Here is a 43,802-nt window from a genome sequence, read left to right as displayed (position 1 = left end):
CTGGCTTTCGACCGTACTCGTTCGAAAGCTATCGTTGGAAAGCTCTTCAACGACCTGGGCAAGCGTTACGCTACCCGTGAGGGTGGCTACCTGCGCATCCTCAAGTGCGGTTTCCGCACTGGCGACAACGCGCCTATGGCGTACGTCGAGTTGGTTGATCGTCCTGTCGGCGGTGAAGCTGTATCCGCTGAGTAAGACGTCAGTCTGAAACGAAGAACCGGGCACTAGGCCCGGTTTTTTGTGCCTGCAAGAAAAGTACGTTGGAGCGCTAAGCCGATACCCTTAGTATCTGCAAGGGTTGATCGTTAGTTAATTTCTATCGGCGCCCACAATTTAATGAATTTGATGGTGTCATGCTCACGGTCAATACTCCCTTCCAGCCGATTAGCCGGCAGTTCCCAAGACGGAAGAGGAAGATTGAGCATGAGCCAGAATAAAACGCTTACTACCGCCAGTGGCGCGCCAGTCGCCGACAACCAGAATTCCCGCTCCGCCGGCCCTCGTGGCCCGCTGCTGCTCGACGATTTTCACCTGATCGAGAAGCTTGCCCACTTCAACCGTGAAAACATCCCTGAGCGCCGTGTACACGCCAAAGGCTCGGGTGCTTACGGTACGTTCACCGTTACTCGCGACATTACCCGGTACACCAGCGCCAAACTGTTTGAGTCCGTTGGCAAGCAAACCCCAACCTTCCTGCGCTTTTCCACCGTTGGTGGAGAGCGCGGTTCGGCAGACACCGAACGCGACCCGCGTGGCTTTGCGCTGAAGTTCTACACCGAAGAAGGCAACTGGGACATCGTGGGCAACAACACGCCAGTGTTCTTCATTCGTGACCCGTTGAAGTTCCCGGACTTTATCCACACCCAAAAGCGTCTGCCGCAAAGCAACCTGAAAAGCGCACAGATGATGTGGGACTTCTGGTCGCATTCGCCTGAGGCACTGCACCAGGTCACCATTCTGTTTTCTGATCGTGGCATTCCTGACGGCTACCGTCATATGCACGGCTTTGGCAGCCACACCTACAGCCTGATCGACGCCAAAGGCGAGCGTCACTGGGTGAAATGGCACTACAAGACCAAGCAGGGCATCAAGAATCTGGCGCCGGCAGAGGCTGCGCGCCTGGCTGGTACTGATCCTGATTATGCTCAGCGCGACCTGTTCGGTGCGATCGAGCGCGGAGATTTCCCGAAATGGCGCGTGTGCATTCAGATCATGACCGAGGCCCAGGCTGCGGCGCATTACGAGAACCCATTCGACGTGACCAAAACCTGGTCGCAGAAAGAGTTCCCGCTGATCGAAGTCGGTGAGCTTGAGCTCAATCGCAATCCGCAGAACTACTTCGCTGAAGTTGAGCAGGCGGCGTTTGGTCCAAGCAACATGGTGCCGGGTGTGGGCCTGTCGCCGGACCGTATGCTGCAAGGTCGGGTGTTCGCCTACGCCGATGCTCACCGCTACCGTGTCGGTACCAATCACCAGCAATTGCCGGTGAATGCGCCGCGCAGCCCGGTCAACAGCTACCAGCGCGACGGCTCGATGGCATTTGGCAACAACGGCGGTGGTTCGCCGAACTACGAGCCAAACAGCTACGCTGATGCGCCAAAGCAGGCTCCACAGTATGCAGAGCCGGCGCTGGCTCTGAGCGGCGCGGCCGATCGTTACGATCACCGCGAAGACACTGACTACTACAGCCACGCCGGTGCGCTGTTCCGGTTGATGAACGATGAGCAGAAAACCCTGCTGATCAACAACATTGCCGGTGCGATGTCGGGTGTTTCCAGTGATGTGGTTCAACGTCAGTTGCAACACTTCTACAAGGCTGATACTGCTTACGGAGAAGGCATCGCAAAGGCGTTGGATGTACAGCTTAACTAAGTCTAAACGATAAGCAGAACCGCCCTCATTTGGGCGGTTTTTGCGTTATTTAAACCACTTTTCTCAGAATATCTTCGCTTTAATCGCGCTATTCGAGTGACCGATCGGACGGCGTGGTTCAAACTACAGACTTTCAAGCAGGGAGATGTAGGGCGATGCAAGGTCACCCGGACGTAATCGATTACCTCAACACGTTGCTCACGGGCGAATTGGCAGCACGTGATCAATATTTCATCCATTCGCGGATGTATGAGGACTGGGGTTTTACCGAGCTCTACGAGCGCATCAATCACGAGATGGAAGAAGAGGCCCAGCACGCCGATGCACTGATGCGTCGGATCCTCATGCTCGAAGGCACACCGCGTATGCGTCCAGACGATCTGGACATCGGCACTACGGTGCCTGAGATGCTCGCTGCCGACTTGCGCCTGGAATACAAAGTCCGTGCCGCGCTTTGCAAGGGCATCGAGCTCTGCGAGCTGCACAAGGACTACGTCAGCCGCGAGATCCTGCGGGTTCAATTGGCCGACACCGAAGAAGATCACACTTACTGGCTGGAGAAGCAGTTGGGTCTGATCAAGCTGGTCGGTCTGGAAAACTATCTGCAATCGCAGTTCTGATGCTATGCCTGACTTGTAGGAGCACGGCTTGCCGGCGATGGCGTCCTTGAAATCGCCATCGCGAGCAAGCTTGGCTCCTACAAGTCAGGCACAAAAAAGCCCCGGTCACTGATGAAGTGACCGGGGCTTTTTCATGCGTCGATGTTAAGCCCGGTCGCGCTCCAGCAACGGCTTGAGGTAGTAACCGGTATAAGACTGCTTCATCTCGGCGACTTCCTCCGGTGTACCCACGGCGATGATTTGCCCGCCCTTGGAGCCGCCTTCCGGCCCAAGGTCCACCAGCCAGTCAGCGGTCTTGATCACGTCCAGGTTGTGCTCGATTACCACGACAGTGTTGCCGTGATCGCGCAGACGATGGAGTACATCAAGCAGCTGCTGGATATCCGCAAAGTGCAGACCGGTGGTCGGCTCATCGAGGATGTACAGGGTTTTGCCGGTATCGCGTTTGGACAGCTCACGGGACAGCTTGACCCGCTGCGCTTCACCGCCCGATAGCGTGGTCGCCGATTGCCCCAGCTTGATGTACGAGAGGCCTACATCCATCAACGTCTGAAGCTTGCGCGCCAGGGCCGGAACCGCATCGAAGAACACTCGCGCTTCTTCGATAGTCATTTCCAGGGTTTCGTGGATGCTCTTGCCCTTGTACTTGATTTCCAGGGTTTCGCGGTTGTAGCGCTTGCTCTTGCAGACGTCGCACGGGACATAGATGTCCGGCAGGAAGTGCATTTCCACCTTGATCAGGCCATCGCCCTGACAGGCTTCGCAGCGTCCGCCCTTCACGTTGAAGGAGAAGCGTCCGGGACCGTAGCCGCGTGAACGGGATTCCGGCACGCCGGCAAACAGTTCGCGAATTGGTGTGAACAACCCGGTGTAGGTCGCCGGGTTGGAGCGCGGCGTACGGCCGATCGGGCTTTGGTCGATGTCGACGACTTTGTCCAGATGCTCAAGGCCCTTGATGCTGTCGTGGGCTGCGGCTTCCAGGGTGGTCGCGCCGTTCAGTGCGGTGGCGCTGAGCGGGAACAGGGTGTTGTTGATCAGTGTCGACTTGCCGGAACCGGACACGCCGGTCACGCAGGTCAGCAGGCCGAGTGGAATGTCCAGATCGACATCGCGCAGGTTGTTGCCCCGAGCGCCTTTGAGCGACAGCGAGAGCTTCTTGTTGCGCGGCGTACGTTTGGCCGGGACTTCGATCTTCACGCGGCCGGACAGGTATTTACCGGTCAGCGAGTCAGGGTGAGCCATGACTTCGGCCGGGGTGCCTTCGGCGACAATGTGACCGCCGTGCACGCCCGCGCCAGGGCCGATATCCACCACATAGTCGGCCAGACGAATCGCGTCTTCGTCGTGCTCGACCACGATCACCGTGTTGCCGATATCTCGCAGATGCTTGAGCGTCCCCAGCAGCCGATCATTGTCGCGCTGGTGCAGACCAATCGACGGTTCGTCGAGGATGTACAGCACGCCCACCAGACCAGCGCCGATCTGGCTGGCCAGACGAATACGTTGCGCTTCGCCGCCGGACAGCGTGTCGGCGCTGCGGTCCAGCGACAGGTAATCGAGGCCGACGTTGACCAGGAACTGCAAGCGCTCGCGGATTTCCTTGAGAATCTTGTCGGCAATTTCGCCGCGTCGCCCCGTCAGTTTCAGCGTGCCGAAGTACTCGGAGGCATCGCCAATCGGCAGGTTGGTCACCGCTGGCAGTGTCTTCTCGCCGACCCACACATGCCGCGCTTCACGACGCAGGCGAGTGCCGCGGCAATCCGGGCAAGGTTGGGTGCTGAGGAACTTGGCCAGTTCTTCTCGCACCGAAGCGGACTCGGTTTCGCGGTAGCGACGGTCCAGGTTCGGCACGATACCTTCGAACGGGTGCGAGCGTTTGACGATGTCGCCACGGTCGTTCAGGTACTTGAAGTCGACGTTCTGCGTGCCACTGCCATGCAGGATGACTTTCTGCAGATCAGTGGGCAGTTGATTGAACGGTACTTCCAGGCTGAAGCCGTAATGCGCGGCCAGTGAGCCGAGCATCTGGAAGTAGTAGACGTTACGCCTGTCCCAGCCGCGAATCGCGCCCTCGGCCAGGGTCAGTTCACCATTGACCAGGCGCTTGATGTCGAAGAACTGTTTGACCCCCAAACCGTCGCAGGTCGGGCAGGCACCGGCCGGGTTGTTGAAGGAAAACAGCTTGGGTTCCAGCTCGCTGATGGCGTGGCCGCAGATCGGGCAGGCGAAGCGTGCGGAGAAGATCATTTCTTCTCCCGGCTCGTCGTCCATCGGCGCGATCAGCGCAATGCCATCCGCCAGCTTCAGCGCCGTCTCGAACGACTCGGCCAGACGCTGTTGCAGATCGGCGCGGACCTTGAAGCGGTCGACCACGACATCGATCGAGTGCTTCTTCTGTTTATCCAGCTTAGGCAACTCGTCCAGTTCGAAGAGCTTGCCGTTGACCCGGGCCCGGACAAAGCCCTGCGCGCGCAGTTCTTCAAAGACTGAAAGGTGTTCACCCTTGCGCTCACGGATCACCGGCGCCAGCAGCATCAACTTGCTGCCTTCAGGCTCTGCGAGGACCAGGTCGACCATCTGGCTGACGGTCTGGGCTTCCAGTGGAATGTCGTGATCCGGGCAGCGCGGAATCCCCACGCGAGCATAAAGCAGGCGCAAGTAGTCGTAGATTTCGGTGATGGTGCCGACCGTCGAACGCGGGTTGTGCGAGGTCGACTTCTGTTCGATGGAGATGGCTGGCGACAGGCCTTCGATGGTGTCGACGTCAGGCTTTTCCATCATCGACAGGAACTGCCGGGCGTAGGCCGACAGCGACTCGACATAGCGTCGCTGACCCTCGGCATACAGGGTGTCGAATGCCAGGGAAGACTTGCCGGACCCGGACAAGCCGGTGATAACGATCAGCTTGTCCCGTGGCAGGGTCAGGTCGATGTTCTTCAGGTTGTGGGTTCGAGCCCCACGAATCAGGATCTTGTCCAAGGTGGCCTCGCTTGGCGGGCGTCGAAAACGTAGGAGTATACGGGCAAATACTGGATGGATGCACACTATCAAATGACGCTTGCTGAACGACGCCTGACAAGTGCGCGAAGCAGGCTCGCGACAAAGCGTCGCCCTATACCCCGTCAACCGATGGGACTGGTAGAATCGCCGCCGGTTCACATGAGGTAATTCCATGCACGATCCCCACAGCGAACGCATGAGTGGTGGCGAGACCCGCGCAGCAAGCGGTCTGGCCCTGGTGTTCGCCTTCCGTATGCTTGGCATGTTTATGGTGTTGCCGGTATTGGCGACCTATGGAATGGATCTCGCAGGAGCGACCCCGGCCCTCATCGGTCTGGCGATTGGCGCTTACGGCCTGACGCAGGCGATTTTTCAGATTCCGTTCGGGATCATTTCCGACCGTATCGGCCGCCGCCCGGTGATTTACCTGGGGCTGATCGTCTTTGCCCTCGGCAGCGTGCTGGCCGCCAACGCCGATTCGATCTGGGGCGTGATCGCCGGACGAATCCTGCAAGGCGCCGGGGCGATTTCCGCGGCGGTCATGGCCTTGCTGTCGGACCTGACCCGCGAACAGCATCGGACGAAAGCCATGGCCATGATCGGCATGACCATCGGTCTGTCGTTCGCTGTCGCCATGGTGGTCGGGCCATTGCTGACCCGTGCCTTCGGTCTGTCCGGGCTGTTCCTCGCCACTGGCGGCATGGCGCTGTTTGGCATCGTGATCGTGATGTTCATGGTGCCGCGTTCCACCGGTCCGTTGCAGCATCGCGAATCCGGTGTGGCACGTCAGGCGCTGATCCCAACGCTCAAACATCCCGACCTGCTGCGTCTGGATCTGGGTATTTTTGTGTTGCACGCGATGTTGATGTCGAGCTTCGTCGCGTTGCCGTTGGCGCTGGTCGAGAAAGCCGGGCTGCCCAAAGAGCAGCACTGGTGGGTGTACCTGACGGCGCTGCTGATTTCGTTCTTCGCCATGATCCCGTTCATTATCTACGGCGAGAAGAAACGCAAAATGAAACGAGTTTTACTCGGTGCGGTCAGTACGCTGATGCTCACTGAGCTATTCTTCTGGCAGTTCGGCGACAGCTTGCGGGCTCTGGTGATTGGTACGGTGGTGTTCTTCACCGCGTTCAATCTGCTGGAAGCTTCGTTGCCGTCGCTGATCAGCAAGGTTTCACCGGCAGGCGGCAAGGGCACGGCGATGGGGGTTTATTCCACCAGTCAGTTCCTCGGTTCGGCACTGGGCGGGATCATGGGCGGCTGGATGTTCCAGCATGGCGGTCTGTCGGCTGTGTTCCTTGGATGCGCAGGACTGGCTGCCCTCTGGTTGGCCTTTGCTGTTACCATGCGTGAACCTCCCTATGTGACGAGCCTGCGCTTGCCGTTATCGCCTGAAGCGATCCGCGAGGCTGGTCTGGTCGAGCGCCTGCTGGCCGTCGTTGGGGTAACAGATGCAGTGGTGGTTGCTGATGAAGCGGCCATTTACATCAAATTGGACACCGAACTATTGGATCGCACGACCCTCGAGAGCCTGGTCAACAACCCGGCCCCGACAGCGTGCGAAGCCTAGGAGAACGTTATGGCCCGTGGGGTTAACAAAGTCATATTGGTCGGCACTTGCGGCCAGGATCCCGAAGTTCGCTACTTGCCTAACGGTAACGCCGTGACCAACCTGAGTCTGGCGACCAGCGAACAATGGACCGACAAGCAAACCGGTCAGAAAGTCGAAAAGACCGAATGGCACCGTGTATCGATGTTCGGCAAGGTTGCGGAAATCGCCGGCGAATACCTGCGTAAAGGTTCGCAGGTCTACATCGAAGGCAAGCTGCAAACCCGCGAATGGGAAAAAGACGGTATCAAGCGTTACACCACTGAAATCGTGGTCGACATGCAAGGCACCATGCAACTGCTGGGCGGCCGTCCACAGGGCGACCAACAAGGCCAGGGCGGCATGTCCAACTCGGCACCGCGTCCACAGCAGTCCCGTCCACAGCCATCGCAGCAGCCACAGCGTGAGTCGCGTCCAGCGCCACAACAGCAGGCCGCTCCGCAACCGGCTCCGGATTTCGACAGCTTTGATGACGATATTCCGTTCTGATCATCAGATCTGCCGGATGTAGACAAAAGGCCCGTAGCTAACGCTGCGGGCCTTTTTCTTTGGGGGTTTTCCGTGGAGGCAGGAAGTCGTTCAGTCGAGTATCAGGTGCGGCAGGAAGCGGCTTGAGTCTTTGGTGATCAAGCTGTTGTCCTCGCGCACGCCGATGCCGGCGGCCTGGTCGCCGATCACCCAAGAGCCGATCAGCGTGTAGCTGTCGCTGAACTGCGGCAGCGGGGCGAACTCCTGAAGGATGAACGGCGCATCGGTGTACGGCCCGTCTTCCTTCACGACCAGACCATCCGGGGTGTGCAGCTCGATGTTGGCGCCTTCGCGGGAGAAGAACGGCTTGCGCACCCAGCCTTTAGGCACCGCTTTGCCGGGCTTGGGGTCCAGGTGGGAGGCGAGCAGGTTCGGGTGCCCTTTGTTGGACTCCCACAGCAGGGGAAGGATGCCCTTGTTCGAGATGATCGATTTCCAGGCAGGCTCGAAAAACTGCGTGTCACTCTGGGCGATGGCTTCACCAAACGGCTCGTGGAAAATGAATTCCCAGGCGTGCAGTTTGAACAGGTGAGGGATCCAGCGTTCTTCAAGATCGACGAACCGTCCTTCACTATTGAGGCCGATGTCTTCGATATCGATATGGCGTGACTCGATCCCGACTTTTTCCGCGATCAGGCGCAAGTAGTCGGTGGTGCCCTTGTCTTCGACCGACTGTTTCATCGAGGCGAAGTAGAAAGGCTGTTTGATCTGCAATTGCGCAAAGGCCTGGTGCAGCTTGGTATCGATGCTGTTGAACTGGTCGGCATGACTGGGCAGCAAGCCGCGTTCGATGCATTGCTCCAGCCAGCCCCATTGAAACGCCGACGCCTCGTACAGGCTGGTGGGCGTGTCATAGTTGAGTTCCAGCAATTTGGTGGGGCCGGTGCCGTTGTAGGAGAAGTCCAGGCGACCGTAAAGGTGCGGATGGCCTTCGCGCCAAGAAGTGCGAATCATGTCGAAGAAGGGCGCTGGAATGCTCAGGCGTTCCAGCAGTTCTTCGCTCTGCACCACTCGGTCGACCAGGTCCATGCACATCTCATGGATCTCGCTGGTGGGGTCTTCGAGATCATTCTCGATCTGCTTGAGCGTGAATTGGTAATACGCGCTCTCGTCCCAGTAGGGCTCGTCGTCGATGGTGTGAAACATAAAGCCGAGGTTTTCGGCGGTCTGCTTCCAGTCGTGACGTTCCTTGCAGAGGATTTTCTTCATGACGCTCGCTCCTTAACTGCTCGACCCACCGAAACTGCTCGATCCGCCCCAGCCGCTGCGTGCGCTGGCCTGGCTGCCAAAACCGCCTCGAGATGTGGACGACGCTACCGAGATCGGCTTGGTGCTGCTCGACTTGAACGTAGAGCTGCTGTAGCCCTTGCCGTATTTTGCCTGGTCGGATTTGGTGAAGCTCGATCCCGTGGCGATGCGCTGGCTGAGCGTCGAGGATGAGAAGTCACCGCGTGAATCGCGGTAGCGGTAAACCGGTTCGGAGGAGTAGCTGCCCCGGTTGCTGTTCAGCATGTTGCTGATCAGCATGCCGGCCAGAAGACCGTTCACGACGCCTCCTCCTGAGCCGCCTGAGCTGGCTTCGGAGGCGGGCAGTTGTGATTTGGCGGCGTCCAGCTGGGTTTGTGTGATCTGGCCATTGGCTGCCAGCTCGAAGCCGCCGAGCTTTGGAATGAACTTGCCGGTGGAGTCCTGCTGGCACCAGTCGGCGACAAAGTCGGCGTCGCAATCGGCCTGGCTGTCGTACAGCGGCGCGAGGCGACGGTGTTCGGCGATGGCGCCCATGTAGGCTTCGGAGCAGACATTCACCGGAAACTTCTGATCCACGCACTGCTGCACGGATTGAAAGTTGAATTTTTGATTCACTGTGTAGGTTTTTTCTGTCGGCCCGCAGCCTGATATCGCGATAGCGACCGAGGCTGCCAGGGACAGTTGAACGTACTTGCTTCGTTTCATCATTGCCTCCATGGCGCGATCAGTTCTGTGAAGGAGTCATGCACGCGGCATTGAGCAGGCCAACGCTGATGGCGACGGCTGCGACGTAGATGGCTGCGGCGATTTCACCGTTACGGATGCGTTCGGAGGTGCCATTGAGCACCAGGTTGGTCATCAGGAATGCCAGCAGTTGCACCACTGCGGCAATCAGTGCCCACACAGCGAAGTCCAGCAGGCTGACCGAGTAGGCAATCACGTTGCTCGCCGGAATCGCGAAACCGATGATGGCGCCGGACAGGGCGATGGCGGCTGCGGTGTTGCCGGAGCGAATCAGTTCGAACTCTTTGTGCGGCGTGATGCGGGTGTAGACGAACTGGAAAATCGCGAACAGCAAGGCGGCACCGATGATGTACGAAACAAATCCCAGGACGGCGGCTTTGTTCAGCGAGACGGAGAGTGCTTCTAACATTGGCTGTTCCTTTTTAAAGAGTACTGAGGTCGGTGGTGTACAGCGAGATACCCAGTGAGGTGCTCAAGCTGATGCTGCCTTCGGCGTCTTCTTCGACGGAAAACAGCAGGAATTCGCGGCGGTCGGTCAGGCCGGTTTCGCGGGCATAGAGCATCGAACGATGTTCCACGACGTAGGACTGATCCGGATTGCTGACCTGCTCACTGAAGGCCACCAGTTCGGTCTGCCCGATCTCGGTGCCCCACTCACGGGTGTATTCGACGCCGTCATGGGTGTAGGTCGGCAGGCCGATCAGGCTTTCCGGCCCCGCGAGCCTGCGCAGTTCGGCTTCACTGTTGAGGGTGACGTAGCTTTGGTAGTTGAACAGGATCACCGACTCGACCTGACCGGCGATGGCGCCGGTGGTGTGGACCTGCAGCCAGTAGTCTTCGTCGTCCATGTAGTAGCGTGAAAGCCAGGTCGACTGGCCGAGGTCGACGGTGCCGACGCTCCAGATCTGCTGGGTGCCGGGAATGACGACGCTGGTTTTTTCGTCGAGCAACAGTTTAAGGGTGGTATCGAAGATCAGTGCTTTTCCCTGGCCGAGCCCGAGAGGGCCGGCAACCGGCGCGCTGTCCTTGGGTGTCGGGGCCTCAAGGCCCATCAACTGTTTAAACCATCCCATTGGCGATTTCCTTCAGGCGGGTGGAGGCGATTTAGAAGAGTTCGCCGCCCTGGACGCGGGTGGCGCAGAGAGAAGTAACCGTGCAGCAATAAATCCGGCGAATGCGCCGCCAATATGCCCTTCAAATGAAGTGCCCTGGCGCGGAATAAAGCCGAAAATCAGACTTCCGTAGAGGAGGGCGACAATGCCGGCAATCAGTACGTTGCTCCAGCTGCGGTGGAACCAGGCGCGTCCCAGAAGGTACGCCCAGAGGCCAAAGACCCAGGCGCTGGCGCCCACATGAACGCCGTTGAAGCCGAACAGCCAGACCAGTGAGCCGCCGAGCAGAATGATGATTGCGCTGACCGCCGCAAAGCGTTTGAAACCCTCGGCAATCACCAGGGTTCCCAGCACCAGGAACGGCACCAGGTTGGCGATCAGGTGTGCGGCGGACACGTGCAGAAACGGTGAGGTCACAATCCCGACGAGGCCGTGGGCGGTTCGGGGTACCAGGCCGAACATCGTCAGGCTGTAGCCTGTCAGCACATTCAGCAGGTGTATCGCGACCATCAGCATGGCCAGGCCTGCGATGATCTTGAAGCCGGTTACCCTGTCCATCCTTGTCCTCGAATCGACAAAAAGAAGGGCACGCCGGTGCCCTTCCTTTTGAGTGCTTACGTGAGCCGGTTATTCGGCCGATTGCTTTTTCAGGCGGTCCAGAATCGCGTTCGCGCTGCCCTGGTCCGGGGTGATGCCGGCTTCGCGCAGCTTGCGCTCCAGGTCGTTACCGGTGGACGCGTCCGCCAGTTCGTCGCTCGCTTCCAGCTCGGCTGCCCGTTGCTCTTGCTTGGCTTGTAGACGGTTCAGGGTACTGACCGCAGTTTCCAGTTTGCCATTGGCGCCACCGCTGGCGATGGAGGCGCTGACCTGCGCTTTCTGTACGCTTTCACGGGCCTTGGCCATGTCCACTTGTTGACGCAGGCTCTTGATGCGGGCTTCGGCCTTGGTGATGTCCTTGCGCATTTTGTCGGCGTAAGCACCGAACTCGGTAGTTTGCTTCTGTTCGGCGTCGAGTTCGTTGGTCAGGGTCGAAATGGCTTCGGCCACTTCCAGTGCCAGGTCTTCACGGTTGGCCTGGATCGCGGCCATGGCCTTGGACTCCAGATCCTTGATCTTGGCGTTGTATTGCGCCACGCGCTCGGCCGAGAGTTTGTGCTTGGCCATGATGGTGACCAGTTCGCGCTTGGCATTTGCCAGGGCGTTGTCGGCGTCGCGGATTTCCTGATCGAGGATGCGCAGGGCCTGTTGGTCGGCGATGGCTTCGCCGACTTCGCTGGCGCCGCCGCGCAGTGCGGTGAACAACTTGCTCCAGATCGATTGGTTTTGCATGAGTCGGTACTCCCGGAAATTAGTTGAAGAAGCCTTCGAAGGCTTCGCTGGCGCGCTGAACGTTGTCGACGAGGGTTTTGATTTCGGTCACGACGTTGGTCAGGCTGGACTCGGAACTGAGTGCACCGAACATGCTGTAGACGGTCTGCCCGTTGGGCATGGATTCGATACCGATCGACGACAGCGGGAACATTTCCCGGCTGCGCAGCACGGCATCGTTGAAGCGCTGCACATCCTTGATGGATTCGAGATCGACCAACACGGTGTCGACGATGATTTGCTCGCCGACGACGGCGATGTAAATCGGCAGCCCACCAAATTCGTTCATTTCCAGCTTGATGCTTTGCTCGGAGCCTTGAATCAGCGTTGGGGTGATTTCATTTGATGTCACCTCATCGAGGGCCAGCAGGGCGCTGAAGAGGCGATCGATGTTCCAGTTGTTACCTGCGCTCATGTAATCCTCCAACATGAATGAGCCAGCCAGGATCGGCTGGCGTAGCTGTTTCTCCATTTGCTTGAGCAGGCTTCGGTTTTCGGGAAGCACCCAAGTTTCATGTTTCACATAGCCGGCGGCGCTAAGTCCTCCGCGCATCTGCTTCATGTAGAAGCTCGACGGTTTTTTTGTGGAGGGTTTCGAGCGCTCTCCCTGGCTGCTCGCGGGTTCGGTGTCTGAGGCTGATGGAGAGCGACGTTTCATAGCAGTGGCTCCGCTGTTTTTGTATCACGCGTGAGAACACTACAGATAAATTCAAATGCTCTCAACAACTCACGCGTGAGATTTTTATTCGACTGATTTTCATCACAAAAAAAGGCCCGCAGCGTGTCAGCGCTGCGGGCCTTCGGTTTTTTCAGGGGCGATCAGCCTTTGGCAAACGCCAACATATCCGCATTCACCTTCTCTTTGTGGGTGTCCGTCAGCCCGTGAGGCGCACCCGGATAAACGATCAATTTCGCATGGTCGATCAATCGCTTGCTCTCAAGCCCTGCGGCCTGAATCGGCACGATCTGGTCGTCATCGCCGTGGATGATCAGGGTCGGGATGTCGAACTTTTTCAGGTCGTCGCGAAAGTCGGTTTCCGAGAAGGCCTTGATGCTATCGAGGGTGTTTTTGTGGCCACCCATCATGCCTTGCATCCAGAACGAATCGATCAGGCCCTGGGATGATTTGGCTCCCGGACGGTTGAAACCGAAGAACGGGCCGCTCGCAATGTCTTTGTAGAGTTGCGAGCGATCGGCGATGGAGGCGGCGCGGATGCCGTCGAAGACCTCGATCGGCAAGCCTTTGGGGTTGGTTTCGGTTTTCAGCATCAGCGGCGGCACAGCAGAAATCAGTCCGGCCTTGGCCAGGCGTCTGGTGCCGTGACGGCCGATGTAGCGGGCGACTTCGCCACCACCAGTGGAGAAGCCGAAAAGGATCACATTCTTCAGGTCCAGGTGTTCGATCAGTTCGGCAAGGTCATCGGCGTAGTGATCCATGTCGTTGCCATCCCACGGCTGGCTCGAACGACCATGGCCGCGACGGTCATGAGCGATGGCGCGAAAGCCGTTGTTGGCAAAGTGCAGCATCTGCGATTCCCAGCTGTCGGCGCTCAGCGGCCAGCCGTGGCTGAACACCACAGGCTGCCCACTGCCCCAATCCTTGTAGTAAAGCGTGTTGCCTTCGCGAGTCGTGAGAGTAGCCATGTCAATCATTCTCCAATGAATGCCTGGTTAGGTGAGGCTCAGTGGCTGGCCGCCAGGTAATCGCTGGTGGACACCACCGTTGCATAGGCAAAGCCCAAGGCCGACATGAAAGCGGCGTGTACCTGGGCTGCCGGAACAACAACACCGTTGAACTCCAGATCACGGGTGGCGCAGGCGTCGTGGATCACCGTGACGGTGTAGCCAAGGTCGGCTGCGGCTCGAGTGACGCCGTCGATGCACATGTGGCTCATGCTGCCGACGATCACCAGATTCTCGATGCCGTGTTGGTCGAGGATTGACTGTAGTTCGGTTTCACGGAACGCGTTGACGAAGTGTTTGAGCACCACCGGCTCATGACTGCGGTTGAGGACTTTGCGGTGCAGCTGCGCGCCCTCCGAGCCGGGCGCGAAGAACGGCGCGGTGTCAGAGGTGAATTCATGGCGGATATGCACCACCTGATCGCCAGCGTCGCGGAAGGCCTGGATCATCCGCGCGGCGTTGTCGGCAGCCGCGTCAGCGCCGACCAACGGCCATTTGCCTTGGGGGAAGTAGTCATTCTGGATATCGACTACGATGAGTGCTTGCTTGGCCATGGGTGTTTCCTCGGATGGGTTTGTGTGGAACCCAGTATTGGGTTTCACCGGCCATTCGAGGATTGGCCGCACCGACAATAGAAGGGGGAAAACTGACAATGGGCATAGAAAGCGCAGTCGCCGAATTGGGCGTGCTGATCTATCCCGGCGCGCAGATGGCGGCGGTACATGGTTTGACGGATCTGTTCAGTGTCGCGAATCGTATCGCCGCCGAGCATCAGAGCACGCAGTTGCCATTATTGCGGGTCAGCCACTGGCAGGCTGATACCGAGCATGCGCCCCAACGCATTTACGACAGCCATCCCGCTCCCGACGGCGCACTGAAAGCGCTGTTGATCCCGCCGTCGATTGCCGGTTTCTCCGAAGGCCAGGCACCGCCGCCACTGATCCAGTGGATTCGTCAGCAACACGCGGCTGGCGCGACCCTGGGCGGGGTTTGCGTGGGGTCGATTCTGTTAGCCGAAAGCGGTTTGCTCGACGGTCGCAGCGCCACTACCCACTGGACCTCAGCGAAAAAATTCGCCGAGCGTTACCCGAAGATCACACTCAACGCCGACAAGCCCATCGTCGACGACGGTGACCTGATCACCACGGCCGGGTTGATGGCCTGGTCGGAGCTGGGTTTGCGCCTGGTCGACCGCTTACTCGGGCCGAGCATCGCCACCAGCACGGCGCGTTTTCTGGTGATCGAACACAGCGACAGTGCGAGCGAGTGCGGGAGCAACTTCGCGCCGATTCTGAGCCATGGCGATGCAGCGATTCTCAAGGTTCAGCATTGGTTGCAAGCCAACGGGGCGGTGGAGGTGTCGCTGAGCGTGATGTCTCAGCAGGCGGGGCTGGAGGAGCGCACGTTCCTGCGGCGCTTTCGAGCCGCGACCGGTTTGAAACCGACCGAGTATTGCCAGCACCTGCGAGTCGGCAAGGCCCGGGAAATGCTCGAATTCACCAACGGCACTATCGACCATATCGCCTGGAACGTGGGGTATTCGGACCCGGGTGCGTTTCGCGCCACGTTCAAAAAAATCACCGGCCTTGCACCGAGTGATTATCGAGCGCGGTTTGGGGTGACGGCCCCCGCGCGGGTATAAGCAACACTGACCCCGTAGCAGCTGGCGTAGCCTGCGTTCGGCTGCGCAGCAGTCGTGAAATCAGGCTATCCGGTCTTTCAGTTAAATCGTGCACTTAGTGTTTACGACTGCTGTGCAGCCGAACGCAGCCTCGCTGGCTCGGCAGCTGCTACGTGAAGCACACAAAAACGCAGCCCGAAGGCTGCGCTGGTGTTCAGTTCACTAAGCGTGGGAACAATCGGTCTGTAGGTCAGTGTTGTATCAGCTTTCTGCGAACTTCGGTCGCCGCGGCCTGATCCAGTTCCAGCCAGTAGTGCTGCGTGCCGGCGATCTCGGCGGCGGCCGGCAGGCCATCGCGGTACACCAGTCGGTTGTTGGCGAGCGCGGGGACTTTGTTCCCCGGCAACAGAGTGCCGGCGAGGTTCAGCGGGTCGACGCCGCAGACGCCGATCAGGCTGCCGTCATGCGGGCGGCGGCGTACTTCGCGCAGTAACGGGATCGCCTCCGGCAAAGCGAATTGCTCGCCCGCCAGACCGCTGACAAAGCGTCCGCCGCGAATCTCTCCGCGGGCCTCCAGTCGATGAAAAGTGCGCAGCAATTCGCGCCAGCTCGGCAGCCAGTCGGCTTCGCGTTCCAGCAAACGCCAGAACACCACGCCGTAACGCCTGAGCAAGGTCAGGGCGATGTGTTCCAGGGTGTCGCTCGGGGTGCCACGGTTATCCACAACCGGCGGCGTCGACTGACGGCGCAATAAGGCCCAACGCCCGGCATCGTCCATCCCGCCGACAAACGCTCCGCGTCCACGCCGGCTGCTGCGCGCTTGGCGTTTGCTCGCTGGTGTTATCAGCGCGCGCAGGCCGGCGAAGCTGTCGGCATTGACCAGTCCGGCGCCGACCAGTTCCTGCAAGGCGATCTCCAGTTCACTGCGCAGCAGATGGGCTTCGTGCAGCAGCTCATCGAAAAACAGCGCGCCGTGTTGGCTCAGCGCTTGATGGACTTTCCGGGTTTTGGGTGACAGTTCGCTGACGTCCGGCTGCTCGGTCAGGCTGCTCCAGAGCGCCACCTGCGCCCGTGGCAGCAACACAATCGGTGTGCTGCGCAGTGCCACGCCAGCGGCTTTGTTGCGGGCGGTAAGCCGGGTCCAGACCAGTTTGCCGCTGCGGCACAGCTCATCCAGCCACGTCGATGAATAGCCCTTGAGCCGCGCCGGCAGAATATCGCTGTCCCAGGCAGACGCGGCCGCCGGGTAGCCTTCGAACTGACTGACAATTGCCGGCAACACCGCGCTGCCCTGGCCTTGCGTTGCCGGCGACAGATGCTGCCAGTCAAACAGAAAACGCATGAAGTCCTGCAACGCCACCGGCTCGATCTCCCGCCGCAGGCGTTTGACCGTGTAGCGATGAATGCGCGCCAGCAAGTGCCGTTCGCACCATTCTTCTTGCGTGGCCGCAGGGCTGAAACGCCCGCGCAACACGTAACCTTCGCGCTCCAGTTGCGCGAGGGCTTGAGTGACTTGAGCCGTCGAAAGCCCCAGCGGTTCGGCAATCGCCTGAATCGGCAACGGACCAAATGCACTGAGACGCGCGCGGATCAGTTCGACCAGCGCCTCATCGACGTCCCAGGCTTCATCGAAACCCGGCAAGGCCTGCAACGGCGGCTGCAACGCGGCCTGTGGATAGATCGCTTGCAGGCAGGTCAGGCGTTCCAGCGCCAGCCATAACGCTTGATCCGCGTTGATCTGCAAACGGCTGGCGCGACCACCGTCGGTCAGGGTTTGCAGCCAGTGCGACCACTGCGGATGGGCCTGTGCTTCGGCGTCGCTGATGGCGGTCAGGCTCATCAGCGCTTCATGCATTTCATCGACGCTGGTCGGCAGCGGCCAGGCTTCTTCGCGCACCGATTGAATGGCCTCGGCATCCAGTGCGCCAAGGTCATCGGTCGATTGCGGGTCGCTCCAGCGCCGGTTGAGCACCGCTTGCGTGCGGCGTTCTTCCAATGGCGCATCGTCGAGAAAGGTGTAAGGCCGGGCGCTGAGAATTTCCGCCGCCAGTGGCGAGGGCGCCGGCAGGTCGCGGCTGATCAAACGCACTTCGCCGCGCTCCATACGCCGCAACAGCGCCAGCCAGCCATCGCAGTCCATGGCTTCGTGCAGACAATCGTCGAGGGTTTGCTCGACCAACGGGTGATCGGGAATTTCGCGCTCGCCGGCGAGGTTTTCCAGGCAGGCAATCTGGTCGGGAAACACGCTGGCGATCAGGTCCTCGCTTTTCATCCGCTGGATCTGCGGGGGTACTTTGCGTCCACCACTGTAGCGCGGCAGCGCCAGTGCGACACCGGCGTTCCAGCGCCAGCGCACGCCAAATAGCGGCGCGTCGAGTACGGCTTGAATCAGGATCTGTTCGGCGCTGTTGCTGTGCAAATAACGCCAGACCTCGTCCAGCTCGAAACTGTGGCTGGTGGACAGCGACAACACGATAGCGTCTTCGCTGGCGGCGGCCTGCAATTCGAAGTTGAAGGTCCGGCAGAAGCGCTTACGCAAGGCCAGTCCCCAGGCGCGGTTGATGCGACTGCCGAACGGTGTGTGGATGATCAACTGAGTGCCGCCGGTTTCGTCGAAAAATCGCTCCATCAGCAGCGTGTCCTGAGACGGCAGGGCGCCGAGGGTCAGGCGGGCGCGGGCGAGGTAGTCCACCAGTTGTTCGGCGCTGGCGAGGTTCAGACCGAGGGTCTCGGTCAACCAGTCGATGCTCGGCTGTACATCGCCGGGCGTGGCGCTCAGCAGCTCATCGAGGTGCGCGTGCAGGCGCGCCACGGCGAACGACAGTTCGGCACTGCGCCCCGGTGCTTCGCCGAGCCAGAAGGGGATGGTCGGCGGTTGGCCTTGAGCGTCCTCGACGCGGATCTTGCCGGTTTCGACCCGCAGGATCCGGTACGACGTGTTGCCTAGCTGAAAGACATCGCCAGCGATGCTTTCCACCGCGAAGTCTTCGTTGACGCTGCCGATGTTCAGCCCTTGGGGCTCCAGCAGCACGCTGTAATCGGCGTTGTCCGGAATCGTCCCGCCACTGGTCACCGCCGTCAGCTTGGCGCCGCGACGGCCGCGCAAGGTGCGAGTGACCGCGTCGCGGTGCAGGTAGGCGCTGCGGATTCCCTGACGGCCGTTATAGCCTTCGGCGAGCATCTGTAGCAGTGCTTGATAGTGCGCGTCGTCGAGTTCGGCATAGGGCGATGCGCGACGTAGTGTTTCGAGCAGCGCCTGCTCCTGCCATTCCTGGCAACTGACCTCGGCGATGATCTGCTGCGCCAATACGTCCAGCGGTGCGGTGGGGATCAGCAAGGTGTCGAGTTCGCCCCGGCGCACGCAGTCGAGCAGGGCAGCGCATTCGATCAGGTCGTCGCGGGTGGTGGCGAACAGACGGCCCTTGGGTGTGCCGCCGACCTGGTGCCCGGAGCGTCCGACCCGTTGCAGAAACCCGGCAATCGAACGCGGCGAAGCGATCTGGCAGACCAGATCGACATCGCCGATGTCGATGCCCAGCTCCAGCGACGCGGTGGCGATCAGCACTTGCAGTTCACCGCGCTTGAGCCGCTGCTCGGCATCGAGGCGAAACTCCTTGGCCAGGCTGCCATGGTGGGCGGCGACCGCGTCTTTGCCCAAACGCTCGCTGAGATGGCGGCTCAAACGTTCGGCCAGACGCCGGGTGTTGACGAAAATCAACGTGGTCCGGTGCTCGCGCGCCAGTGTGGCGATACGGTCGTAAACCAGCTCCCAGACATCGTTGGCCATCACCGCCGACAACGGCACCGGCGGCACTTCGATACCCAGGTCCCGTGGACGGGCGTGGCCGATATCGACGATCTCGCACGGGCGGTCGCTGCCCACCAGAAAGCGCGAAACCGCGTCGATGGGTTTTTGCGTGGCGGACAGGCCGATGCGCATCAGCGGCCCGCTGCCCGCCTTACTTAAGGTCAGCGCCTGCAAACGCTCCAGGCTCAGAGCCAGATGGCTACCGCGTTTGCTGCCGGCGATGGCGTGGATTTCGTCGACGATCACCGTGCGCGTGCTGGCGAGCATGCGCCGGCCAGAGTCGGAGCCGAGCAGCACGTAGAGCGATTCCGGGGTGGTGACCAGAATGTGCGGCGCGCTTTTGCGCATCGCCGAACGGTCCTTTTGCGGTGTATCGCCAGTGCGTACGGCGGTGTTGATCTGTAATTCGGGAAAGCCCAGGCGCTGCAGTTGCTCGGTGATGCCGGCCAGCGGGGTTTGCAGGTTGATTTGAATGTCGTTGGACAGCGCTTTGAGGGGCGAGACGTAAACCACCAGGGTTTCGTCGGGTAACTCGCCACCTTGGGCCATGCCTTGATGGACCAGATCATCGATCACCGCGAGAAACGCCGTGAGGGTTTTGCCAGAGCCGGTAGGCGCGGCGACCAGTGTCGAGCGGCGCTGGCGAATCAACGGCCACGCGCCGGCTTGAGCGGCGGTGACCGCCGGGAAGGTGCTGTTGAACCAGGCGCTGACGGCAGGGTGAAAGCCGTTCAGGACGCTGTCCGCGGATTCGGGGAGATTCATGCGGTAATTTATGCGGCTGGGGCGGTGAAGATGCAAGTACCGCTCAAGATCTCCCGTGGTCCTTAGTGCGCCTTCGCGAGCAAGCCCGCTCCCACAGGGGATGTGTGTAGATCACAAAATCCAGGCCCACCGCAGAACCCATGTGGGAGCGAGCTTGCTCGCGATGGGGCCAGTAGCAGCACCCTGTGTCCAAGGTATCTACACTTTACGGGTGACGGTTGCGCTTTAAACCCGCAAAATGCAACGATTCTGGCAATTCTCAACGGCAAAGCCCGCGGGCTCTGTCGATAACATCATCGTTCCAAACAGACTGGGCCTGCTGACTCTATGCGAATGCGCCTTATGTTACTGGGTGGCGGAAATGCCCTTGGGCAGGCGCTGATTCGCCTCGGTGCGGAGGAAGACATCGGTTTCCTCGCCCCCCGTCCACCGCAAGACGGCTGGGACGCCGCGAGCCTGACGCAACTGCTCGACGACACGCGCCCCGACGCGCTGATCAATCTTGCCTATTACTTCGACTGGTTTCAGGCGGAGAGCGTGGCCGAGGCGCGTCTGGCCGCACAGGAGCGGGCGGTCGAGCGGCTGGCCGAACTGTGCCAGCATCACAACATTGTCCTGGTGCAGCCTTCCAGCTATCGGGTGTTCGATGGCTCGCGGGCGACGGCCTACAGCGAAAAAGACGAACCTGTGCCGCTGGGTCTGCGTGGCCAGGCCTTGTGGCGTATCGAGCAAAGCGTGCGCGCCACTTGCCCGCAACACGTGATGCTGCGGTTTGGCTGGTTGCTCGATGACAGCGTCGACGGCACCCTCGGGCGTTTCCTCGCGCGGGCCGAACTGCCTGAAGAACTGCTGATGGCCGACGACCGGCGTGGCAACCCGACACCGGTGGATGATGCCGCGCGGGTGATCATTTCGGTGCTCAAGCAACTCGATTGCGCAGCGCCACTGTGGGGCACTTACCACTACGCCGGGCATGAGGCGACCACGCCGCTGGCGCTGGGGCAGGCGATCCTCACCGAAGCCCGCAATTTGCATCCGCTGGCCATCGAAGCTCCGACCGCGCAGGCCCACGCCGCACGCCCGGATGCCGCCGAAGAACCGCAACACGCGGTACTGGCCTGCAAAAAAATTCTGCACACTTTCGGGATCAAGCCACGTGCTTGGCGCGCCGCGCTCCCGGGCTTACTGGATAGGTTTTATCGTCATGGCTGATGGCCCTGTTTTGATCACCGGCGGTGCCGGTTTCATTGGTTCGCACCTTGCTGACGCCTTGCTCGCCAAAGGCCATTCGGTACGCATCCTTGACGACCTGTCCACCGGTAAGCGCAGCAACTTGCCGCTGGACAATCCACAGATCGAATTGATCGAAGGCGACGTTGCCGATGCCAAGCGGGTGGCGCAGGTGATGATCGGTTGCAGCGCCGTGGCGCATTTGGCCGCCGTGGCCTCGGTCCAGGCATCGGTAGACGATCCGGTGCGCACGCACCAGAGCAATTTCATCGGCACCTTGAACGTCTGCGAAGCGATGCGTCAGGCTGGGGTCAAGCGTGTGCTGTTCGCTTCAAGCGCTGCGGTCTACGGCAATAACGGTGAAGGCGAGTCGATCGACGAAGAGACCACCAAGGCACCGCTCACGCCGTACGCCTCAGACAAGTTGGCAGGCGAGTTCTACCTCGATTTCTACCGTCGTCAGCACGGGCTTGAACCGGCGATTTTCCGTTTCTTCAACATCTTCGGCCCACGCCAGGATCCGTCATCACCGTACTCCGGGGTGATCAGCATTTTCAGCGAGCGTGCGCAAAAAGGCCTGCCGATCACCGTATTCGGTGACGGCGAACAGACCCGCGATTTCGTCTATGTCGAAGACCTCGTGGACCTGCTGGTGCAGGCTATCGAAGTGCCGACGCTTGAAGTGGGCGCGGTCAATGTCGGCTGGAATCAGGCGACGACCCTCAAGCAAATGCTCCAGGCTTTGGGTGAAGTAGTGGGTGAGTTGCCACCGATCACCTACGCCCCGGCACGCTCCGGTGACATCCGCCATTCACGGGCGAACAACCAGCGTCTGTTGCAGCGCTTCACCTTCCCCGAGCAGACGCCGATGAGCGTCGGGTTGGCGCGGCTGTTGGGCCGTTGAGTTTTTCGCAGCCATGAAAAAGGCGCCTTTCGAGGCGCCTTTTTTGTGCCGTGGGTTTAGAACTTGTAACCCAGACCCACCATGTACACGAACGGGTCCACATCCACGTTGACCCTGGCCCGAGTGCCCGGCGCCACGGCGTCGTTTTCCACGGTTGCACGGGTGTTGATGTCGATGTAGCGCATCTGGGCGTTGAGCATGATGTTGTCGGTGATCATGTAGTCGGCACCGACCTGGAACGCCATACCCCAGGAGTTTTTCGTCTTGAAGTTGCTGAAGCCGTTGGCTTGCGCTTCGTTACTGAGCTTTTCGTCGTAGATCCAGGTGTAGTTGATACCGGCGCCCACATACGGCTGGAATGCAGACTTGTTGTTGAGCGGGTAGTAAACCACGCTCAGAGTTGGCGGCAGGTGTTTGAGGGTGCCGAGCTTACCGTTGGCCGCGCCCAGAGAGGTGCCTTTGAGGTTCACGTCATGCTCGAACGGCGAGGCGGCGAGCAGCTCGATGCCGATATTGTTGGTGAGCATGTACGCGAAGTTCAGGCCTAGCTGAGTGTCGCTGTTCATGGTGGCCTTGCCACCCAGGTTGGTGCCGGCCAGTGGGCCTTGATCGACCTTGACGCTGGAGCTGCTGGCTTTCGGGTTTACGGTGATTGCACCGGCCCGAACAATGATGTCACCGGCTTCATGGGCCTGGGCGAACGGGGCTGCAAGCGCGAATGCAATGAGGGAAGCGCTAAGCAATGACTTGTGCATGGGGGCTCCAAAGGACGATTCAAATTCTCTATGTCCAATGGTACGAAGCGTCAGGAATGGCGCTTTTGACTCAGCTCAATGAAAGTGTGATGGGGGGGGCGGGGAACCTTTTACGACCGCTTCGCGGTCGATCGCGGGCAAGCCTTGCTCCTACAGGTTTGCGCTATCCGTAGGAGCAAGGCTTGCCCGCGATGGCGTCATCATGGGCAACGAATAACTACCGGTTTCACTCCGGCAGCTCATACACATAAATCTTGTCCGCGTCCATCTGGTAACCGGCATCCGCCAATTCGCTGGTCGACGCCTTGACCTGCAGCGCACCTTCAATCCAGTACGGCTGATACAGCTCGTCGAGCTTCACCCCAACCGCGCTTTTGACGTGGACGATCTGGTTCGACGGCGGTGGTGGCACGTGGATGCACGCGCCGAAATACGGCACCAGCAGAAAGTCGGTGGTGCGACCTTCCTCGCTGACTTCCAGCGGCACGATGTAACCCGGCAGGCGAATATTCTTGCCGTCGAGGCTCTTCACCACCGGCGCATTGGGCATGTCTTGCTTGGCCGCCGGAGCAGACTCGGCGGACAGCGCGCTGCTCATCTGCGACAGGTCGTGCAGCGGTTTCATGTTTGGCACTTCTGCCGGAGCGTCCGGCGGGATCATTTCCGCCCAGGTCAGGTCTTTCGGCGCGGCCGCCCACAGGGGCAGGGCGACCAGCATCAACAGCGCAGGCAGAGCGCGGAGCATTTTGGATGTCCTCATAAACGGATCGACAGACCATCGGCCAACGATTGGCGATAGGCGCGCCAGGCCGGCACGCTGCCCATCAGCAACGCGGCGATCAGGATGCCACCGAGCAGCGTCCATTCATACTCGCTTGGCCAGGCCAGCGGCAGGTACAAGCCGTAGGTCGACTGCACGTAACCCTGGGCGGTGGCGATGCAGACATACAGCAGCGCCACGCCCGCAACCACCCCGGAAAGCGCCAATGCAAAGGCTTCCAGCACCAGCAGCGTTGCGATGTGCCACGGCCGGGCACCGACCGAACGCAGGATCGCCATCTCGCGGCGGCGTTCGTTGAGACTGGTGAGAATCGCCGTGAGCATGCCGATCAATCCCGTCAGCACGACGAACAGCGACACCACGAACAAGGCTTTTTCAGCGGTGCCCATCAGACTCCAGAGTTCCTGCAAGGCCACGCCCGGCAGGATCGCCAGCATCGGCTCGCCACGGAATTCATTGATCTCGCGTTGCACGGCGAAGGTCGAAATCTTGTTGTTGAGACCGAGCATGAACGCGGTGATGGCTTGCGGCGTGAGGTCCATGTTGCGCGCCTGATCGGCGCTGATCCGGGCGTTGCCCTGAGCCGGCACACCGTTGTGCCAGTCGATGTGGATCGCTTCCATGCCGCCGAGGCTAATGTGTAACGTGCGGTCGACCGGGGTGCCGGTGCGTTTCAGGATACCGACCACGGTGAATGGTTTGTCGTCGTGCTTGACCAGGCTGATCACCGCTACGCCGTGAGCCAGCACCAGCTTGTCGCCAAGTTTGTAATGCAGCGCATCGGCCACTTCAGCGCCGAGCACCACTTCGAACGGATCCGTGGCAAACGCCCGACCACTGGCCAGTTGCAGGCTTTGCTGATGACCATACTGGTAATGCTGGAAGTAGGCGTCGGTGGTGCCCATCACTCGATAACCGCGATGGGAGTCACCGAGGGAAATCGGGATTGCCCATTTCACTTTCGGGTTGTTGGCGAAGTGCTCGAAGCTGTCCCAACGGATGTTGTTGGTGGCGTTGCCGATGCGAAACACCGAGTACAGCAGCAGGTTCACCGAACCGGAGCGAGCACCGACGATCAGGTCGGTACCGCTGATGGTGCTGGCGAAACTGGCCTTGGCTTCGGTGCGCACGCGCTCCACCGCCAGCAACAGGCAGACCGACAGGGCGATGGCGAACGCGGTGAGGATCGCGGTAAAGCGGCGGTTAGCCAGGCTGGCCATGGCTAGACGAAACAAATACATTTCAGACCTCGAGCGGCGTGGCGGCGCGATTGAGTTCGGCCAGCGACAGGTGACGATCGAACAGCGGCGCCAGGCTCTGGTCGTGACTGACGAACAGCAGGCTGGAACCGGCTTCGCGGCACTCGGCGAACAGCAAACGGATAAACGCCTCACGGGCATCGTAGTCGAGCGCCGAGGTCGGTTCGTCGGCGATCACCAACTCTGGCTGACCGATCAGTGCGCGGGCGGCGGCGACCCGTTGCTGTTGGCCGATGGACAGCGAGTCGGCGCGGCGGCCCAGCATGTTTTCATCCGTGAGCCCCAGGTGCGCGAGCAGGGTCGCGGCGGCCTGATCGACACTGCCGTGGCGCTGGATCGCGCGGCTGGCGCGCAGTTTGGAAAAGTGACACGGCAGCTCGACGTTTTCGCGCACCGAGAGAAACGGCAGCAGGTTGAACTGCTGGAAAATGTAGCCCGTGTGGTCGACCCGAAAGTGATCGCGGGCACCGGCCGACAGCTCGGTCAGCTCCTGGCCGAGCAGGCGAATACTCCCGCGATTGGGTTTCTGCACGCCACCGAGCAGACCGAGCAGGGTGGTCTTGCCACTGCCGCTGGGACCTTTCAGAAACAGCGTTTCACCGGGCTCCAGGCGAAACGCCGGAATATCCAGTAATGGCGGATGACCGGGCCAGTTGAAGCCCAGGTCTGACAGTTCGATGAGTGCTTGGGTCATGTGGCCAGTTTCATAGGTATTGATGACCCGTAGGAGCTGCCGAAGGCTGCGATCTTTTAAAGGCGAAAGATCGCAGCCTTCGGCAGCTCCTACGGGATTTGCGGTGGATCAGAATTTCAGCGCTGCAGCCTTCGAGGTCACTTCAACCCCTTGCTGGCCGCTTGGGCTGATGAGTTGTACCTGAATTTTCTGAGTGGCGGGGAAGGTTGTGAACACCTGCGACAAATCCAGGGTTTTCAACGCGCCAGGGGCGGCGCAGGTGAATTGGTAGTGCGCGTGGATTTCACTGTGATCGTGATGATGCTCTTCGGCGGCGGCGCCTTTCCCGTCGGTGGCATGGTCGTCATCGTCGTCATGATCATCGGCGTCCGGTTTGTCACCAAACAGCGGGCTGTTCAGTTCTTGCTGGCTGACTACGCAGTTGGCCGCTTTTGGCAGGCTGAACAGCACCAGCGGTTTCTCCAGCTGCGCACGGGCGGCGGCAACTTTGGCCTTGTCTGCATCGCTGCTGGCGACGTGCTCGAAGCCCACCAGGTTCATCGCCGGGCTTTCCAGCTCCAACTCCAGCGTCTGACCATCGAGCGCCGCGTTCAAACGTCCGACACCGTGTTCGTGGGCACCCAGACTCCCATGCTCATGGTCGTGAACTTCAGCGGCCTGAGCGATGGCCAGCGGCAACAGGGCAAACGGCAAAGCGAGAAGCAGACGGCGCATGGAGAGTCTCCGGGGAGGAATATGAAAAGTTTGTTATGTAATCTTATAACAAGAGTGGCGAGAGTTTGACTGTCTGCTTGGCGTTGCGCAAGACGCGTGGGAGCATGTTCGTCATAAACCTGAGGAAACCCCAATGTTGCGCATTCGTGGAAGCATCGGCGACTGGCCGGTGGATTTGACCCTTGAACTGGACGATGGGGATTGGGCGCGGCTCGGCGCGCAGTTGCAGGTAAGCAAATCAGAGCACAGTGCGGCGGTGGCCGATCCGGTGGCCGATCCGGTGGTCAAACCGGTGAATCAGGATGAAATGCTGTGGCAGCTGGCCAAGGATCTGCTGCGCCAGTCGGGGCAACTGACAGGGCCGGATTTGCTGGAGCGGCTGGAGGGTTTGACCGGCAACACCGTCGCCGGCAAACGCTTGCTGGTGCGCTTGCGCCATAGCGCAGAGGTCAAGGTCGTGAGCGGCGGGGATACGCCGCTCTACAGCTGGCGCGAGCCAGCGTAGGAGCTGCCGAAGGCTGCGATCTTTTGATCTTCGGCCACCCTAAAAGATCGCAGCCTTCGGCAGCTCCTACGGGTCAATACAACGCTGCAAACAACTTGCGGCGATAAACGGTCACCAGCGGGTGATCGTTGCCCAGCAGTTCGAACACTTGCAGCAGGGTCTTGTGCGGCAACCCTTCGCTGTAACTGCGATTACGGATGAACAGCTTGAGCAGGGAGTCCAGCGCCGGCTCGTACTGCTGGCGGGCCAGTTGCTGGATCGCCAGTTGATAGACCGCTTCATCGTCCTGCGGGTTTTGCGCCAGACGGGATTTCAGGTCGGCGACATCCGGCAGATCAGCGGCCTGACCGAGAAACTTGATCTGCGCCTTGGCACCTGCCAGTGCGGCTTTGTGTTCATCGCTTTTCACCGCATCGAGCACGATCTGGGCCTCACCCAGTTCGCCGCGTTCGGTCAGGCAGCGGGCATAGAGGATCAGCGCACGAGCGTTGGTGTTGTCCTCACCCAGCAGCACTTTCAGCGTGGCCTCGGCGTCAGCGAAACGACCTTCGTCGAACAGCGCCTGAGCCTGTTCGAGCGGGTCGGCAGCGGCCGGGGGTGGCATCTGCACATGCGGCTCAAGCATCGCGCGGACGGCGGATTCAGGCTGTGCACCGGCAAAGCCGTCCACCGGCTGACCGTCCTTGAACAGCACCACGGTCGGCAGGCTGCGAATGCCGAAACGCGAAACGATGTCCGGCTCGGCGTCGCAGTTGACCTTGGCCAGCAGCAGTTCGCCCTGATAGCTCTCGGCGATGGTTTGCAGCATCGGCATCAGCGCCTTGCACGGCGCGCACCATTCAGCCCAGAAATCCACCAGTACCGGCTTGTGGAACGAGTTCTCGATCACCGACTGTTCGAAATCGGCAGTAGTGGCGTCGAAGATATACGGCGTGTCTTGACTCATTGGGTATCTCGAAGAAACGTGAATGGGGCAACTATAAGGCTTGGTGGGGGGCGGCCGGAAGCGGGGCGGTCATTGGAGAGCGATGTTGTCTGAGAGGGCGCCATCGCGAGCAAGCTCGCTCCCACAGGAGATCAAGGCTTACCGCAACATTTGTAGCCAACACAAAACCACTGTGGGAGCGAGCTTGCTCGCGATGCTTTTGGCTATCGCCGCGCGTGGTACAGGCTCACATGCCGAAACTCTTCCGGTTCGGCCAGGTCCGGCAGTGTCATCGCCTCAAGCATCTCCAGTCGCTGATACAACGGATGACGGAAATCCCGAACCCGCGAATCCGCTACCAGCGCTTCGCGGCCACGGCTGAGAAACTCATCGAGCAACGGCAGGTTGGCCCGGTCGTACAACACATCGGCCACCAGAATCAGATCAAAGCGATCGGCCTCGGCGAAAAAATCCGTTGAGTAGCTGAGCTCGACGTCATTGAGTTCGGCATTTGCCCGGCAGGCCGCAATCGCCAGTGGATCAAGGTCGCAGGCCACGACTTCCAGCGCTCCGGCCTTGACTGCCGCAATCCCCGCCACACCGGATCCGGCGCCGAAATCCAGCACGCGCTTGCCGGTAACCCATTGCGGATGCTCCGCCAGGTAGCGGGCCATCGCCAGGCCGCTGGCCCAGCAAAAGCTCCAGTACGGCGGCTCGTGCAGGATGCGCCGGGTTTCTTCCGGGCTGAAGGCGCGGTCCATGTTGTCGCCGTCGATCAGCCAGAGTTTCAGCGCGGTCTCAGGCAGCGGACACGGGACAAGCTGTGCATCGCCGAGCAGTTCACCTAACGCCTGTTGCAGGTCGAGCGGTGCATTCATGGCGCTTTGACGAACTGCAACTGGCCCAGGGCCTGGGTCTTCGGCTCAAAGATACGTTGCGACGGCAGGTGCAGGATCAACTGCCCGGACTGGCTGGCGCGACCCCGCAGTTCGACACGTGCGCCCACCGGGAAGGAGTCCGGATTGAACCGCAGACGGAACGGCAGAATCTTGTTGTTGCCGATCAGATTGGCGCTGGCGAGCAATTGCTGTGGCCGGGAGCGCTCGTCGATTACCAGCAGCGCCAATTCAACCTCGGCGCCGGCCGGTACGCCCTGCAAGGTACCGCTCAATTCCCGTTGAAACGCGGGCAGCGGTCCGAGGTCGGCCGAGGCCTGGGCTTTCTTCTGAGCCATCTCGGGCGCAGGGCCTGGGGTTGGTGCCGCCGGTTTTGGCGCATGACTGCTACACGCGACCAACAGGCCGACGAGACTGAGTAAAACAAGCGGTCGTAGCGGCATTTGCGGCTCCAGCAAAGTGAAATCCATTGATCACGCAGTGTAGCCGGTCTATATACCGTAAACCCTATGGCTTGTCTTGCCAGTGGGATGCGCTACCATGGCCCTCCCTTTTTTTGTTGCCTGCCACCATGCACTGTCCCTTCTGCGGTGCCAACGACACCAAGGTCATCGACTCGCGTCTGGTCGCCGAGGGCGAACAGGTGCGCCGCCGGCGCGAATGCCTGGCCTGCGGCGAACGTTTCACCACGTTCGAAACCGCCGAACTGGTGTTGCCGCGCCTGATCAAAACCGACGGCAGCCGTCAGCCGTTCGACGAAGAAAAACTTCGCGCCGGCATGCAGCGTGCCCTGGAAAAGCGCCCGGTGAGCGTCGAGCGCCTGGAAGCGGCGTTGGTGCACATCAAACACAAGCTGCGGGCGACTGGCGAGCGCGAGGTCAAATCCCTCGTGGTTGGTGAACTGGTGATGGCCGAGCTGCAAAAGCTCGATGAAGTCGCCTACATTCGTTTCGCTTCGGTGTATCGCCGCTTCCAGGACCTCAACGAGTTCCGCGAAGAGATCGATCGCCTGGCCCGTGAGCCGGTCAAACCATGACGATTTCTTCAGAACAAGCGATTCTCGACGCCCATTACATGGCGCGTGCGCTGGAACTGGCGCGCAAAGGTCACTACACCACCCATCCCAACCCTCGGGTGGGTTGCGTGATTGTGCGTGACGGGCAGATTGTCGGCGAAGGCTGGCACGTGCGCACCGGCGAACCGCATGCCGAAGTCCACGCCCTGCGCGCCGCCGGTGAAAGCGCCAGGGGCGCCACCGCCTACGTGACGCTCGAGCCGTGCAGCCATCACGGCCGCACACCGCCGTGCGCCGATGCGCTGGTGAATGCCGGTCTGGCGCGAGTCGTTGCGGCGATGCAGGACCCGAACCCGGAAGTCGCCGGTCGCGGTCTGCGACGTCTGGAGCAGGCCGGCATCGAGACCTGCAGCGGCGTACTCGAAGGCGAGGCGCGCAAGCTCAATGAAGGTTTTCTCAAACGTATGGAGCACGGTTTGCCGTTTGTGCGGGTCAAGTTGGCGATGAGCCTCGACGGCCGTACGGCCATGGCCAGCGGCGAAAGCCAATGGATCACCGGTCCTGCCGCCCGCTCGGCCGTACAGCGTCTGCGGGCTCAGGCCAGCGTCGTGTTGACCGGTGCCGACACCGTGTTGGCCGATGACGCGCGCTTGACCGTGCGCGCCGATGAGTTGGGTCTGGATGCCGAACAAACTGCGCTCGTCATGAGCCGTCCGCCGCTTCGCGTGCTGATCGACGGCCGCCTGCGCGTGCCGCTCGACGCACCGTTCTTCAAGGCCGGCCCGGCGTTGGTCGCCACCTGTGTCGCGGTGGAAGAGCAATACGCCAACGGTCCCGAATGTTTGATCGTGCCCGGCGACGATGGTCAGGTCGACCTGCGCAAACTGCTGGTCGAACTCGCAGCCCGTGGCGTCAACGAAGTGCTGGTGGAAGCCGGTCCGCGTCTGGCCGGGGCGTTTGCTCAGCAAGGGCTGGTGGACGAATACCAGATATTTATCGCTGGCAAGTTCCTGGGCTCCACGGCGCGACCGTTGCTGGACTGGCCACTCGCGCAAATGAGTGATGCGCCACAGCTGAAAATCACTGAAATTCGCGCGGTTGGCGATGATTGGCGAGTCACCGCCATTCCTGTGCCAGCAGCGAGCGTATAATTCTCGGCCATCGCTACAGCGCTGGCCCTGTTCTCGAGGAGGACTCCATGTTTACCGGCATCATCGAATCCATCGGCAGCATCCGTGCATTGACCCCCAAGGGTGGTGATGTGCGGGTTCACGTCGAAACCGGCAAGCTCGACCTGAGCGATGTCAAACTCGGCGACAGCATCGCGGTCAACGGCGTGTGCCTGACGGCGGTTGAACTGCCGGGTAATGGCTTTGCGGCGGATGTCAGTCGCGAAACCCTCGACTGCACCGCCATGAATGACCTGAAAAGCGGTAGCCCGGTCAATCTGGAAAAAGCCCTGACCCCGACCACCCGCCTTGGTGGACACCTGGTCAGCGGTCATGTCGACGGTGTCGGCGAAGTGGTTGCCCGTACCGAGAATGCTCGCGCTGTGGAATTCCGCATCCGTGCACCGAAAGAGCTGGCCAAGTACATTGCCCATAAAGGCTCGATCACCGTCGACGGTACCAGCCTGACGGTGAATGCGGTCGATGGCGCCGAGTTCTTGCTGACGATCATTCCGCACACCCTGAGCGAAACCATCATGGCCTCTTACCAGCCAGGTCGCCGGGTGAACCTCGAGGTGGACTTGCTGGCCCGTTACCTGGAGCGTCTGTTGCTGGGTGATAAAGCCGCAGAATCCTCGAAGGGCAACATTACCGAAAGCTTTCTGGCCGCCAACGGCTACCTCAATTCCTGAAACTCAATTTTTGAAAGAAGGGGGGTGCCGCGTGGCGCTCAATAGCATCGAAGAACTGGTTGAAGACATCCGCCAAGGCAAGATGGTCATCCTCATGGATGACGAAGACCGCGAGAACGAAGGCGACCTGATCATGGCCGCCGAGTGCTGCCAGCCTGAACACATCAACTTCATGGCCAAGCACGCCCGTGGCCTGATCTGCATGCCGATGAGTCGCGAGCGCTGCGAGCTGCTCAAGCTGCCATTGATGGCGCCGCGCAACGGTTCCGGTTTTGGCACCAAGTTCACTGTGTCCATCGAAGCGGCTACTGGTGTCACCACCGGCATCTCCGCGGCTGACCGTGCGCGCACCGTGCAAGCCGCCGCCGCCAAAGACGCCAAGGCCGAAGACATCGTCAGCCCCGGCCACATCTTCCCGCTGATGGCCCAGGCCGGCGGCACCCTGGCCCGTGCCGGCCACACTGAAGCCGCGTGCGACCTGGCGCGGATGGCCGGTTTCGAGCCGAGTGGGGTGATCTGCGAAGTGATGAACGACGACGGCACCATGTCTCGTCGCGCCGAGCTGGAAACCTTCGCCGCTGAACACAACATCAAGATCGGCACCATCGCCGACCTGATTCACTACCGGATGATCCACGAACGTACCGTTCAGCGGATTGCCGAGCAGCCGCTGGACAGCGAACTGGGCCAGTTCAATCTGGTGACCTATCGTGATTCCGTGGAAGGCGACGTGCACATGGCACTGACCCTGGGCACCATTTGCGCCGAAGAGCCAACCCTGGTTCGCGTGCACAACATGGACCCGCTGCGCGACCTGTTGATGGTCAAGCAGCCAGGCCGCTGGAGCCTGCGCGCCGCCATGGCCGCGGTTGCCGAGGCCGGCAGTGGCGTGGTGCTGTTGCTCGGTCACCCGCTCGATGGCGACGTGTTGCTGGCGCATATCCGCGAAACCGCCGACCACGCGCAGCCGAAAAAACCGACCACCTACAGCATTGTCGGTGCCGGTTCGCAGATCTTGCGTGACCTGGGCGTACGCAAAATGCGCCTGATGAGTGCGCCAATGAAATTTAATGCGATATCCGGTTTCGATCTGGAAGTTGTAGAATACGTGCCCTCCAAATAAAGGCCGGTGTTTTTCACCCCTTTGTTTGCGGTTCAAATATCACTGAGGGACGCGTACTGAACGCGTCCCGGCTCTTTAAGAGATTTGTCGAATGACCCTGAAGACCATCGAAGGTACCTTCATCGCCCCCAAAGGCCGCTACGCTTTGGTTGTTGGCCGTTTCAACAGCTTCGTTGTCGAAAGCCTGGTAAGCGGTGCTGTTGATGCCCTGGTTCGCCATGGCGTGAGCGAAAGCGACATCACCCTCATCCGTGCCCCTGGCGCCTTCGAAATCCCGCTGGTTGCGCAGAAAGTCGCTCAGAAGGGCGAGTTCGCGGCAATCATCGCGCTGGGCGCGGTCATTCGTGGCGGTACTCCGCACTTCGAATACGTAGCTGGCGAGTGCACCAAGGGCCTGGCCCAGGTGTCCATGGAATTCGGCGTACCGGTCGCTTTCGGCGTCCTGACCGTCGACTCGATCGAGCAAGCCATCGAACGTTCCGGCACCAAGGCCGGCAACAAAGGTGCTGAAGCTGCCTTGTCCGCTCTGGAAATGGTCAGCCTGCTGGCGCAGTTGGAGGCCAAGTGATTAGCGACGAAAGCGATCGTTTCAACCCGCGCGATCCGAAACCTGTGGACGCTGGCAAGCCATCCAAGAGCGTCAAGCGTCGTGAAGCCCGTCAGCTCGCGACTCAGGCTCTGTACCAATGGCACATGGCCAAAACTTCGCTGAACGAGATCGAAGCGCAGTTCCGGGTCGATAACGATTTCAGCGATGTCGATGCCGCCTACTTCCACGACATCCTGCACGGTGTGCCGGCGCACAAGACCGAGATCGACTCTGCGCTCGCTCCGTGCCTGGACATCACCATTGATGAGCTCGATCCGGTTGAACTGGCGGTTCTGCGCCTGTCGACCTGGGAACTGCTCAAGCGCGTCGATGTACCGTACCGCGTGGTGATCAACGAAGGGATCGAACTGGCGAAAGTCTACGGTTCCACCGACGGTCACAAGTTCGTCAACGGTGTACTCGACAAGCTGGCCCCGCGTCTGCGTGAAGCTGAAGTGAAGGCGTTCAAGCGCTGATTCGCGCTTGCACCTGCTGCCATGGGCGAGTTTGAGCTGATCCGCAACTATTTCGCCGCCGCGCCTTGTGCGCAGGGCGGCGAAGGCGTTGCGCTGGGGATCGGCGACGACTGCGCCTTGCTCGCTGTTCCCGCAGGGGAGCAGCTGGCGATTTCCACCGACACGCTCGTGGCCGGTGTGCATTTCGCAGACCCTTGCGACCCGTTTCTGCTCGGTCAGCGTTCACTGGCTGTAGCGGTCAGCGACCTGGCTGCCATGGGCGCCACCCCGATTGCCTTTACCCTTGCCCTGACCTTGCCGACGGTAACCGCCGATTGGCTGGATGCCTTCGCCCGTGGTTTGAACGCCATGGCGCAAAACTGCGGTGTACAGCTGGTAGGTGGCGACACCACACGCGGCCCGCTGAGCCTGACCATGACCGTGTTTGGTAGCGTCCCGGCGGGCCTTGCGCTGACCCGTAGCGGTGCGCAACCCGGTGACCTGGTGTGTGTGGGCGGCGAACTGGGCAACGCGGCCGGTGCGCTGTCGTTGGTGCTGGGTGAGCGAGTCGTGGCAGCCGATGTTGCCGGGCCGTTGTTGGCGCATTATTGGTCACCACAGCCGCAGCTTGATCTGGGAATGGCGTTGCGTGGCAAGGCCACCTCGGCACTGGATATCTCTGACGGTTTGCTCGCCGATTGCGGGCATATCGCCAAGGCTTCAGCTGTCGGCTTGCTGATCGAAAGCGAAAAACTGCCAATGTCCACGGCACTGGTGAGCTTTCTCGGTGAGAATGCGGCCCGCATGGCGGCCATAAGTGGCGGCGACGACTACGTGCTGGCCTTCACTTTGCCGCCCGCGCAATTGCCGGCATTGCTCGCCGACGGTTGGCCTATCCACGTTATCGGCCAGGTCGTGGCCGGGCAGGGCGTAACGCTGCTGGACGCGAACGGGCAGGACATCACCCCGCAAACCCGGGGTTATCAACATTTTCGGGAGACACCGTGACAGATCATCCCAAACAGGTCCCGGCAGAACACGTGCCGCCATCGGTCTGGCGTAATCCCTGGCATTTCCTGGCCTTCGGCTTCGGCTCGGGCACCTTGCCCAAAGCGCCGGGCACCTGGGGTTCGTTGGTTGCGCTACCCTTTATCCCGTTATGGCAGATGTTGCCCGACTGGGGTTACTGGCTGATGCTCGGCATCACCCTGCTGTTCGGCTTCTGGCTGTGCGGCAAGGTTGCCGACGATTTGCGGGTACACGACCACGAAGGCATCGTCTGGGACGAAATGGTCGGGATGTGGATTACCCTGTGGTTGGTACCGTCGGGTTGGTACTGGTTGTTGGCGGGATTCCTGTTATTCCGCTTCTTCGACATTCTCAAGCCATGGCCGATTCGCTGGATCGACCGGCATGTGCATGGCGGCGTCGGGATCATGCTCGATGACGTGCTGGCGGGCGTGTTTGCCTGGTTGGCGCTGCAGGGGCTGGTCCGGTATTTCGCCTGATAGGCAGATTGAGGGGCTGGGGAATGGCGGGTCGCTGGTTGTGGGTTCTGGTTTTTGCGGTGTTCTGTTCGCTCGCCCGTGCGGCGGATGTCCCGGCGACCCCTGCCGTGATTCATCTGGCCAGCGAGGACTGGGAAGACTACACCGCCGCCGATGGTCATGGCCTGGCCTGGGATATTTTGCGCGCAGTGTTCGAACCGGCCGGGGTGAAACTGGATTTTCGCACCGTGCCTTACACCCGTTCGGTGGGGCTGGTGCAGCGGCGTGAGGTAGATGCGCTGGTTGGCGTCTATCGCGATGAAGTCGGTCAGGTGTTGTACCCTCACTGGAATTTCGATACCGATCATATTTATGCCTTGGGCCTTGCGAGCGACCCGGCTCCGACGCTGAAGTCCCTGGGCAGGTACCGACTGGTCTGGGTCCGTGGCTACAGCTACGAGCGTTACCTGCCGAACATCCATCGCTATAACCAGATCGAGCGCCGCACCGGGATCCTGCCGATGCTCAAGCAAGCTCGGGCGGATTTCTACATCGACGCGCTGACGGAAATCAATGCGGTGCTCGCAGCGGCTGAGGACCCGTCCCAGTACCGGCGAACGCACTTGGCCGAACTGCCGCTGTTCCTGGGGTTCGCCGATACACCACAGGCCCGTACCTTGATGGCGTTGTACGATAAACGCATGGAGTTGCTGGTGAAAAGCGGCCAGTTGAAACCAATCTTCGAGCACTGGAAACAGCCTTATCCCTTTGACACGGTAGCCTCTGGCGCCACCCCGTAGCAGCTGGCGCAGCCTGCGTTCGGTGCGGGCCGCGTTCGGACGAAGCCGTCGCAAAACCATGCTCTGCGGTGCATCATGCTGACCGAGTCGTCAGGATTTGCGTGCGCTGCGCACACGAACGCAGGCTGCGCCAGCTGCTACGGGACCGCGTATTTGCTTGGTCTCGTAGCGCAGTGATCAAACTTTTTGATCGTTATGGCCGATAATTCAGCCTAAGCGTCTGTAGGAACCTGCTGTTACAATGCCGCCTCTGCGAATCTCCAGCACATACAGATCAGGAGCACACCGGTGCCTGTCGTTTTTGTCGCCGCTTCCAAGCTGCCCACGCCTTTTGCGCAATTCACCATGCATGGCTTTCTCGATGAGGCCACTGGCCGCGAGCACGTCGTACTGAGTCTGGGTGATGTTGCCGACGGTGCCCCGGTACTCGGCCGGTTGCACTCCGAATGCCTGACCGGCGATGCCTTGTTCAGCCAGCGTTGCGACTGCGGTTCGCAACTCGAGGCGGCGTTGCAGGCGATCGCCCGCGAAGGTCGTGGCGTGTTGCTTTACCTGCGTCAGGAAGGCCGTGGCATTGGCCTGCTGAACAAGATCCGCGCCTATGAGCTGCAAGACGGCGGCGCCGACACCGTTGAAGCCAACGAACGTCTGGGCTTTGCTGCCGACCAGCGCGACTACGCCATGTGCCTGCCGATGCTTGAGCACCTGGGCGTGAAATCCCTGCGCCTGATGACCAACAACCCACGCAAGGTCAAAGCCTTGACCGACATGGGCATCGTGGTCGCCGAACGCGTGCCGCTGCACACCGGTCACAATCCGCACAACAAGCTCTACCTGGCGACCAAGGCCAGCAAGCTCGACCACATGATGGGCAACGAGCATCAGGGCGAGGCAGATCGGGCGTGACTCGCGGCCAGGTCCGGCGGCGACTGTCCGTCAACTGGTGGCAATACTTTGCGCTGGCCTTGCTGCCGTTGTTCGTGATCAACGGCGTGTTCGGCCAGAGCGAGGCGATTTTGCCCGTGCTGGCGATGCCGTTTTTCATTGCTGGCGTGGCCTCGATGTTTGTCAGCTTGCGGTTTTTCGGCGGCTACAAACATGCCTTGATCGCCACCCAGAAAGCCCTCGACACTCCGGAAGAACCCGCTGCCTGGGTTGCCCTGGCGGCTAAACGCCGTATGGCATTCCTGGTCGCGGCCTTGCCGGCCTGGATCGGCGCTCTGGCGGTGTTCGTCGGCCTCGAAGCGGTGCCTTTGGTCCTGCTGGCGCTGTCGACTACGGTGCTGTTCTACCTTTACCGTATTCCGCGTCAACTCGGCTGATGCGCAGCTGGCTGGCGGTTCTGCTGCTGGCCATCAGTGGCTCGGCGGCAGCGGTCGAACGAGTCATCAGCCTCGCGCCGTCACTCTCGGAAATCGTCGTTGAACTGGGCTCCGCCGACCTGCTGGTGGGCGTGCTCGATGCCGGCGAGCGTCCTGCGCAACTCAAATCCATCCCTTCCGTTGGCCGTTATGGTCAGTTGGATATGGAGCGCTTGCTCAGTCTCAAACCGGATTTGCTGTTGCTCTGGCCCGGCAGCGTCGGCCCGGCGCAGCGTGAGCAATTGAGTCGATTGGGGATCCCGACCTATGTCGCCGAACCCCATAACTTCAAACAACTGACCCGCCAAATCGAAGCGATAGCCAAGCAGCTCGGCCGACCCGAGCGTGGGCGCACGCTTGCGGTTGATCTGCGCAAGCAGCTCGACGAGTTACGCCAACGCTATCAACGAAAAGAACCGCTTCGGGTGTTCTATCAGGTCTGGGATCAGCCGCTCTACACCGTGGGCGGCGGGCAGATCATCAGCGATGCGCTTGAGGTGTGCGGTGCGCACAACGTGTTTGCCGACATGACCTTGCCAGCGCCGCAGGTCAGCGTGGAGTCAGTGCTTTCGCGCAATCCTCAGGTGATCCTCGCCAGCAGCCAGGCGCAGCTCGACGCCTGGAAAGCCTGGCCGCAGGTGACGGCGGTGGCTCAAGGGCAATTGCTGTTGGTGACGGATAAAGGCCTTGAGCGGCCGAGCGGGCAGATGATTGCGGCGACGGCCAAGTTGTGCCGGTTGATCGCGCCCACCCGGTGAGACCGAGGTGCCTGCTTCGCGAGCAAGCCCGCTCCCACATTGAATCGAGTTCAGACATACATTTTGTGTACGACATGGGTCCAATGTGGGAGCGGGCTTGCTCGCGAAGAGGCCAGTCCAGGCGACACAAGTCTCAGGCTAGAGCTCCGGCATCCACGTCACCCCAAACATCAACGCCCGGCCTTCTTCGCGATACCCATACTGGCTACCCTCATGCTCGTAGAGCGCGCGGCTGTAATCCTTGTTCAGCAGGTTATCGACTTTCATCTCTAGCGTGACCTGGTGATTCAGCGCCCAACTGCTGCGTAGCCCGAGCAGGGCATAACCACCCAGCGGCTGGCGGTTGTCCTTGTCGTCATAGCTGCTGCTCACCGTCTGCCAGCTGGCGCCGAGCCCAAGCCGATCGAACTGACGGTCCAGATCCAGGCTCAAAGTCCGTCGTGCACGGCGCGCCAACGTGTGGCCGCTGTCACGATCCCGCGGGTCGATGATCGCAACACCGAGGTTGCTCTGCCAGCCGAACACCTCCTGCTTAAGGGCTGCTTCGAAACCATTGATCCGCGCCGATGCGATGTTTTCCGGGCGTGAATGGCTGCCAAAGATAATCGCGTTTTCAAGGTCGGTTCGGTACAGAGAGGCTTCCAGGCGACTGGTTTCGCTCAACTGACTGCGCCACTGCACCTCGTAGCTTTTCGAGGTTTCGGGTTTCAGGTTCGGGTTGCTGAAATCCGGGTAGTAGAGGTCGTTGAACGTCGGCGCGCGGAAGCCTTCGCTGTAGCTCAGCAACACGTCGTTGTCCGGGTTCAGCGGCAGGGTGAAGGTGCCGCTCCAACTGTTTTGGCCGCCAAACTGCTGGTTTTGATCGCGACGCAGACCCAGTTCGGTGGAGAAGCTTTCAGTCTGGAAGCGATGCTGGACAAACGCCGCGCGGTTCCAGCGGCTGTCTTCGTCGAACGCTGTGCTGCTGTTGACCTGGTCTTCGTACCAATCGCCGCCAAGAATCAAGCTGTTCTGCTGGTTCAGCGTCAGGTCGTTCTGCCAATTCAGCGAGTTGCGGTAGGTATTGAAGACGCTGTGATCGTCGCTGAGTTTGTCGAAGGTTTCTTCGCGGTTTTCGCTGTGGCCCAGCTCCACGCGAGACTTCCACACGTCGTTGATGCGGGCGTCGACATAACTGCTGACGCTGCTCACGGTGAAGTCGTTGTAGGGCTTTTGCTGGACGCTGTTGCCGGTGCTCATGTCGTAGCGACCGAACGGGTTGTCGAATTCGCTCTTGCCACGGTTATCGAGGATGTTCAGGCCTGCTTCGATATCGTCATTGAAGGCATGACTCAGGCTCAGGCTGACGGATTTGTTGCGATAGGCATCGTGGTCGTCATCGCTTGGATACGACTCGTGAGTGCGGTTGATCCCGGCGGTGTCATCGAGGCTGGCGCCGAGATTGAAACGGGTTTGCGCGTCACCCCCGGACAAGCCCAGGCTGCGTTCCCAGGTTTGGTTGCTGCCAAAGCCCATGTGCAAGCGCGGTTGCAACCCTGACTCGGCGCCGCGACGGGTAAAGATCTGAATCACTCCGCCAATCGCGTCGCTGCCGTAAATCACCGAGCGCGAACCACGCAGCACTTCCACTCGCTCGATCTGCTGGATGTTCAGGTGCTGCAGATTACTGTCGCCGGACGTCGAGTTGCCGATGCGTTGGCCGTCCACCAATACCAGGCTCTGTGCCGAGCCGGTTCCACGAATGTAAATCCCCGGCAGGCTGCCGCGTCCACCGCTTTGCGAGACTTGTACGCCCGGCACCCGGCTCAGCAGGTCCGTCACGCTGCTCGGTTGCAGGCGGTCGATGTCGTCGCGGGTGAACACGGTGTTGGCGGCGCTGCTGTCGTTGCGCGCTTCGACCTGGCGGTTGGCGCTGATCAGCACATCGGGCAGTTTCAGGGCTTGCTCGCGTTCGAAGGTGTCGGCCAAAAGCTGTCCGGCAGGCAAAAGGGACAACGTCAGGGCGAGACGAGGGAGATTCATGGGCAGTCCATTGGCGGTTTGGAGCGGATACAAATTCGCGGGGTGGCGAAAACCAATGTGGGAGCGGCGGTGCGACGATTCGACTTGCTCGCGAAGACGGTGGCACATTCAACATCAATGTGACCTTCTGACCGCCTTCGCGAGCAAGCCCGCTCCCACAGGGTTTTGCATGAATCCAGAGATTTAGATGTTGAGCAGCTGCAAGCGCTCGCGAATGGACGCTTCGATACCCGCTTCATCCAGACCGCATTCGGCGAGCATTTGCGCCGGTTTGGCGTGCTCGACGTAGACGTCCGGCAGGCCCAGGTGCAGCACGGGCTTGAGCAGGTTTTCGCGGGCGAGGAACTCGCTGACCGCGCCACCGGCACCGCCCATGATGGCGTTTTCTTCGATGGTCACCAGCAGCGCGTGGCTGCCGGCGATCTCACGCACCAACGCTTCATCCAGTGGCTTGACGAAACGCATGTCGACCACGGTCGCATCGAGCTTCTCGGCGACTTTCAGTGCTTCGGCCAGTTGCACGCCGAACACCAACAGGGCAACGGTGCTGCCCTGACGACGAATCACGCCTTTGCCGATTTCAATCGGTTCGAGGTTCTTCTCGATGGTCGCGTTTGGCCCTGTGCCACGCGGGTAACGCACTGCCGCCGGGCCGTTATACAGGTGGCCGGTGCTGAGCATTTTGCGCAGTTCGTTTTCGTCGCTCGGGGTCATCACCACCATGCCGGGGATGCACCGCAGGAACGACAGGTCGAAACTGCCCGCGTGAGTCGGGCCGTCTTCGCCCACCAGACCTGCACGGTCGATGGCGAACAGCACGTCGAGGTTTTGCACCGCCACATCGTGAACCAGCTGGTCGTAGCCGCGCTGCAGGAACGTCGAGTAAATCGCCACCACCGGTTTGGCGCCTTCGCAGGCCATGCCGGCCGCGAGGGTAACGGCGTGTTGCTCGGCAATCGCCACGTCGAAATAGCGCAGCGGGAAGCGCTCGCTGAAAGCCACCAGATCGGAGCCTTCTTTCATCGCCGGGGTGATGCCGACCAGGCGCGGGTCAGCGGCGGCCATGTCGCACAGCCACTCGCCAAACACGCCAGAGTACTTCGGCCCGCCGGCTTTTTTCGGCGCAGCGGCCGGAGCGTTCAGCGGTTCTAGTTTGGTGATCGCGTGGTAACCGATCGGGTCGACTTCCGCCGGGGCGAAGCCTTTGCCTTTCTTGGTCACGACGTGCAGGAACTGCGGGCCCTTGAGGTCACGCATGTTGCGCAGAGTGGCGATCAGGGTTGGCAGGTCATGGCCGTCGATCGGGCCGATGTAATTCCAGCCCAACTCTTCAAACAGGGTGCCGGGCACCAGCATGCCTTTTGCGTATTCTTCGGTACGACGGGCGATTTCCCAGGCGCCGGGCAGGCGTGACAGGACCTTTTTGCTGCCTTCACGCATACTCGCGTAAGTGCGGCTGGAAAGGATCTTCGCCAGGTAATTCGACAGCCCGCCCACGTTGCGCGAGATCGACATGTCGTTGTCGTTGAGGATCACCAGCATGTTGGCGTCGACTTCCGGCGCGTGGTTCAGCGCTTCGAACGCCATGCCCGCGGTTAGTGCGCCGTCGCCGATCACCGCAATCGCCTTGCGATCACTGTTTTGCAGGCGGGCGGCAATCGCCATGCCCAGCGCTGCGCTGATCGAGGTGCTGGAGTGGCCGACACCAAAGGTGTCGTACTCGCTCTCGGAACGACGCGGGAAGGCCGCAAGGCCGTCCTTCTGGCGCAGGGTGCCCATGCGCTCGCGGCGACCGGTGAGGATCTTGTGCGGATACGCCTGATGACCTACGTCCCACACCAGCCGGTCGTCCGGGGTGTCGAAAACGTAATGCAACGCGATAGTCAGCTCGATGACACCCAGGCCGGCACCGAAATGCCCGCCGGTCTGACCGACCGTGTAGAGCAATTCCAGGCGCAACTCATCGGCCAGGGTTTCCAGCTCGGCTTCGCCTAACCGGCGCAGGCCGTCCGGCGTGTCGGCACGGTCGAGCAGGGGCGTGGTCGGGCGCTTGCGGGGAATCTCATGAAACGTCGTGGGCATCAGGCGAATCGTTATAGGTATAAAAGATGCGGCAGTTTACCTGATGCATCGCACGCTGCCCACGCAGAGCTTGGAACTTGGCCGATTTGCGGTGGGCAACGAGCGCCGGATCAGCTGCGGCGTTCGACGATATAACGCGCCAGATCGCGTAACGGCTCGGCCGACGCGTCAAACGGTCGCAGCGCATGCAGGGCCTGATCGCGCAGTTCCAGGGCATAAGCCTTGGCCGCGTCGAGGCCGAGCAGCGCCGGGTAAGTCGGTTTGTCCCGGGCAATATCGGCGCCCTGGCGCTTGCCGAGGGTTTCGGTATCGCTTTCGACGTCGAGAATGTCGTCCTGCACCTGAAACGCCAGGCCGATGGCCTGTGCATACGTCTGCAAGGATTTGAGTTCGTCTTTCTCGGCGCGGCCACTGGCCAAGGCACCGAGTTTGACGCTGGCTTCGATCAACGCGCCGGTCTTGTGCCGGTGCATGTATTCGAGGGCTTTTTGATCAAGCTTCAAGCCGACCGAACCCAAGTCAATGGCTTGACCGCCGACCATCCCGGCCGGGCCCGCCGCCAACGCCAGGGCGCTGACCATTTGCAGGCGGATTTCGGCGTCGGCTGAGTTCAGGCGCGGGTCGAGCAAAGCGCTGAAGGCCAGGCTTTGCAGGCCGTCACCGGCGAGAATCGCGCAGGCTTCGTCGAATTTTTTGTGAGTGGTCGGTTGGCCGCGACGCAGATCGTCGTCGTCCATCGCCGGTAAATCGTCGTGCACCAGCGAGTACGCGTGGATCAACTCCACCGCACAGGCGGCGCCGTTAGCTTGCTCGGCATCACCGCCCAGCGCTTCGCAGGCGGCGTAAGCCAGCAACGGACGAACGCGTTTGCCGCCATTCATCACGCTGTAGCGCATGGCCTCATATAAGCGTGCGAGTTCAGGGCTCGGCGCGTTGAATAGGGTTTCGAGTGCCGCGTTGACCCGGGCCTGGCTGCTGGCCGAATACGCCGCGATCATTCTGGCTGTTCCGCGTCAAAGGGAGCCTCGGTCAGCTCGCCGTCACGCTCAAGCAGTACCTGAACCTTCTGCTCGGCCTGCGCCAGCGCAGCCTGGCAATCGCGGGTCAGACCAATGCCTTGCTCGAAAGCCGTCAGCGAGTCTTCCAGCGACAGCTCGCCGTTCTCCAGTCGCTCGACCAGCGTTTGCAGGTCAGCGAGGGATTGTTCGAAATCCAGTGCAGCTTTTTTGCGGGCCATGGCGGCGATTTCCGGTAGACGTTAAACCGGCGCGACACTAGCAGATAGGGGGGAGAGGGGCAAATGGAGGGGGCTGTTCCCGTCGGGTCAGGCCCCGGTGCTGTCCGAATAATTAACCTGATATCGGGTGCTGCGGCCAGCTCCGGGGAGGCGAACCAGACAGCCTTTGTCCAGTAAGTCGGCCAGATGGCGTGTGGCAGTGGCTTTGGAGACTTTTGCCACAGCCTGATACTGGGCAGCGCTGATGCTCTCCTCAAAACCGTTCTCACCGCCATCGAGCAGTCGATTGAGCACTTTGACTTGCTCTGAAGATAGCGGCTGTTCTCGATGCTGCTGCCAGAAACGCGCCTTGCCGAGCACCCGGCCGATAC

At 60.7% G+C, this 43,802-nt stretch carries 45 protein-coding genes (1 of these 45 only partly in view); 21 read left to right on the top strand and 24 right to left on the bottom strand.

Going from position 1 to position 43,802, the window contains the following annotated elements; all coding sequences use genetic code 11:
- The 3 genes from ACIPIN_RS14635 to bfr all read left to right on the top strand — a co-directional run.
- Window positions 1-195: bL17 family ribosomal protein (locus ACIPIN_RS14635; protein WP_401119766.1), on the top strand; the 195-nt coding region annotated here is incomplete at its 5' end.
- 228 nt (window positions 196-423) lie between these two features.
- Window positions 424-1,872: a catalase gene (locus ACIPIN_RS14630; RefSeq protein ID WP_401119764.1), complete on the top strand. Its 1,449-nt coding sequence runs from the start codon at window positions 424-426 to the stop codon at window positions 1,870-1,872.
- A 155-nt stretch (window positions 1,873-2,027) separates the two neighbouring features.
- Entirely contained in the window at window positions 2,028-2,492 is a 465-nt protein-coding gene (gene bfr, locus ACIPIN_RS14625) for a bacterioferritin (protein WP_123423433.1), read from the top strand.
- 144 nt (window positions 2,493-2,636) lie between these two features.
- On the opposite strand, the gene uvrA is transcribed toward bfr, so the two are convergent.
- Entirely contained in the window at window positions 2,637-5,471 is a 2,835-nt protein-coding gene (gene uvrA, locus ACIPIN_RS14620; RefSeq protein WP_401119762.1) for an excinuclease ABC subunit UvrA, read from the bottom strand.
- Window positions 5,472-5,664: 193 nt separating this feature from the next.
- Here uvrA and ACIPIN_RS14615 point away from each other — a divergent pair, with 193 nt between their 5' ends.
- Together ACIPIN_RS14615 and ACIPIN_RS14610 are read left to right on the top strand one after the other, a co-directional pair.
- On the top strand, window positions 5,665-7,062 hold the full coding sequence (locus ACIPIN_RS14615; RefSeq protein WP_401119761.1) for an MFS transporter: 1,398 nt from the start codon (window positions 5,665-5,667) through the stop codon (window positions 7,060-7,062).
- Window positions 7,063-7,071: 9 nt separating this feature from the next.
- Window positions 7,072-7,590, top strand: a complete 519-nt coding sequence (locus ACIPIN_RS14610; RefSeq protein ID WP_071553156.1) for a single-stranded DNA-binding protein — start codon at window positions 7,072-7,074, stop codon at window positions 7,588-7,590.
- Between the two features lie 90 nt (window positions 7,591-7,680).
- Here the strand turns inward: ACIPIN_RS14610 and ACIPIN_RS14605 are convergent, their stop codons facing one another.
- The 9 genes from ACIPIN_RS14605 to ACIPIN_RS14565 all read right to left on the bottom strand — a co-directional run bounded on the left by ACIPIN_RS14605 (window position 7,681) and on the right by ACIPIN_RS14565 (window position 14,338).
- Window positions 7,681-8,838 carry a glutathionylspermidine synthase family protein gene (locus ACIPIN_RS14605; protein WP_401119758.1) on the bottom strand — a complete coding sequence of 386 codons (1,158 nt, stop codon included), beginning with the start codon at window positions 8,836-8,838 and terminating at the stop codon, window positions 7,681-7,683.
- Between the two features lie 12 nt (window positions 8,839-8,850).
- Window positions 8,851-9,582 carry a DUF1190 domain-containing protein gene (locus ACIPIN_RS14600; protein WP_401119757.1) on the bottom strand — a complete coding sequence of 244 codons (732 nt, stop codon included), beginning with the start codon at window positions 9,580-9,582 and terminating at the stop codon, window positions 8,851-8,853.
- A 19-nt stretch (window positions 9,583-9,601) separates the two neighbouring features.
- The gene (locus ACIPIN_RS14595; protein WP_401119756.1) at window positions 9,602-10,030 is read right to left on the bottom strand and encodes a DUF350 domain-containing protein; all 429 of its coding nucleotides are present in this window, start codon (window positions 10,028-10,030) and stop codon (window positions 9,602-9,604) included.
- A gap of 13 nt (window positions 10,031-10,043) precedes the next feature.
- Window positions 10,044-10,694 (bottom strand): DUF2491 family protein, encoded by a 651-nt coding sequence (locus ACIPIN_RS14590; RefSeq protein ID WP_401119754.1) that lies wholly within the window; start codon window positions 10,692-10,694, stop codon window positions 10,044-10,046.
- Window positions 10,695-10,706: 12 nt separating this feature from the next.
- On the bottom strand, window positions 10,707-11,291 hold the full coding sequence (locus ACIPIN_RS14585) for a rhomboid family intramembrane serine protease (RefSeq protein WP_401119752.1): 585 nt from the start codon (window positions 11,289-11,291) through the stop codon (window positions 10,707-10,709).
- 69 nt (window positions 11,292-11,360) lie between these two features.
- Complete coding sequence (locus ACIPIN_RS14580) at window positions 11,361-12,062, bottom strand: PspA/IM30 family protein (RefSeq protein ID WP_401119751.1); 702 nt, start codon at window positions 12,060-12,062, stop codon at window positions 11,361-11,363.
- Between the two features lie 19 nt (window positions 12,063-12,081).
- A complete protein-coding gene (locus tag ACIPIN_RS14575; protein WP_401119750.1) occupies window positions 12,082-12,759 on the bottom strand; it encodes a YjfI family protein in 678 nt (225 codons plus the stop codon).
- A gap of 161 nt (window positions 12,760-12,920) precedes the next feature.
- Entirely contained in the window at window positions 12,921-13,745 is an 825-nt protein-coding gene (locus ACIPIN_RS14570) for an alpha/beta fold hydrolase (protein WP_401119748.1), read from the bottom strand.
- 38 nt (window positions 13,746-13,783) lie between these two features.
- On the bottom strand, window positions 13,784-14,338 hold the full coding sequence (locus ACIPIN_RS14565; RefSeq protein ID WP_401119747.1) for a cysteine hydrolase family protein: 555 nt from the start codon (window positions 14,336-14,338) through the stop codon (window positions 13,784-13,786).
- Between the two features lie 98 nt (window positions 14,339-14,436).
- Between ACIPIN_RS14565 and ACIPIN_RS14560 the strand changes: the two genes are divergently transcribed.
- Window positions 14,437-15,426: a GlxA family transcriptional regulator gene (locus ACIPIN_RS14560; protein ID WP_401119746.1), complete on the top strand. Its 990-nt coding sequence runs from the start codon at window positions 14,437-14,439 to the stop codon at window positions 15,424-15,426.
- Between the two features lie 229 nt (window positions 15,427-15,655).
- Here the strand turns inward: ACIPIN_RS14560 and ACIPIN_RS14555 are convergent, their stop codons facing one another.
- Complete coding sequence (locus ACIPIN_RS14555) at window positions 15,656-19,978, bottom strand: DEAD/DEAH box helicase (protein ID WP_401119745.1); 4,323 nt, start codon at window positions 19,976-19,978, stop codon at window positions 15,656-15,658.
- A 327-nt stretch (window positions 19,979-20,305) separates the two neighbouring features.
- On the opposite strand from ACIPIN_RS14555, the gene ACIPIN_RS14550 reads away from it, so the two are divergent.
- Window positions 20,306-21,190 (top strand): sugar nucleotide-binding protein, encoded by an 885-nt coding sequence (locus tag ACIPIN_RS14550; protein WP_401119744.1) that lies wholly within the window; start codon window positions 20,306-20,308, stop codon window positions 21,188-21,190.
- Window positions 21,183-22,112, top strand: a complete 930-nt coding sequence (locus ACIPIN_RS14545) for an NAD-dependent epimerase/dehydratase family protein (RefSeq protein WP_401119743.1) — start codon at window positions 21,183-21,185, stop codon at window positions 22,110-22,112. The genes ACIPIN_RS14550 and ACIPIN_RS14545 overlap by 8 nt, the downstream gene beginning before the upstream one ends.
- A gap of 56 nt (window positions 22,113-22,168) precedes the next feature.
- Here the strand turns inward: ACIPIN_RS14545 and ACIPIN_RS14540 are convergent, their stop codons facing one another.
- The 5 genes from ACIPIN_RS14540 to ACIPIN_RS14520 all read right to left on the bottom strand — a co-directional run bounded on the left by ACIPIN_RS14540 (window position 22,169) and on the right by ACIPIN_RS14520 (window position 26,315).
- Window positions 22,169-22,867, bottom strand: a complete 699-nt coding sequence (locus ACIPIN_RS14540) for an OmpW family protein (protein ID WP_401119741.1) — start codon at window positions 22,865-22,867, stop codon at window positions 22,169-22,171.
- 226 nt (window positions 22,868-23,093) lie between these two features.
- On the bottom strand, window positions 23,094-23,612 hold the full coding sequence (locus ACIPIN_RS14535) for a DUF3299 domain-containing protein (protein WP_401119739.1): 519 nt from the start codon (window positions 23,610-23,612) through the stop codon (window positions 23,094-23,096).
- 11 nt (window positions 23,613-23,623) lie between these two features.
- A complete protein-coding gene (locus tag ACIPIN_RS14530) occupies window positions 23,624-24,889 on the bottom strand; it encodes an ABC transporter permease (protein ID WP_401119738.1) in 1,266 nt (421 codons plus the stop codon).
- A 1-nt stretch (window position 24,890) separates the two neighbouring features.
- On the bottom strand, window positions 24,891-25,601 hold the full coding sequence (locus ACIPIN_RS14525) for an ABC transporter ATP-binding protein (RefSeq protein WP_401119736.1): 711 nt from the start codon (window positions 25,599-25,601) through the stop codon (window positions 24,891-24,893).
- Between the two features lie 108 nt (window positions 25,602-25,709).
- On the bottom strand, window positions 25,710-26,315 hold the full coding sequence (locus ACIPIN_RS14520) for a DUF2796 domain-containing protein (protein WP_401119735.1): 606 nt from the start codon (window positions 26,313-26,315) through the stop codon (window positions 25,710-25,712).
- Between the two features lie 133 nt (window positions 26,316-26,448).
- Here ACIPIN_RS14520 and ACIPIN_RS14515 point away from each other — a divergent pair, with 133 nt between their 5' ends.
- Window positions 26,449-26,820, top strand: a complete 372-nt coding sequence (locus ACIPIN_RS14515) for a hypothetical protein (protein ID WP_401119733.1) — start codon at window positions 26,449-26,451, stop codon at window positions 26,818-26,820.
- 73 nt (window positions 26,821-26,893) lie between these two features.
- Here the strand turns inward: ACIPIN_RS14515 and trxA are convergent, their stop codons facing one another.
- The 3 genes from trxA to ACIPIN_RS14500 form a co-directional block, all read right to left on the bottom strand.
- A complete protein-coding gene (gene trxA / locus ACIPIN_RS14510; RefSeq protein WP_401119732.1) occupies window positions 26,894-27,766 on the bottom strand; it encodes a thioredoxin in 873 nt (290 codons plus the stop codon).
- A 203-nt stretch (window positions 27,767-27,969) separates the two neighbouring features.
- Window positions 27,970-28,623, bottom strand: a complete 654-nt coding sequence (locus ACIPIN_RS14505; protein WP_401119730.1) for a class I SAM-dependent methyltransferase — start codon at window positions 28,621-28,623, stop codon at window positions 27,970-27,972.
- A complete protein-coding gene (locus tag ACIPIN_RS14500) occupies window positions 28,620-29,084 on the bottom strand; it encodes a hypothetical protein (protein WP_401119729.1) in 465 nt (154 codons plus the stop codon). The genes ACIPIN_RS14505 and ACIPIN_RS14500 overlap by 4 nt, the downstream gene beginning before the upstream one ends.
- 128 nt (window positions 29,085-29,212) lie before the next feature.
- On the opposite strand from ACIPIN_RS14500, the gene nrdR reads away from it, so the two are divergent.
- From nrdR to ACIPIN_RS14440, 12 genes are all read left to right on the top strand, one after another.
- A complete protein-coding gene (gene nrdR, locus ACIPIN_RS14495) occupies window positions 29,213-29,677 on the top strand; it encodes a transcriptional regulator NrdR (protein WP_025215726.1) in 465 nt (154 codons plus the stop codon).
- Window positions 29,674-30,807 carry a bifunctional diaminohydroxyphosphoribosylaminopyrimidine deaminase/5-amino-6-(5-phosphoribosylamino)uracil reductase RibD gene (gene ribD, locus ACIPIN_RS14490; protein ID WP_401119727.1) on the top strand — a complete coding sequence of 378 codons (1,134 nt, stop codon included), beginning with the start codon at window positions 29,674-29,676 and terminating at the stop codon, window positions 30,805-30,807. The genes nrdR and ribD overlap by 4 nt, the downstream gene beginning before the upstream one ends.
- Before the next feature lie 47 nt (window positions 30,808-30,854).
- Window positions 30,855-31,517 carry a riboflavin synthase gene (locus ACIPIN_RS14485; protein ID WP_401119726.1) on the top strand — a complete coding sequence of 221 codons (663 nt, stop codon included), beginning with the start codon at window positions 30,855-30,857 and terminating at the stop codon, window positions 31,515-31,517.
- 31 nt (window positions 31,518-31,548) lie between these two features.
- On the top strand, window positions 31,549-32,640 hold the full coding sequence (gene ribBA, locus ACIPIN_RS14480) for a bifunctional 3,4-dihydroxy-2-butanone-4-phosphate synthase/GTP cyclohydrolase II (RefSeq protein WP_401119724.1): 1,092 nt from the start codon (window positions 31,549-31,551) through the stop codon (window positions 32,638-32,640).
- Between the two features lie 91 nt (window positions 32,641-32,731).
- Window positions 32,732-33,208: a 6,7-dimethyl-8-ribityllumazine synthase gene (ribE, locus tag ACIPIN_RS14475; protein ID WP_077045597.1), complete on the top strand. Its 477-nt coding sequence runs from the start codon at window positions 32,732-32,734 to the stop codon at window positions 33,206-33,208.
- A complete protein-coding gene (gene nusB / locus ACIPIN_RS14470) occupies window positions 33,205-33,705 on the top strand; it encodes a transcription antitermination factor NusB (protein ID WP_401119723.1) in 501 nt (166 codons plus the stop codon). Before ribE ends, nusB begins: the two co-directional genes overlap by 4 nt.
- A 21-nt stretch (window positions 33,706-33,726) precedes the next feature.
- Window positions 33,727-34,692 carry a thiamine-phosphate kinase gene (gene thiL / locus ACIPIN_RS14465; protein ID WP_401119722.1) on the top strand — a complete coding sequence of 322 codons (966 nt, stop codon included), beginning with the start codon at window positions 33,727-33,729 and terminating at the stop codon, window positions 34,690-34,692.
- Window positions 34,689-35,192, top strand: a complete 504-nt coding sequence (locus ACIPIN_RS14460) for a phosphatidylglycerophosphatase A (RefSeq protein ID WP_401119720.1) — start codon at window positions 34,689-34,691, stop codon at window positions 35,190-35,192. The genes thiL and ACIPIN_RS14460 overlap by 4 nt, the downstream gene beginning before the upstream one ends.
- 23 nt (window positions 35,193-35,215) lie before the next feature.
- Entirely contained in the window at window positions 35,216-35,971 is a 756-nt protein-coding gene (locus ACIPIN_RS14455) for a substrate-binding periplasmic protein (RefSeq protein WP_401119719.1), read from the top strand.
- Between the two features lie 288 nt (window positions 35,972-36,259).
- Window positions 36,260-36,877 carry a GTP cyclohydrolase II gene (gene ribA, locus ACIPIN_RS14450; RefSeq protein WP_019693842.1) on the top strand — a complete coding sequence of 206 codons (618 nt, stop codon included), beginning with the start codon at window positions 36,260-36,262 and terminating at the stop codon, window positions 36,875-36,877.
- The gene (locus tag ACIPIN_RS14445) at window positions 36,874-37,293 is read left to right on the top strand and encodes an MFS transporter (protein WP_401119717.1); all 420 of its coding nucleotides are present in this window, start codon (window positions 36,874-36,876) and stop codon (window positions 37,291-37,293) included. The genes ribA and ACIPIN_RS14445 overlap by 4 nt, the downstream gene beginning before the upstream one ends.
- Window positions 37,293-38,090, top strand: coding sequence for a cobalamin-binding protein (locus tag ACIPIN_RS14440; protein WP_401119716.1), 798 nt, complete (start codon window positions 37,293-37,295; stop codon window positions 38,088-38,090). Before ACIPIN_RS14445 ends, ACIPIN_RS14440 begins: the two co-directional genes overlap by 1 nt.
- A gap of 138 nt (window positions 38,091-38,228) precedes the next feature.
- Here ACIPIN_RS14440 and ACIPIN_RS14435 read toward each other — a convergent pair whose 3' ends face one another.
- From ACIPIN_RS14435 to ACIPIN_RS14415, 5 genes are all read right to left on the bottom strand, one after another.
- A complete protein-coding gene (locus tag ACIPIN_RS14435) occupies window positions 38,229-40,112 on the bottom strand; it encodes a TonB-dependent receptor domain-containing protein (protein WP_401119714.1) in 1,884 nt (627 codons plus the stop codon).
- A 183-nt stretch (window positions 40,113-40,295) separates the two neighbouring features.
- Entirely contained in the window at window positions 40,296-42,194 is a 1,899-nt protein-coding gene (dxs, locus tag ACIPIN_RS14430) for a 1-deoxy-D-xylulose-5-phosphate synthase (protein ID WP_401119712.1), read from the bottom strand.
- Window positions 42,195-42,304: 110 nt separating this feature from the next.
- Window positions 42,305-43,192 (bottom strand): (2E,6E)-farnesyl diphosphate synthase, encoded by an 888-nt coding sequence (gene ispA / locus ACIPIN_RS14425; RefSeq protein WP_401119710.1) that lies wholly within the window; start codon window positions 43,190-43,192, stop codon window positions 42,305-42,307.
- Window positions 43,189-43,431: an exodeoxyribonuclease VII small subunit gene (locus ACIPIN_RS14420; protein ID WP_019693836.1), complete on the bottom strand. Its 243-nt coding sequence runs from the start codon at window positions 43,429-43,431 to the stop codon at window positions 43,189-43,191. The genes ispA and ACIPIN_RS14420 overlap by 4 nt, the downstream gene beginning before the upstream one ends.
- 87 nt (window positions 43,432-43,518) lie before the next feature.
- Window positions 43,519-43,802, bottom strand: the 3' portion of a protein-coding gene (locus tag ACIPIN_RS14415) for a Fic family protein (protein WP_401119709.1). It continues 865 nt past the right edge of the window; the window shows 284 of its 1,149 coding nt (coding positions 866-1,149); the start codon falls outside the window, past its right edge — the gene reads right to left on this strand; its stop codon occupies window positions 43,519-43,521.

The sequence above is a fragment of the Pseudomonas sp. NPDC087697 genome (genome assembly GCF_044743155.1).
GTDB lineage: Bacteria > Pseudomonadota > Gammaproteobacteria > Pseudomonadales > Pseudomonadaceae > Aquipseudomonas.
Note: the sequence above shows the minus strand (reverse complement) of the source record. Positions and strands in the feature narration are given on the sequence as shown.

Excerpts from the sequence above, each read along its gene's own strand:
- ACIPIN_RS14555 (WP_401119745.1), bottom strand. The coding sequence starts at position 19,978 with ATGAATCTCCCCGAATCCGCGGACAGCGTCCTGAACGGCTTTCACCCT.
- ACIPIN_RS14530 (WP_401119738.1), bottom strand. The coding sequence starts at position 24,889 with ATGTATTTGTTTCGTCTAGCCATGGCCAGCCTGGCTAACCGCCGCTTT.
- ACIPIN_RS14485 (WP_401119726.1), top strand. The coding sequence starts at position 30,855 with ATGTTTACCGGCATCATCGAATCCATCGGCAGCATCCGTGCATTGACC.
- ACIPIN_RS14595 (WP_401119756.1), bottom strand. The coding sequence starts at position 10,030 with ATGTTAGAAGCACTCTCCGTCTCGCTGAACAAAGCCGCCGTCCTGGGA.
- ispA (WP_401119710.1), bottom strand. The coding sequence starts at position 43,192 with ATGATCGCGGCGTATTCGGCCAGCAGCCAGGCCCGGGTCAACGCGGCA.
- ACIPIN_RS14600 (WP_401119757.1), bottom strand. The coding sequence starts at position 9,582 with ATGAAACGAAGCAAGTACGTTCAACTGTCCCTGGCAGCCTCGGTCGCT.
- ribE (WP_077045597.1), top strand. The coding sequence starts at position 32,732 with ATGACCCTGAAGACCATCGAAGGTACCTTCATCGCCCCCAAAGGCCGC.
- ribD (WP_401119727.1), top strand. The coding sequence starts at position 29,674 with ATGACGATTTCTTCAGAACAAGCGATTCTCGACGCCCATTACATGGCG.
- ACIPIN_RS14505 (WP_401119730.1), bottom strand. The coding sequence starts at position 28,623 with ATGAATGCACCGCTCGACCTGCAACAGGCGTTAGGTGAACTGCTCGGC.
- ACIPIN_RS14590 (WP_401119754.1), bottom strand. The coding sequence starts at position 10,694 with ATGGGATGGTTTAAACAGTTGATGGGCCTTGAGGCCCCGACACCCAAG.
- ACIPIN_RS14580 (WP_401119751.1), bottom strand. The coding sequence starts at position 12,062 with ATGCAAAACCAATCGATCTGGAGCAAGTTGTTCACCGCACTGCGCGGC.
- ACIPIN_RS14575 (WP_401119750.1), bottom strand. The coding sequence starts at position 12,759 with ATGAAACGTCGCTCTCCATCAGCCTCAGACACCGAACCCGCGAGCAGC.
- ACIPIN_RS14545 (WP_401119743.1), top strand. The coding sequence starts at position 21,183 with ATGGCTGATGGCCCTGTTTTGATCACCGGCGGTGCCGGTTTCATTGGT.
- bfr (WP_123423433.1), top strand. The coding sequence starts at position 2,028 with ATGCAAGGTCACCCGGACGTAATCGATTACCTCAACACGTTGCTCACG.
- ACIPIN_RS14565 (WP_401119747.1), bottom strand. The coding sequence starts at position 14,338 with ATGGCCAAGCAAGCACTCATCGTAGTCGATATCCAGAATGACTACTTC.
- ACIPIN_RS14525 (WP_401119736.1), bottom strand. The coding sequence starts at position 25,601 with ATGACCCAAGCACTCATCGAACTGTCAGACCTGGGCTTCAACTGGCCC.
- dxs (WP_401119712.1), bottom strand. The coding sequence starts at position 42,194 with ATGCCCACGACGTTTCATGAGATTCCCCGCAAGCGCCCGACCACGCCC.
- ACIPIN_RS14550 (WP_401119744.1), top strand. The coding sequence starts at position 20,306 with ATGCGAATGCGCCTTATGTTACTGGGTGGCGGAAATGCCCTTGGGCAG.
- ACIPIN_RS14535 (WP_401119739.1), bottom strand. The coding sequence starts at position 23,612 with ATGCTCCGCGCTCTGCCTGCGCTGTTGATGCTGGTCGCCCTGCCCCTG.
- ACIPIN_RS14435 (WP_401119714.1), bottom strand. The coding sequence starts at position 40,112 with ATGAATCTCCCTCGTCTCGCCCTGACGTTGTCCCTTTTGCCTGCCGGA.
- ACIPIN_RS14585 (WP_401119752.1), bottom strand. The coding sequence starts at position 11,291 with ATGGACAGGGTAACCGGCTTCAAGATCATCGCAGGCCTGGCCATGCTG.
- ACIPIN_RS14520 (WP_401119735.1), bottom strand. The coding sequence starts at position 26,315 with ATGCGCCGTCTGCTTCTCGCTTTGCCGTTTGCCCTGTTGCCGCTGGCC.
- ACIPIN_RS14455 (WP_401119719.1), top strand. The coding sequence starts at position 35,216 with ATGGCGGGTCGCTGGTTGTGGGTTCTGGTTTTTGCGGTGTTCTGTTCG.
- ACIPIN_RS14540 (WP_401119741.1), bottom strand. The coding sequence starts at position 22,867 with ATGCACAAGTCATTGCTTAGCGCTTCCCTCATTGCATTCGCGCTTGCA.
- ACIPIN_RS14500 (WP_401119729.1), bottom strand. The coding sequence starts at position 29,084 with ATGCCGCTACGACCGCTTGTTTTACTCAGTCTCGTCGGCCTGTTGGTC.
- nrdR (WP_025215726.1), top strand. The coding sequence starts at position 29,213 with ATGCACTGTCCCTTCTGCGGTGCCAACGACACCAAGGTCATCGACTCG.
- trxA (WP_401119732.1), bottom strand. The coding sequence starts at position 27,766 with ATGAGTCAAGACACGCCGTATATCTTCGACGCCACTACTGCCGATTTC.
- ACIPIN_RS14605 (WP_401119758.1), bottom strand. The coding sequence starts at position 8,838 with ATGAAGAAAATCCTCTGCAAGGAACGTCACGACTGGAAGCAGACCGCC.
- ACIPIN_RS14570 (WP_401119748.1), bottom strand. The coding sequence starts at position 13,745 with ATGGCTACTCTCACGACTCGCGAAGGCAACACGCTTTACTACAAGGAT.
- ACIPIN_RS14515 (WP_401119733.1), top strand. The coding sequence starts at position 26,449 with ATGTTGCGCATTCGTGGAAGCATCGGCGACTGGCCGGTGGATTTGACC.
- ACIPIN_RS14420 (WP_019693836.1), bottom strand. The coding sequence starts at position 43,431 with ATGGCCCGCAAAAAAGCTGCACTGGATTTCGAACAATCCCTCGCTGAC.
- ACIPIN_RS14440 (WP_401119716.1), top strand. The coding sequence starts at position 37,293 with ATGCGCAGCTGGCTGGCGGTTCTGCTGCTGGCCATCAGTGGCTCGGCG.
- ACIPIN_RS14610 (WP_071553156.1), top strand. The coding sequence starts at position 7,072 with ATGGCCCGTGGGGTTAACAAAGTCATATTGGTCGGCACTTGCGGCCAG.
- ACIPIN_RS14615 (WP_401119761.1), top strand. The coding sequence starts at position 5,665 with ATGCACGATCCCCACAGCGAACGCATGAGTGGTGGCGAGACCCGCGCA.
- ACIPIN_RS14630 (WP_401119764.1), top strand. The coding sequence starts at position 424 with ATGAGCCAGAATAAAACGCTTACTACCGCCAGTGGCGCGCCAGTCGCC.
- thiL (WP_401119722.1), top strand. The coding sequence starts at position 33,727 with ATGGGCGAGTTTGAGCTGATCCGCAACTATTTCGCCGCCGCGCCTTGT.
- ACIPIN_RS14560 (WP_401119746.1), top strand. The coding sequence starts at position 14,437 with ATGGGCATAGAAAGCGCAGTCGCCGAATTGGGCGTGCTGATCTATCCC.